Here is a 57,671-nt window from a genome sequence, read left to right as displayed (position 1 = left end):
TTCCAAGAGTTCATGATCTTACCAGTTGGTGCTCCAACATTCAAAGAATCAATCCGTATGGGTGCTGAAGTATTCCATGCACTTAAAGCTGTATTACATGACAAAGGTCTTAACACTGCAGTAGGTGACGAAGGTGGATTCGCTCCAAACCTTGGTTCTAACCGTGAAGCTTTAGAAGTAATCATCGAAGCTATCGAAAAAGCTGGTTACAAAGCTGGCGAGAACGTATTCTTAGGAATGGACGTTGCTTCTTCTGAGTTCTACAACAAAGAAACTGGTAAATATGACCTTGCAGGCGAAGGCCGTACTGGCTTAACTTCTGCAGAAATGGTTGATTTCTATGAAGAGCTTTGCAAAGACTTCCCAATCATCTCTATCGAAGATGGTTTAGACGAAAACGACTGGGATGGTCACAAATTATTAACTGAGCGTATCGGTGATAAAGTACAATTAGTTGGTGACGATTTATTCGTAACTAACACTCAAAAACTTGCTGAAGGTATCGAAAAAGGTATCTCTAACTCAATCTTAATTAAAGTTAACCAAATCGGTACTTTAACTGAGACTTTCGAAGCTATCGAAATGGCTAAACGTGCTGGTTACACAGCAGTTGTATCTCACCGTTCTGGTGAAACTGAAGATGCTACAATCGCTGACATCGCAGTTGCAACTAACGCTGGCCAAATCAAAACTGGTTCTATGAGCCGTACTGACCGTATTGCTAAGTACAACCAATTATTACGCATCGAAGACGAACTAGGCGAAATCGCTGTTTACGATGGTATCAAATCTTTCTATAACATCAAACGATAATTGTAGAAAATAAACGACAGACCGTGAGAAATCACGGTCTGTTTTTTTATGCTAAAATTGTTCACCCGTCATAAGTGACATGAAATGTTTGAAGAAGCGGTTATAGTCAAAATCAATTGCGATTTGATGAACCGGCCAATCAATAAATGGCTTCTGGTTCACTAAAGAGCGAAATTCCCCTATGCTTGCTCCTTGTGCAGAGGATTCTGTCATGACAACAATAGGTGATTTATGATACGTGAACATAGAGTTATCAAATAAAGCGAGTATTGGCATTGTGTCATGGAAAGGGCTGCCTTTTAAATGTGGTAGGGCGTCTTTATAATATCCGTAGTAATAATGATCGAATAAAGGTTTGAGAAGTGGGGCTTTTCCTTTTGCTTCAATATACTCTGCCATTTCTGGTGTAATGACGGAATATTGGGTAACGTTTAATGGGTATATATACATGTTAGCTGTAGATTGAAGGACTATATTAGCAGCAGTAGGATCGCCATAAAAGTTTGCTTCGGAAATAGGGGTAACATTACCAGGATGTAAAAAGGCACCGCCCATTACGTAGTAAGATTTAACTTGCTTCATTAACTGTTTACATACGATGAATAAAATTGCTAGGGAGGTAAGTCTTCCTAAACTTACAATGATTAATTCATCTTTATACTGTTCAATAAGAGGAATGACTTCAAAAAAATTCTCCATTTCTCCGTTAGTCACATTCACCTTTGGAATAATTGGACCGAGCCCCTGTTTCCCATGTACATCCGTAAAAAACGCAGGTGGGGCACCTGTAAGGGGACGTTCTGAACCACCGAATATCTTGATATTTCTATTCTTTGTTTCGTTATTAAAAAAATGAGCATTTTCTACGGCCATTTTTTTTGGAACATTGCCGTAATCAGCAACGATACCGACGATTTCTATTTCATCGATAAAGAATGCTAAGAGGAGAGCCATCGTATCATCAATCCCAGGATCACAAAAAATGAGAACTTTTTTGGGCATATGTTCACCACCTATCTTGTTTATCCGGTACAAATCCGCTTGGTGAGGGATAATAATTAATGGGGATGAGGAAAACCTCAATGATTAAAGTTTCACTTTATATATATGTAAGTTTAAGGATAAAAAGATTATTTTATTGAAATAATAGTCTTTTAAATTCAGAAAATAAAAACTTTTTATATTAGGTCAAGGTTTTTGACGTAATTTTCGTTTGAAAATGCAGTCATATCAAGGTTGTAAGCGTATAACATAGGCTGTTTTTGCTGTCAAGTTGATAAATTGCAGCTTTTTACAATTTATACTATGATAAAGATATTAACAGAAGATCGTATAAACATGAGGGATGATGAACATGAAATTTACAAAGATTCTTGTCCAAATTGCTGCTCTTTACGTGTTTTATATGGTTGGAACTTGGGTGCAAGAAATGTTAAATATTCCGATTCCAGGAAGTTTGATTGGAATGTTCCTCTTACTTGTTTTACTTAGCCTAAAAGTTCTTCCAGTGAAATGGTTCGATTTAGGAGCAGAAACACTCGTTGCTATTATGCCGTTTTTATTAATTCCGCCAACGCTTGGCCTAATGAATTACGGTGCTTTTTTTATGAGTAAAGGAATTTCTCTTTTCATTACAGTTGTAGCGAGTACATTTTTAATTATTATTGTCGCAGGACATACAGGACAATATCTTGCGAATAGGAAGGAAAGAGAGTCGCGATGAGCCAAATATTAATCGGAATCGGTTGGGTTCTTTTTACGGTGCTATTATATCAATTATCTAAAAAAATCTATAAATTATTTCCAACACCATTCACCATTCCAATGCTTGTAGCAACAGGATTAATGGCTTTCCTATTTATCGTGCTTGATATACCATATCAACATTATATGGAAAGTGGTGGTGGATGGATTGCAAAGCTACTTGGACCCGGTGTTGTAGCATTTGCAATTCCTCTTTATAAACAACGTCATGTTCTGCAAAAATATGTTGTACCGATTGCTGGCGGGGTATTAGTAGGTACAACAGTCGCAATCGCTAGTGATTTTGCTATTGCTTCACTTATGGGAACAGATAAAAGCTTAATCTTATCGTCTTTACCAAAATCGGTAACAATGCCAGTTGCGATGAGCGTTTCTGAACAAGTTGGTGGTGTACCTTCCTTAACAGCAGCTTTCGTTGTTATCGCAGGTATTACTGGAACAATTACAGGACCTCTCTTATTAAAATGGAGCCGTGTTACAAACTCAGTTGGTAAAGGTATCGGATTTGGATGTGCTTCTCATATTATGGGTGTTATGAGAGCAATGAAAAATAACGAGCATGAAGGTGTTATTGGATCGGTAACAATGACATTAACAGCAATTTTGACATGTTTACTTGGACCGTTATTTGCAATGATGTTTATGTAATAGAAGAAAAGCGAGGGCAACTCTATAGCTCTCGCTTTTCTATAGGATTTATGCTACAGTTACAATAACTGAATCTTTGTAGGAGGTACGCCAAGTGCATACGTTATTATCCGTTTTACTTATTACTGTATCGATTTTAATGATTGTTATGGTACTTATGCAGTCTAGTAATAGCTCAGGCCTTTCAGGTGCAATTTCAGGCGGTGCAGAGCAATTATTTGGTAAGCAAAAAGCACGTGGAATTGAAGCAGTATTAAACCGTATTACAATTGTTTTAGCTGTATTGTTCTTTGTATTAACAATTGCTGTTACGTACTTAAACTTATAGAATTGAAAGAAGAAGCGTTAGTAAGATGTACTAATGGTTCTTCTTTTTTGTTTTGCCATTTGAAAGATGTTTCTAATTAGATTATAGAAATACAAATATGGTACACTAGATATAGAAAGAATACGACTAGATTACAGAAGAGAAAGAGGAGAAGTACATGATGAAATTAGCATCTCCGAAACCATTTACATTTGAGGGTGGAGACCGCGCTGTTTTATTACTACATGGATTCACAGGGAACTCAGCTGATGTACGTATGTTAGGGCGTTTCTTAGAAAAGAAAGGCTATACTTGTCATGCGCCAATTTATAAAGGGCACGGTGTACCACCAGAAGAGCTTGTTCATACAGGCCCTACAGATTGGTGGCAAGATGTAACGGAGGCATATCAGCTTTTAAAAGATAAAGGTTTTGAGAAAATTGCTGTTGTTGGATTGTCACTTGGCGGCGTATTTTCTTTAAAATTAGGTTATACAGTACCGGTTTTAGGTGTAGTACCAATGTGTGCACCGATGTATATTAAGAGCGAAGAAACGATGTACCAAGGTATATTGGCATATGCCCGCGAATATAAAAAACGTGAGCAAAAATCACCAGAACAAATTGAACAAGAAATGTTGGAATTCCAAAAGACACCGATGAATACATTAAAAGCATTACAACAATTAATTGCTGACGTACGTAACAATGTGGATATGATTTATGCACCAACATTTGTTGTACAAGCACGTCATGACGAAATGATTAATACAGATAGTGCTAACATTATTTATAACGGTGTAGAATCTACATTAAAAGACATTAAATGGTATGAAGACTCTACGCATGTCATTACACTTGATAAACAACGTGACGAGCTACATGAGGATGTATATAACTTCTTGGAGCAACTAGATTGGTAAGATCTAGTTGCCTCTTTTTTTCATAAGGAATTTTTTGTGAAAACTGTAAAAATCATAAGGGGAGTATTGAAGTTTCGCTTTATACATCCCCTATCTTTCGGATACACTAAATAATATAAGGTTTTAAAGGAGGTATTTTTGCTTGGAAGAAATTACACAAGAACATATTGATAAGTTGTTATTATTTATGAGAGAAGAAGCGTATAAACCGCTAACGATACAAGAGTTAGAAGAGGCATTTGGAATTGAAGGTTCTGAGGGCTTTAAAGATTTTGTAAAGGCACTTGTAATGATGGAAGAGAAGGGACTTGTTATTCGTACACGTAGCAACCGTTACGGTCTTCCTGAAAAGATGAATTTAGTAAGAGGTAAGTTAATTGGACATGCACGTGGTTTTGCATTCGTTGTACCAGACGAGAAGAAAACGGGAGACGATGATCTTTTCATCCCTCCTACAGAATTAAATGGTGCACTTCATGGCGATACAGTATTAGCACGACTTAGTTCTCAATCGAGCGGTTCACGTCAAGAAGGTTCAATTGTACGCATTTTAGAGCGTGGAACGAAAGAACTTGTTGGTACATATACAGAATCGAAAAACTTTGGCTTTGTTATACCTGACAATAAGCGCTGGACGAGTGATATCTTTATCTTGAAAAGTGCATCAATGGGTGCTGTAGAAGGTCATAAAGTAGTTGTGAAAATTACGAGCTACCCAGAAAACCGTTTAAGTGCAGAAGGTGAAGTTATTCAAATTCTAGGTCATAAAAATGATCCAGGAGTAGATATTTTATCTGTCATTCATAAACATCATTTACCTTTAGCATTCCCTGAAGAAGTGATGGAGCATGCAAACAGTGTACCAGAAACGATTTCAGAAGAAGATTTAAAAGATCGCCGTGATTTACGTAATCAAATGATCGTAACGATTGATGGTGCAGATGCGAAAGATTTAGATGACGCTGTTACAGTAACGAAGCTTGAGAACGGCAATTACAAGCTAGGCGTTCACATTGCGGATGTAAGTCATTACGTTCAAGAAGGTTCTCCAATTGATGTAGAAGCAGCGGAAAGAGCGACAAGTGTGTATCTTGTTGACCGTGTAATTCCGATGATTCCACATCGTCTATCTAACGGTATTTGCTCATTAAATCCGAAAGTAGACCGTCTGACATTATCTTGTGAAATGGAAATCAACAACTTAGGTGATGTTGTTAAACACGAGATTTTCCAAAGTGTGATTAAAACGACAGAGCGTATGACGTATGCTGACGTAAGAAGCATTTTAGAAGATGAGGACGAAGAGTTAATTAAGCGTTATGAGCCATTAGTACCGATGTTTAAAGAGATGGGGCAATTGGCACAAATTCTACGTGAAAAACGTATGCGCCGTGGTGCAATTGACTTTGACTTTAAAGAAGCGAAAGTATTAGTAGATGAAGAAGGAAAACCGACTGATGTTGTCATGCGCGATCGCTCTGTATCAGAGAAGTTAATTGAAGAATTTATGCTTGTTGCGAATGAAACAGTAGCAGAGCACTTCCACTGGATGAACGTACCGTTTATGTACCGTGTCCATGAAGATCCGAAAGAAGATAAGCTTGAGCGTTTCTTCGAGTTTGTAACGAACTTCGGATATGCGGTAAAAGGACGTGCGAATGAAGTGCACCCTCGTGCGCTGCAACAAATTCTTGAAATGGTTCAAGGACAGCCAGAAGAAGTAGTTATTTCAACAGTTATGCTTCGTTCTATGAAGCAAGCTCGTTACGATGCGGATAGTTTAGGACATTTCGGTTTATCAACTGAGTTCTACACACATTTCACATCACCAATTCGTCGTTACCCAGATACAATTGTTCATAGATTAATTCGTGAATACATTATTAATGGTAAAGTCGACAATGAAACGCAAGCAAAATGGCGTGAAAAATTACCTGAGATTGCAGAGCACTCTTCTAATATGGAACGCCGTGCTGTTGAAGCAGAGCGTGAAACAGATGAGATGAAAAAAGCAGAGTATATGGTTGATAAGATCGGTGAAGAGTATGACGGTATGATTAGCTCTGTAACAAACTTCGGTTTATTCGTAGAGCTTCCAAATACAATTGAAGGTCTTGTACACGTTAGTTATTTAACGGATGATTACTACCGTTATGACGAGCAACATTTCGCTATGATCGGAGAGCGTACAGGAAACGTATTCCGCATCGGTGACGAAATTACAATTCGCGTTATTAACGTAAACAAAGACGAGCGTGCAATCGACTTTGAAATCGTTGGCATGAAAGGTACACCTCGCCGTAAGTTCAAAGATCGTCCAGTCGTTATCGAGCAGCCAAGAACAGGCAGAAAGAAACGCGGTGGACGTAGCGAGCGCAGTAATGAGCGCGGCGGTGAACGTGGCACAGGTAGAAAATTTGACCGTGGTGGCAAAGGAAAAGGAAGAGGATCCGCATCTGCATCCACATCCACATCCACATCCGCATCCGCAAGTCAGCCAGGGAAAAAAGATGGTAACGGCAAGAAGAAAAAAGGATTTTTCGAAAACGTACCAGGATTCAAGAAGAAAAAGAAAAAGCGTAAGTAAGAAAAGGATGGCTTCGCTTTGATGAAAAGCGGGGCTTTTTCTTTTTTCTTGGTGGCTTGAGAGCGAGCCACTTTCGGTTTTTATGGAATCCAGCTACAGTGGCTAGAATGTTCGGCGGCTTCACTTCTTCCCGAGAGGCAAAGAGCGCCTCAAGGTCAGAAGCTCCATCCACCTCACATTCTGAACGAGCCACTTTCGCTTTTTGTTTACATTTGTTACAATAGTAAAAATAGAGGAGGGACGTTATATGCCAAAAGGTACAGGTAAGGTTATTGCACAAAATAAAAAAGCGTTTCATGATTATTTCATTGAAGAAACATACGAAGCAGGGCTTGTCCTTCAAGGAACGGAAATTAAGTCGATCCGCGCTGGTCGCGTGAACTTGAAAGATGCGTTTGCACGTGTACATAATGGTGAAGTATGGGTTCATAATATGCACATTAATACGTACGAACAAGGGAATCGTTTCAACCATGATCCACTTCGTACGAGAAAATTACTTCTTCATAAAAAAGAAATTGATAAGCTAGCAGGCGCTGCAAAAGAAACAGGTTACGCATTAGTTCCACTTAGAATCTATTTGAAAAATGGATTTGCAAAAATGGCACTTGGTTTAGCAAAAGGTAAGAAACAATACGATAAACGTCACGATTTAAAAGAGAAAGAAGCGAAACGTGAAATTGCACGCGTGTTCCGTGATCGCCAAAAGATGTAATACAGATATTTACATTTGTAAAACGGCGCGCGTATGATATAATAACTTATGTAAGGTTGTTGCACATTGAAAAACAGCTCTTAGTAGCTATCACGATATTTTCTTCGTATGCTCCATTTTTATCATGGGGACGTTACGGATTCGACAGGGATAGTTCGAGCTTAGGTTGCGAGTCGAGGGGATCGGCCTCGTTAAAACGTCAAAGCCTATAATTGGCAAACAAAACAATCTTTCTTTAGCTGCTTAATTGCACTAAAGGTTCCTCCCTCCATCGTCCATGTGGTAGGGTAAGGGACTCAAACTAAGTGGACTACGCCGGAGTTCGCCGTCTGAGGACAAAGGAAGAGAACAACCAGACTAGCAACTTGGAAGCCTGTCGATAGGCCGAAGAGTTCGCGAAATGCTAATATATCGACTACACTCGTAGAAGCTTAAGTGCCGATATTTTTGGACGTGGGTTCGACTCCCACCGTCTCCACCAATACATATTTGGTGGTTTTTTTATTTTGTATAACAAGAAGCATAAGATGGCCGTTTTGGCCAACTTATGCTTCTTTTAGTTTACGGCCAACTTATGCTTCCAGAATTTGAAGAATATTTTTAATGTCGCCTTTAAATAAAGTCGCGACTTTTAGGGATAGCATCACATCATCATCAATCTAAGAATAGCAAATACCCCAAAACGAAAAAAAATGTACATTTTTTTCGTTTTGGGGCGTTATAAAATCCTTAAGTTGATGGGCATATGGCGACTCATTTCTAGAATTGTTTTCATGTGTCAATGATAGAAATATATTTTTAATTATGGCTACTTTTCAACTAGTACGATATCATCAAGATAGGCATCACCGATGTTAACATATCCATTAATTTGTAAGATGACCTTATATGGATTATTAGTATTTAGAGTAGTAAATTCAACCGATTTTTGTTCATACTGTGTGGAAGTAAACGTCATAACAAATGTGTTTTCTCCCCCAGGAGACTGTGCTCCTACAAATAAGGTTTTTTCAGGACCCGATACTTTTCCAGATGCGGACATGATGTATGTAGTATTAGGCTTCAAAGTTACGTCTCCCTTAAGATGACCAGCTCCTGAACTAAAATGAAGTCCTTTAGAATTATTTACTCCTGCATGCTCTTCAATATTGTAAATTAAAGAGCCATATGCTGGTTTAAAAGGTTCTAAACTTGAATTGTGGTCAAAATCAATATTTAAAATATAAGGGTTCTCCTTCTCCTTTAATTGTACATTATCAAACTTAACCCTCCCATTTGCTGTAGAAGCAAGTTTGACAGCAAAGTTTGACACATCTTCCCCTGTTTTAAACTTCATCTCATGATGTTCCGGCTTAAATTCTGAATATTGCTTTTTTGTTAATGGAACGATTTCTTGATGGGCATTCAGATTACCTACTGTTACTTCTGATGGAGAACCTATACTTCCCGCTATATCAAATGTTAATGTATATTCTGTATTCGGCTTTACAGTAACAAGCTGATAGGCTGTGTCTGCATGTATTAATTTGAGATAATGATTGGCTGGTTCAGAAGTGCCGATATTCTCGGTAGAAGAATTAGGATTAGATAAAATCCAGTTATTTAGCCCATCCTCAAAATCTCCATTCTTAACTTGTTCATTTGCAGATGAACTATCTGCTGATACAATACCTGAAAAACCTATACTGGCACTTAATACAATTGCTGTAGAAAAGACTCCTATACCGACTTTTTTTAACAATTTCTTCATCTCCTTTGGTCAGATTAAAATTTACTTTTTCATATTTCTATATATGTTTGGATAAACCTGCCAAAGAACAACTTTAACAATAAATAATTTATGTATCAGAGATTTAGGTTATTTTCATTTGAAGGGGTAGAGGGAGCAACCGTGCCGTGAAGTGTAAAGTAACTTACAGAAAATGTAATACACGATGCGTCGACAGTTGCAAAAATTAACATTTATGCAACACTCCACTTGGGCTTGATTTTTATGGCGCCATAACGTTGCATATATTGTGTTGCAAATTAATTTTCGATAATACGGTGATATTCGTAGCGAAATAGAAAATAGATATTTGCAACACTATGAATACCTTAACGTACTGCAAAATGATTACCAAAAACCTTTTTAAAAAGTGCACCGTACATTTTTTATCCTTTTACTGGAATCTACTTTGCACTTCCCAGCACAGGTGCCCCTTCTAGCCCTTGAAAGATCTTCAATATATACAAGGACACCTCGCTCAAATTGAACGGGTAAAGAAAGCATATCAAGAGAGCAAAGTGACCTATTAACTAACGAAAGCGTCACTTCCACTTGCTCGTTTATTAAGGTTATTAGTATCAATTTGGCCAAACATTATTCCAAAGCTACATTAATAAAACACACGGCAAGCTTATGGGTTAATAATTAAAACACGGTCAATTTATGCTTCCGATTCGGTTGAATAATTAGATGATTATCTACAAAAATAAGTGTTTTCTGGCCAACTTATAGGTAAAATGACATTGTATGATATGAACCATAACTTTGCCATATTGGCGAGGTTATGGTTTTTTTTGTTTATGGAAAAGTTATGGTTCTAAAAATAGAATGTATCTAATTTCTTGGTTCTTTCACTTGCATCCTCAATGTACCTTGTGTGTTATCCCTTAAATATCACAATTTTATCCAGTCAAAGCTCGATTGGTGAGGACTGATATTCAGTGGGGGATGAACATCTCCGCTCATTTAATTATAAATTCGTTTTATTCGAATCTTCATATGTTTTGTGTTTTTAACCATACCTATTGTAAGATTATATAGAGTTCTCCTAATAAGCTGTTTTAATGGATTATTTAGGGATTTTTAATTTATAAATCTTAAATTGTTTTTTCAGGATAATTTTTTATCTAAATAAGTTATATTGAAGTAGAGGTGAACCATCGGTGAAGCAGGTGTTGGTGATTAAAAATGAACGGTCTTCAGCAAAGAAAATTGTAAGCGGTCTAACGCAAGAAGGCTATTTCATTTTAAAACTTCACAATGAAAACCAAGGTTTAAATATAATATATGAACAAGATTGGGATATTATCATATTGGATTGGGACTCATTAAGTATATCGGGACCAGAAATTTGCAGACAAATACGACTTGTTAAAACCACACCGATAATTATTGTGACCGACAATATTTCTAGTAAGGATTGCATAGCAGGGCTACAAGCAGGAGCAGATGATTATATAAGAAAACCATTTGTGAAAGAAGAATTAGTAGCAAGGGTTCAAGCAATTTTAAGGAGAAGTGACTATATCCAGCAAAATGAGATGAAATTTTTTCAGTTTAAAGATCTCTTTGTTGATGCATCTAGCAATATTGTGAAAAAAGGTGGCGAAAACCTGTCGCTTACTAAGCGAGAGTACGATTTACTTGTATTTTTAATCAAGAATAAAAACACAATATTGAGCCGTGAAATGCTTTTGAATCAAGTATGGGGATATAACGTAGTAGTAAATCCAAATGTAGTAGATTTATATATTGGGTATGTAAGAAAAAAGTTAAAGTGCGAGAAGAAAGACAGATATATTCAAACGATACATGGCAGAGGCTATTCAATGATTGACTGATAAAAATAAGATAATAAAAAAATGAGTAAAACTATTTCATTCAGTTTTACTCGTTTTTTTATTAAATGTGATAATCAAATAGTTTCTGAGAAGTATTAAAAGATGTAAAAAAATATTTCTATCAGGTAATGGATTATGAAAACATTAGCTATTAATGAGCATTTTTTGCAGGGGAAATTATGGTTTATAAGGTGCTCATCTTTTGGGTATTGTGTAGGGGATGATTCTAGCGCGCATTAGTTGAGACCGGATCTAATGAAAGTGTCTACTCGAAAAAAATCGACACACTCTGAAGAATAAAGGTTAATCAACACGCCCGACTTCATATATTACTTTGTTTGCCTGATTTTATGAATTCACACCATTCACAAGATTTTCACAGAATTAATGACTATACTAATTAACAGGATGTTCAAATGAAAATGATTATCAATAGCGATTCAATTGAATAAAAGTTACCTTCTAATTCAATCTATGGATGTCATCATTTTCGAAATAAATCACACTATAAGGAGTATACATATGAAAAAATCTATGCTTTTAAAATTAGTGAGTATTCTAGCAATTTTCACTTTAATGTTAGTAGCTTGCTCAGATTCAAGTAAAGAAACTTCGAAGGCTAATAATAAAGATAATGGTAGTGATAAGCCAAAAACGGTTGAAATCACTGATGCTCATGGAACTGTTAAAGTCCCTGTAAACCCAAAGAATGTAGTTGCTTTGGATAACAGAACTTTTGAAACTTTATCTGATTGGGGAATTAAATTAGCGGCTGCTCCAAAGGATATCATGCCTGCTGATTCAGCATATAAAAAGGATGAAAAAGTTCAAAATATTGGGAATCACCGTGAACCAAATCTTGAAATTATTGCAGCGGCAAACCCTGACCTTGTAATCGTTGGTCAAAGATTTGCTGACCATTACGAAGAAATCAAAAAATTAGTACCAAATGCAGCAGTTATTGATCTTAATTTTGATGTCTCTGAGAAAGCTACTAAGCCTGGCGAAAACTTAGTAAAAGGACTTAAAGATTCTACAGTTACTTTAGGAAAAATCTTTAATAAAGATAAAGAAGCTAAACAATTAGTAGCTGATTTTGATAAATCTATTAAAAAAGCAAAATCTGCTTATAACGAAAAAGATAAAGTTATGAGTGTTATCGTTACTGGTGGTAATATTGGTTTTGCTGCTCCACATTCTGGTCGCGTCTGGGGACCAATGTATGAAATTTTCGGTTGGACTCCAGCGTTAGAAGTTTCAAATTCTACTGCAGGTCATAAAGGTGATGACGTTTCTGTTGAAGCTATTGCACAAACAAATCCTGATTGGATTTTCGTATTAGATCGTGATGCTGCAACATCTGATGCAGCTAAGTCAACACCTGCTAAGGATGTTATTTCTAAATCACCTGCTCTTCAAAACACAACTGCTGTTTCTAAAAAACAAGTTATTTATGCACCAGAAGATACTTACACAAATGAATCAATTCAAACTTATATAGAGTTATTTGGAAATATGGCAAAAACTTTAGCTAAGTAGTGTAAAGGGGTACGAAACAGTGTCAAAAAATATGATTTCTAGGGTTGAGAATATTTCTCAACCCCAGTTTTATAATCAAAATAAAATATGGACAAAACCTTTTATAATAGCAGTTATAGTTGTTATAATTTTAGGGATTATATCACTGTTTACTGGAGTTTATGATATACGTGGACAAGAGGACGGGACAGAGATGTTTTTCATAACTCGTGTTCCGAGAACAGCTGCATTAATGCTTACTGGAGCTGCGATGGCGATGGCAGGGCTCGTAATGCAACTCATTACACAGAATCGCTTTGTTGAACCTACTACAACGGGGACTATTGAATGGTCAGGCTTAGGCCTGCTTTTTGTGTATTTATTATTTCCTGCCCCGACTTTAGTTCAAAGAATGACTGGTGCAATCATTTTTTCTTTTATAGGAACTATGATTTTCTTTCTATTTTTAAGAAGAGTTAAGCTTCGTTCGTCTTTAATTGTTCCGATTATTGGATTGATGCTTGGAGCAGTAATTTCTGCAGTGTCTACTTTTTTAGGACTCCTTTTTCAAAAGACGCAAAGTATTGAAACTTGGTTTGTAGGTTCATTTGCTAACATTCAGGTGGGAAGATATGAATATTTATGGCTGATTGTTATCATTACTTTTCTTATTTTTATGTATGCTAATAGATTGACTTTAGCTGGACTAGGAGAAGATGTCGCAACAAGTCTTGGAGTTAATTACAATAGAATTGTTCTTTTTGGGACTGCTCTTATCTCTGTTGCAGTTGGAATTGTTGCAGCTGTTATTGGACACTTACCTTTCTTAGGATTAATTGTGCCAAATATCGTTTCAATGTTTAGAGGTGATGATCTTAGGAGTAATTTACCTTGGGTTTGTGTGATCGGAATGGGATCAATAACTGCCTGTGACATCATTTCTCGAACAATTATACAGCCTTTTGAATTACCTGTTTCTTTAATACTTGCAACAGTGGGAGCAGTCGTGTTTATTACTATTTTATTGAGACAAAGAAAACCAAGGAGGCTACGATGATCACATTAGAATATAGAAAAAAAGAAAATGTCGAAATCGATTCTAGCCTTCATAATGAAAGTAGATCAGCTAGCGCTTTTCGGTCTAAGAAGGAAGCAAGACGTTATTGGATTTTACTGATAACATTGATTGCTTTAGGTCTTCTTTCTTCATATGGACTTTTAGTTTATAACAATCCAGTTCCGATAGATTCACCTTCTTTTATCCCAGTCGTTAAGAGAAGGATAGTAGCTATTGTTGCAATGATTATCGCTGCAGTTTGCCATAGCTTGTCGACAGTTGCTTTCCAATCTATTACGAATAATAAAATTATTACTCCATCGCTTTTAGGTTTCGAATCACTTTATTCAGCAATTCAAACGAGTACAGTATTCTTCTTTGGTGCTAGTGCGTTAATAAATTTTAATGGAATTGGATCATTTTTATTCCAAGTTGTTGTTATGGTCTTCATGAGTTTGATACTTTATGGATGGTTACTTTCCGGTAAATACGGGAATTTACAACTTATGCTTTTAGTTGGAATTATTATTGGTACCGGGCTAAATTCTGTGTCAACTTTCATGAGAAAACTACTTGCGCCTTCAGAATTTGATATCTTACAAGCAAGATTATTTGGTTCTGTTAATCATGCAGATCCTGCATATTTTCCTATTGTAATTCCTATGATCATAATTGTAGCGGTATTAATTTTTGCTCATTCTAAGAATTTGAATGTTTTGTCACTAGGAAAAGATGTTGCTACTTCTTTTGGAGTTAAATACCAACCTAGTGTAATTTATACGCTTGTATTAGTAGCTATTTTAATGTCCATTTCAACAGCTCTAATTGGGCCACTTACTTTCTACGGCTTTTTAGTGGCAACTTTGAGTTATCAGGCAGCGTCAACTTATGATCATAGATATATTTTTCCGATGGCTTTTGCTATAGGATTTTTAATAATGACGAGCGCATACTTTTTAATGTATCATGTATTCCATGCTCAAGGTGTAGTTTCAGTTATTATTGAATTATTCGGTGGAATCATATTCTTAACTATAGTTTTAAGGAAGAGGGCTTTATGATAAAAATTGATAATGTTAAAAAGTTCTATACTGATAAGGTAAAAATAGGACCTTTGGATATTGAAATACCAAAAGCAGGCTTTACTTCTTTAATTGGACCAAATGGCGCTGGAAAGTCAACGACACTTTTGATGATTGGCAGACTTTTAGATATGGATGAAGGTCAAATTCAGGTAGCAAATATGGATGTTTCTGAATCCAAATCAAAAGACTTAGCAAAAGTTTTGACTATATTGCGACAAGAAAATCATTTTGTAACTAGGCTTACTGTGAGACAACTAGTTGGATTTGGGCGCTTTCCTTATTCAAAGGGAAGATTGACTAAAGAAGATGAGGCTATCATCTCTAAATATATCGATTTCTTAGATTTAACTAGTTTAGAGAATAGATATTTAGATGAGCTTTCTGGTGGTCAAAGACAAAGGGCATATGTAGCGATGGTATTGTGCCAAGAGACGGAATATGTACTTTTGGACGAACCTTTGAACAACCTTGATGTTGCTCGTTCTGTTCAAATGATGGAGCATTTAAGACGTGCAGCTAATGAATTTGGACGAACAATTTTGACTGTTATGCATGACATAAATTTTGCAGCTAAATACTCGGATAAAATTTGTGCTATGAAAGATGGACAAATTGCTGCTTTCGGAACAGTAGAAGAGGTTATGGACCCAACACTTTTGACAGATATTTTTGAAACAAAAATAGAGATTATTAATGGTCCTTATGGGCCAATCGCTGTTTATTAGTTATAAAATGTCTTGCGTAGATTATGCAAGACACTCTAGTTGAAGTTGCTGTCTGTATTTTATAGGCAGCAGCTTTTTTTATGTGATTACTCATAAAATGCAAAAGAATGCTTCACCTTTTCAAGTATGTACCAAGTGGAAAAAATATCTCTGTATAATTTTTCAAAAGAATTCAGCTTGTTTTTTGTATATGTAATATTGCATATCAGAGTGTATTGATAAAAGTGTAAGGGGTCACTATAATGAGGGCATAAAGATAAATCACATTTTCGTAGCAATAAAAAGGAGGAAATAATATGGAAATCGCAATGGCAGTTTTAAAATTTGTAGGTGGCGTAATCCCGTTAATTCAAGAACTTTTAAAAGCATTTATGTAAGTTTATTAGTTAGCTATCATTTATCAATCATTATCATATTTTACTAAAAAAAGAACGGGGTGATTTTTCTGAATATTAAGAAAAACACTAAAAGAAGAAAGTTCCTTACATGTTTATTAGTTAGTCTATGCACTATTAATTATTCATCTATTTCCTTCGCAGAAACACAAGCAAGTAATGTAACTGATGTAACCAAAAATGCTAGTGGCATTAATACTGGTATAGCAAATCTTAAATATAATAATCAAGAGGTTTTAGCTGTAAATGGTGATAAAGTAGAAAGTTTTGTTCCGAAAGAAAGTATTAATTCAAATGGTAAATTTGTAGTAGTGGAACGCGAGAAAAAATCACTTACAACGTCACCAGTCGATATTTCAATTATTGATTCTGTAGTGAATCGCACGTATCCAGGAGCTGTACAACTTGCAAATAAAGCTTTTGCAGACAATCAACCAAGTTTATTAGTGGCTAAGAGAAAGCCTTTGAATATTAGTATAGACTTACCGGGCATGAGAAAAGAAAATACAATCACTGTCCAAAATCCGACATATGGTAATGTAGCTGGAGCAGTAGACGATTTAGTATCTACTTGGAATGAAAAGTATTCTACAACACATACGTTACCTGCAAGAATGCAGTATACGGAATCTATGGTTTATAGTAAATCACAAATCGCAAGCGCTCTTAATGTTAACGCTAAATATCTTGATAACAGTCTAAACATTGATTTTAATGCGGTTGCAAATGGAGAGAAAAAAGTGATGGTAGCGGCGTATAAGCAAATATTTTATACGGTAAGTGCTGAACTACCTAACAATCCATCCGACCTTTTTGATAATAGCGTTACTTTTGACGAGTTAACTCGAAAAGGCGTAAGTAATTCGGCTCCACCTGTTATGGTTTCAAATGTAGCTTATGGTAGAACGATTTATGTAAAATTAGAAACAACATCTAAGAGCAAAGATGTACAAGCTGCTTTTAAAGCCTTACTTAAGAATAACAGCGTTGAAACAAGTGGACAGTATAAAGATATTTTTGAAGAAAGTACCTTTACTGCTGTAGTATTAGGCGGAGATGCGAAAGAGCATAACAAGGTTGTTACTAAAGATTTCAATGAAATCCGAAATATTATTAAAGATAATGCTGAATTAAGTCTTAAAAATCCAGCATACCCAATTTCATATACAAGTACTTTCTTAAAAGATAATGCAACTGCTGCTGTTCATAACAATACAGATTATATTGAGACGACAACTACAGAATATTCAAGTGCTAAAATGACACTTGATCATTACGGTGCTTACGTTGCTCAATTTGATGTATCTTGGGATGAATTCACATTTGATCAAAAGGGTAACGAAGTACTAACACATAAAACGTGGGATGGTAGTGGAAAAGACAAAACGGCTCATTACTCTACAGTTATCCCTCTTCCACCGAATTCAAAAAATATAAAAATTGTAGCAAGAGAATGTACAGGTCTTGCATGGGAATGGTGGAGAACAATTATTAATGAACAAAACGTTCCATTAACAAATGAAATAAAAGTTTCAATTGGAGGAACAACATTATACCCAACAGCTAGTATTAGTCATTAAGTATAAAAAAGCGCCCTATAAGTAGGGCGCTTTTTACTCTTTCCAAAATTGTTCTAATAGAATGACAAGCATGGTACCCACAAGTAAGCCATTACTTAAAACATATTGTAAGGAAGAAGGAATTCCGCTAAATGCACTTTCTGGAAGAAACAATATTCCTAAACTGATTAATAATGAAATTCCTAATATAGTTAATCGGCGTTGATTTACTGCTTCACGTAAAATGGATTGAAATGAAATGCCTATTACTTGGACAAATGTTGCTAAAAGTGCAGCATTAGCAATAGGTCCTGGTAGCAAGGATATAAAGTTTACAATTGAGGGAATAAAAGAAATTCCTGCTAATATAAGACTTGCTATAAGGAACGACTTCACTTTTCTTTGTCCTGTTAGTTTGATAAATCCTGCTGATGCAGGTAATGGTACAATTCCAATTGTAGAGAACAACGACGAGATAATATGTGATATACCTCCGACCCATACACCACGGTTCAGTGTTTGCTTTTCATTTTCTTTAGATAATGGAGCCACTTGTTTTACAGCCGAAATAGCAGCGATTGTATTTGCAACTAAAAGAAATGTAAATAAAGTTGCAGTTAGAGTCATTCCAATATCGAATCTAGGTGTGCCCCAAGCAAATATCTCTGGTAACTTAACTAGCGTTGTGTGCGAAGGGATATGAGATGATTTTCCTAATACTGCATACAAAAGCCAACCGCATGAGATTCCAAGTAATACAGCGTAACTTTTCATCCATCCTTTCCCTTTAATTGATAAGAAAGTAATAAGGGCAAAAACAAAGAGAGCAATAGTAGCTGTTGTATAGTCAGGATGGGTTGCAGATCCTTGTAATCCTATCATTCCTTTTAGTAACACACCACTAAGCTGAAGTGCTAAGATTAAAAGAAAAGTTCCTGTAACTAAAGGGGTAAATAAACGTAAGATTCGATGAATAAATCCTGTGATACCAAGAATGAAGAGTAATATACCTGCAATAATTAACCCACCTTCTAAAAGTTGCAACACGTCTTTTGCACTTTGTCCCTGATGCATAGCGATTTGTCCCAATATGACAAATATACTTACCCATGAACCGGCTGGCCCGTCCGCAATGGGGTAACGATGCCCAAACCACGCTTGTAGAAACGAACTTACTCCCACGACTAAAAAAGTCCGCTGCATTAATGTTGAGACATCCTCTATTGGTAAATGGAATATGCCACCAATAATTATAGGTAATGCAATTGCATTTGCTAATAGAAACACAAACCATTGTAGAATATTAAAGCTCGTATCAAAGCATTTTTTATTCATATTATTCTCCTTTGCCGAAAAAGAATCTCATATTAAAAATCCATCCTTTCTACATAGTTAGATTAAAAAGGATGGATTTTATAAATCTATAAAATCAATTTAATGATATAGATAGATTTTTAATTAATTACCATGCACGAAATGGTAAGAATTTACCGTTAAGTGTAATCACGATACGAGGATCGCCACCTTTTGGATCTTCTTGTGTATCCACACCCAAGTTGAAGTTAATTGCACTCATTACACCTTCGCCGGCTTTTTCTAAGATTAATTCTCTAATAGTTGGTGCATATTGTAACATCATTTCATATAAACGATATGCAATCGGGTCCGTAGGAGGCATTTCCATTACTTGGCCGCGAAGTGGAACTACTGTTAATGCTTGAACTACTTCTTCATTTAATTCTAATAGTTTACCAATTTTTTCTGCTTCTGGACGTGTCATTGTAGCTTGTCCTAATAACGCTGTTACAACCCAAGTCTCAGAGTTTTCACTTACTTTTGCAATTTCTTCCCAAGTTAACCCTTTTTTAATTTTTGCCGCTAAAATTTTTTGCGTAGCTTCTTGTCTATTCATATCTAATACTTGTTTTTTCATATCTCATAACTTCCCTTCATATACGTGATAATTATTATTTTGTTTTACTATTTAACGCTTTATATCCATCAACCACTACATCTAATTTACCTGTGTGAGGGTCAATAACTAAACCATGTACAGGAACATCTTTTGGGATAAGTGGATGATTTCTTACTAAATCAACATTAGCTTGCGTTGAGTCGCAAACATCATCGAATCCGAATAACCATTTTTCAAGGTCAATACCAGCATATTCAATCGCTGATAAAATTTCTGATGAAGCTACTCCGCGATCTAATATTTTTTGAAGTGTTCCTTTTGGATTCGTTTGGCTCGCGCCACATCTATGGTGTCCAATAAGGAAGATTTCATCTGCATTTAAATCGTATACTGACGCTACAACACTTTGCATAACACTATCGAAAGCAGAAGCAATTTTACCACCTGCATTTCTGATAACTTTTGCATCACCATCGTGTATATCTAAAGCTTTTGGAAGTAGCTCAATTAAACGAGCATCCATGCAAGAAACAACAACCATACGTTTTTTAGGCATTTTTGTCGCTTCACGAGGAGCGTATTCCTTATTTTCTACAAAATGTTCATTGAACGATAGAATTTCTTGTAATAACATATTTGTAACCTCCTTTAAATCTAGATGTATTTTTTTGTTGTGTCCTCTGTGTTATAAGTAAATATAGCTGATAAATAATGTGATGTAAGAGGATAAACTAAGTATAGTGAATTGTATCGATAAGCAGAATAAGTTGGCGAAACACTTTCGGGCTTTTTACTTTCACGGTGAAAGGATTGGTTTATATCATTGATCAAACAGATTTTGAGATACTGAAATTATTAGGAGAAAACTCAAGAATACAATGGAAAGAACTTGGCCAAAAAATACATATGACGGGGCAAGCTGTAGGAAATCGAATTCGAAGATTAGAGGATTTAGGGATTATTGAACAGTATACAATTGCAATAAACCGAATCAAATTAGGACAAGTAGTGACTGCATTTGTTACTTTGTTCGTAACAACAGCTAATCACCAAGAGTTTATGAATTTCTTTCAAGGAGAAGAAGGGATTTCTGAAGTACACCGTATAAGTGGTGAGGGGTGTTATTTATTAAAAACACATTTTGCTTCCAACGAAGACTTAGATAACTTTCTAGGACGACTATTAAAATATGGGAACTATCGTGTTAACTTATCAATAGGAAAGTTGAAATAAGGTTTCTTTTCTTTGGAGGAGATAGTAACATTATTTGCTAAACTTTATTTGTATAGAGATAATGAAGTCGTTTAATGTTTATCTTAAATAGTCAGAGCCTTACTACAATTTATGTGTAGTAAGGCTTTTTAAAGTTGTTATATTCAACAATTAAGCTGAAGAGTTGTGGGTGGATATGAGAAGATTTCTTTCAAGAGAATCGTAAATGATTTTGTCTTAAGAAAGATCCTGCAACTCAGTACAGGATCTTTAATCAAACGTTTTTAAAAACTAAATTGTGGTTTCATATCACCTTTATAAGGTTCATGTTCAACGAATATAGTTATATCCTTACCAGCTTGGTCTTTACCAGTTCTTTTATACGTAAATTTATTCTTATTTAGTTCAGTAAGCTCAAGAGCAGCACCGTATTTATTATTTCCAATGGAAACATGGGCTCTTATTTTATTTTCGTGTACAACATCGAAGTAGCCATAATCACCGCGGCTTTGACCTGTTTCGCTATTGAAGAACTCATATTTATTAGATTTGTCATCAAATTTTGCTAAACTTATAAAATTCGAATTAAACTGTGTTACATCGTTACCAGCTTCGTCTAATACCTTTGTTCCGTGCCAAAGGGTACCGCCTAAAATTTTATCTCCATCAACGTTTTTAACAATATCGCCTGTAGTCGTGTTCAGCTGCTTGTCCGGATCAGTGAAAGAAAGTTCTTTTTCTTTATATGGGACATGTTCAACGAAAACTTCTACATCTTTACCGTTAGCGTCTTTCCCCATTCGTTTATAAGTAAATACATTTTTATTTAGTTTTGTCATGTCAACGACAGCTTGATACTTCATTGATTCTGAAATTAATATTCTTTTCTTCCCATCATTTGTGACAAAGAAAGTTCCTTTATCGCCACGACTTGCACCTGTTTTAGCATCAAAAAATTCATATCTGCCTGACTTCGCATCATATTTTGCAAGACCAATGAAGTTTGCATTTTCTTTTGTTAAGTCATTCTTATCTTTGTCATACACTCGTGTACCTTGCCAATTTGTCTCGCTAAGAATATTAGTCATTTTTTGCCCTTTAGTTAATTTATTTTCCTTTTTTGTTTCTTTAGCAACTTGTTCTTGTTTTTGTTTCCCATGATTTTCTTCAGCTTTAGTACCAGCACACCCTGTTAATGCTAATGTGAATCCGAGCAATACGGATGATAGTGCTTTTGCTTTTTTGTTCATGTTTTATCGTCTCCTTATTTTATGATTTCAAGTAGTACGGTTAGCGATTATAGTAGCAGTGCGTCATATATGAACTTAGTTGCTACGTTTCTTATGTTAATACCCGACTATAAACTGCCTCTAAATAAAACATTAAAAAAAGATAAACTAATTCCTAAAATTTGTTCATATTTATAAAAAATCGCTAGATTACTGTAGTGGCTACGAGTAATCCAAAAAATACATTGTAAAGAAGAAGGAAAGCCACTAACAATAATGTAATTGCTAATAGAGCTAATCGATTGTAGTGCAAAACTTTTGAGAAAAACTGTAGGAGAAATGAAGATTTTATAGAATTCGTTTCGTATAGGAAGGGGATGTCCATGTTTGATTCAACAGATTTTAAGATTATACAATTACTACAAGAAAACGCTAGAATGAACTGGAAGGAAATTGGGGAGATAGTACATTTGACTGGCCAGGCTGTTGGGAAACGAATTAATAAATTAGAAGAGGCAGGTGTCATTCAAAAATATACGATAAATATCGATAGGGCGAAGCTAGAAGGTTCTATTATGACTTTTGTTACACTATTTTTGCATGCACCGCACTATCATAATCAAATTCAAAACTTTTTTGAAAAAACGGACGTAATTACTGAAATGTATCGTATAAGCGGCGATGGGTGCTATGTCATGACTCTTCACACATCTTCGCATCAGCAATTAGAAGAGACTCTTGCAGATGTTTTACATTATGGTGATTATCGTATAAATACCGTCATTAAGACGATGGAAAAAAAGAAAGAATAAGATACTTATCCTTTCTTTTTTCATATGGAACTGTAATTCTTTATTTGCTTTTGTTTATAAAACAGTTTGCTGACATGACTGTTGCATAAATATCACCAAACTCTAATGCACTCATGAACGATTGATGAGCGTGTACTGCGGGGATTAGATTTCCTTGAAATTCTAAATCTTTTGTTGTACAAGCATCTTCAATTACAATACATTGAAATCCGAAGTCACTGGCAGCGCGCACTGTTGCATCAATACATACATGAGTCATCATACCGCAAATGACTAGTTGTTCTATTTTTTCTGTCTTTAATGTTTCTAATAAATTTGTTCTTAAAAAACTGTTAGGATGATGTTTTTGAATGACTCTTTCTTTAGCAATCGGTTGTACATCATCATAAATTTGAACCCCTACTGTATCGGGTAAGAAGAAAGTAGCTCCTTCATTGTTCGCAATATGTTGTACGTGAATAACTGTTTTATGTTTTTCGCGAAATACTTTCAAAACTTCTTTCGCTTTTTGTGCGGCTTTTTCAGGTTGATGTAATTCCATATTGCCGCCTTCAAAGTAATCATTTTGTATGTCTACTAATAGTAACGCTTCGTTCATCGTTATTCCCCCATACTTAGTGATTCAGCACGTTATTTGTACTGTGCCGTTATTATATAAATTGTAGCTATGCGGAAGTAATAACGTTATGAAACGATTTTAACGGATATAGTTTCAGTGTGAAAAAAGTGAAAGTTGGTATAAGTACAAATGGATTTTGTGGAATTCACAGCAAGGTTATAGATAGAGTGGCATCGCAGGGTTAAAAACCATACCTTTGCTGGAGGAGCGGGTTATGTTTTTTATGAGGAAATGCGATTTTAAGTTTTTGCTGAAGATGTTTTTCTAGGATATGCTGTGAGTGATTGGAGTGAGGTAGTGTCAGATATTGTCGACCAATCGATATATTGGAAAAATCGTTGATATATTGTGAGTTGTGATAGATATATTGAGAAAATCGTTGATATATTGTGAGTTGTGATAGATATATTGTGAGTTGTGATAGATATATTGAAAAAATCGTTGATATATTTGTAAAGGGGTGTTTGAGGTGATTGTGAAAGAGAGAAAAATGCCGATTTATATAAGACAGTTAGAAGCACTTCTTAGAAGGTTACCTGTACATCATCCGAAACGAAATTTAATTGGAGAAAACTTGGCAAAACACATGGCGGGGTATAAAGGAGAGCAAGCGATTGATTATCCGCTTAGTTTTATTTCTGAGAAAGAGTATAGTGTCTTACATGATGTTCGCTTATGTAATTATGATAAATACTTTCAAATTGATACTATTATCCTTTCCACAAAGTTTCTTCTTTTTCTTGAGATAAAAAATATAGCAGGTACATTAATGTTTGATGCAAAGTTTAATCAACTTATCCGAATAACAGAAGGAAATTCAGAGGGATTTCCAGATCCGGTTTTACAAATAAAAAGGCAAGAAATACAACTAAAGAAATGGTTAAACTCACATGGATTTTCCTCTAGTCTTCCAATTGAGTCCCTCGTTGTTATTAGCTCGCCTCGTACCATTATAAAATCTTCAGATGACAATCTTCTTCATACAATTATTCATAGTGCCAATTTACCTCATAAAATAAAGTGGTTTGAAAGTAAATATAAGAGAAAAGTTATAGATAATGTAGATAGGCTCATTCATCAAATGATAGCGGAGCATTCTCCACTTCAACAAAATATACTTGAGCAATATAAAATAGAAAAAGAGGAGTTGCTAAATGGAGTACAATGTGAGAAATGCTTAGTTATTCCAATGGTTAAAGTTAAGAAGGGTTGGCGTTGTACAAGTTGTAAAGATTTTTCAAAAGTGGCACATGAGGATGCTATACGAGATTATGCATTGCTCATTAGTAAGACATGTACGAATGGTAATTTGAAAGAGTTTCTCCGTGTTTCGTCAGGTATGGTTGTAAACAGAATTCTCCACACACTAAATCTTCCCTACACTGGCAACAACAAAGGACGAATATATGATTTAACTTCTTTCCAATCGTAATTTTGCTATAATAAATAAGTACTTATACGAAGGGGAGTCTAAAGAGAATATGAAGTCATTTAATATCGATCATGTTATAGCTAGTGTTTTGCAATGGATATTAAATATAGCTTTAATTATATTATCCATTGTGTTATCAATTTTCTTAGTGAATGAGACAATTACGTTCGTGCAGTATATTTTTTCGGCAAAAGAGTATACGTCTTATAAATTGGTTGAAAGTATCATCGTTTATTTCTTATACTTCGAGTTCATTGCATTAATTATTAAGTATTTTAAATCGAATTATCATTTCCCGTTACGTTATTTTATTTATATCGGAATTACGGCCTTAATTCGATTGATTATTGTGTCTCATGAGGAACCGATGGAGACGTTATTATACGCAGGAGCAATTCTTGTTTTAGTTATTGCTTTATACATATCGAATATGAGAGATTTGAGAAAAGAGTAGTAGTGCAGACGTAAGTTTGCACTACTTTTTTACATCTTGACCTTCAAGTTGCTTGAAAGTTTACAATAAAATTAGGGCGTTTGAAATCGAAAAAAATTGAGAAATTAAGTGAAGAGGTTTCTTTTACTTGGAGGTTATAGGAATGAATCAGGAATTGAAGTTACGTCCATTGGAACGAGAAGATTTAAAGTTCGTACACGAACTGAATAATAATGCGCATATTATGTCGTATTGGTTTGAAGAGCCATATGAGGCATTTGTGGAGCTGCAAGACTTATACGATAAACATATACATGATCAAAGCGAACGCCGATTTATCGTTGAGAAAGACAATGAAATGGTTGGATTAGTTGAGTTAGTAGAAATCGATTATATTCATCGTAGAACAGAATTCCAAATTATTATTGATCCGAATTATCAAGGATATGGTTATGCAGTAGAGGCGACGCGTTTAGCAATGGATTATGCTTTCGCTGTATTAAATATGCATAAGATATATTTAGTTGTGGATAAGGAAAATGAAAAAGCAGTACATGTTTATAAAAAGGTTGGATTTATGGTAGAAGGCGAACTTATCGATGAGTTTTTCGTTGATGGTAACTATCATAATGCGATAAGAATGTGTATGTTTCAGAAGCAATATTTTGAAAACAAGTAGTTGAAAGATTCGGAAGTAATGTTGACGCTTCGTAAAACCGTATGCTAAAATCCCTTTTAAGTATTAAGGAAGGTGCAGAATATGCTTTATATAAAATTTGTAAAACTCATTAGAAAACTTTGCTCCGCACAAATGTATACGGTGAAGCGTTGTACGGAGCTTAATCAAGGGGTATAAATCCCCTATATTCATCGGCTGAATAACTTTTCTAAAAAAGTATAGTTTATCTATGCTTATTTCGTTATGGTTTTTCAGCTGGTGTATAAAATAGATTAAGGGGCCATAGACAATGCTTTGTCTATGGCCCTTTGTGTATATTATTCCGATGAGTCTTTACCGTAAATTGGAGTAGTATAGGAAAAACCACGAAGCAGAGGGCTAGTGTCGAATGACGCTATCTCTCTGCTTTTTTTAATTTCAGGAAAAGAGGAATAAAAATGAGTTTACTTAAAGTTGAAAGTTTATCACATAGTTTTATAGATAAAGTATTATACGAGAATGCTTCTTTTGATTTGCATAAAGGGGAGCATATGGGGATTGTTGGGCAGAATGGTGCAGGGAAAAGCACATTAATGAAAATATTGGTGGGGGAGATTATTTCTGATAAGGGAGACATAAAGTGGCAACCTAATATTCAAATTGGGCATCTTGATCAATACGCTGAAATTGATGAGGGTTATACCATTTCACAATATTTAAAGAGAGCTTTTTATGATTTGTATGAAATGGAAAAGAGAATGAACAAGTTATATGAAGAAAGTGCGATGACTGGAGATGAGAATCAACTACTAAAAGCAGCTGAAATGCAAGAGCAGCTTGAAGCTCGTGATTTTTATTCAGTAGACAGTATTACGAATAAGGTGGCAGCCGGTTTAGGTATTGATGCGATTGGGATGAATCGTGTTATTGGTGAATTAAGCGGAGGGCAGCGTGCAAAGGTAATTTTAGCGAAGCTCTTATTAGAAGAGCCTAATATTTTATTACTAGATGAACCGACGAATTTTCTTGATAAGGAGCATGTGGAGTGGCTTGCTAATTATTTAATGAATTTTGAAGGAGCGTTTATTGTAGTGTCACATGATTTTGATTTTCTGGAAAAAGTAACTTCTTGCATATGTGATGTAGAGTTCGGAACAGTTAAGAAGTATTACGGTAAATACTCAGATTTTGTAAGACAAAAGGAGCATTTACGAAAAGATTATATTCGCCAATATTATGCACAGCAAAAGAAAATTGAAAAAACGGAAGAGTATATTCGTAGAAATATTGCTGGGGTGAATTCAAAAATAGCGCAAGGTCGTAGAAAACAATTGGAGCGTATGGAAAGAATTGCGCCACCAAGTTTTACTCATAAACCGTCTATTCATTTTCAGGAACTTCCCATTTCAGTTCAGACAGTTCTTGAAGTCAATAACCTTGAAGTTGGTTACGACTTCGCTCTCTTACCAAAGTTGAATTTTTCAGTAATGGGTGGGCAAAAACTTGTTATTACAGGTTTCAATGGAGTAGGGAAATCTACTTTATTAAAAACAATCGTTGGAAATATTGCTAGTATTTCTGGAGAGTTTCACTTTTCAGAGCAAATAAAGATTGGATATTATGAGCAAGATTTAAATTGGAGCAACGATTCTTTAACGCCGCTTCAAATTATTTCAGAACAGTTTCTTAAACTGAATATGAAGGAAATACGCCATCATTTAGCTGCGTGTGGAGTGAAGGATACGCACGTTTCGCAAGAAATTCGTACGTTAAGTGGTGGTGAACAATCGAAGGTGAAACTGTGCGGATTATTACTATCACCTTGTAACTTCTTAATTTTAGATGAGCCGACAAATCATTTAGATGCAGAAGCGAAGGAAGCTTTGCAAAAGGCGCTAATTAAGTTTAAGGGCAGCATTATCCTCGTATCTCACGAAGCGAGTTTTTATCTTGATTGGGCAGATAGCATCTTTCATATAGAGACAGGATTAGTTAAGGGGGTGTGAAACATATGAGTGAAAACAATTGGAAAACGAAAATTATATTATTTTTGACCGCTCAAACTATTTCGTTGTTCGGCTCCTCTCTCGTGCAATACGCGATTATATGGTATATCACCCTTACAACATCATCAGGAGTGATGTTGACTATTTCAACTGTTTGCGGTTTCCTACCACAAATTGCGATATCTTTGTTTGCAGGTGTTTGGATTGATCGTTATGACCGTAAAAAGATGATTATGTTATCGGACGGGATTATAGCGATTGCGACGTTAGTTTTAGCAATTTTATTTTTAACAGGATATAAAAGTATTTGGTTACTTTTTATTGTGTTACTCATTCGTTCAGCTGGAACAGGAGTACAAACGCCAGCTGTGAATGCATTAATTCCGCAAATCGTTCCGAAAGAGTATCTTATGAAAGTAAATGGAATAAATAGCAGTATTACATCTTTAATTATGTTTCTTTCTCCAGCAGCAAGTGCTGCGATTCTTTCTATTGCCAGCATTGAAACAACATTTTTTATTGATGTTATTACGGCTATGATTGGAATTAGTATTATGCTTATCATTCAAGTAGAGGGACATGTGAATGCAGAGAATAAGCAAAAATCTAATCTACAAGGAATTAAAGAAGGATTCTCTTATTTAAAAGAAAATGTATTTATTAAAAGGCTAATCGTTTTATTGATTATCGTCATGATTTTAATAAGTCCAGCTGCTTTTTTAACACCTTTAATGGTAACTCGTTCTTTCGGGGCTGAAATGTGGAGACTTACTGCTAGTGAGATGACCTTTAGTGCGGGTGCGGCAGCTGGTGGCGTATTGATTGCGGCGTGGGGTGGCTTTCGTAATCGTATGTATACAACAGCGCTAGCTTGTGCATTATATGGACTGCTTATGATTGGACTCGGAATAGCACCGATATTTATTATGTATTTAGTATTTAATTTTTTAATTGGTATAACAATGCCGTGCTTCAATACACCAGTTACTGTGTTATTGCAGGAGAAAGTAGAACCATCGATGCACGGACGGATGTTCAGCCTTGTACAAATTGCGAATTCATGCGCGCTTCCTTTAGGAATGATAATATTTGGTCCGTTGTCGGATATGTTTAGTGTAGAGATTTTGTTAATTTATGCTGGGATATTCGTGCTATTTTGCGCAATGTATATTGTATTAAGCAAGAGGTTTGAAGTGTAAATATTTATAATTTAGAAGGTTTGTGAAGGAATTTAAGATGCTTCGCAAACCTTTTTTTATTAGTCTAGTCAATAATTATTTATTGTTAAACGATAAATAATTATTGACTGTTAATGTTATTTTAGATAATATGATGTTAACGATTTAAGAAGAATTACATAAGTAGAGGAGAATGTGAAATGAAAAATAAATACGTAGTAGCTATTTCTTTCATGATTTTAGCGATTATTTCTTTAACTATACATGCTTCAAACAGTAAAGTAGGAGCGGATGGATTCCTTGAAGAACCTTTCTTTTTCCTAGTACCGATAAGTTATGTATTGTTCCTTAGTGGTATTGGTGTATTATTATTTGGATTTATTACTTCCAAGCTAAAAAAGGGCAATAGATAGGGGCAACCTATAGGGACAAAACACTTACTATGAAATAGAAACATACCATATGGAAGAAAAAGAATAAGTGAGATGAATCATGATGAACCATCATTTTTATAATGGAAGACAAGTAGGAGCAGCTATTACACTGGCTGGGGCACAGGGGACAATTCATGCTGTGAATCAAGCTATTCAAATGCAACAACAAGCATATTTTGCACAAATGTTGCAAAGTCAGTATATGCCGTATTCACAACTTCCGATGCAAATTGTACATTACGATGTACATCCAGCTGGTTTATTTTCCATTCCATATGGCGGGACATATTTCTTATGAAAAAAAGCGACTCAATAGAGTCGCTTTTTTTATATTCCGCCTAGCTTCATTCCAAGGAATGCGAAGAGGATACCAATTATGTAAGTAGCACTTAAATATAAAAGGAAGATGTACGGTTTTTTTAGATTGAGAAGCTGAACAGATTCTAATTTAAACGTAGAAAATGTAGTGAATGCGCCCATAAATCCAGTACCTAATAATAGTTGCCAGCCTGTAGTGACTCCGTTGCCAATTATATATCCAAGTAAAAATGCCCCTGTTATATTAATAAGGAATGTAGCAATTGGAAATTGTGTTTTATTTCTTTTCTTAAACCAATTGTTAATTGCAAATCGTGTAATCGCACCGAAAAATCCTCCTGTTGCGACTAATAAAGCTTCTATCATGAGTAATCACCTTCCGTAAGAGATTTCTTAATTAAGAAATCTCCAAGTGTATAGCCAAGGCCAGACATAATGAGGCCACCAAGTATGCTGCATGATACATATAAGAAGGCTATGCTCCACTCAGAATGATTGATCAATTGCACAGTTTCTACACTAAATGTTGAAAAAGTCGTAAAGGAACCGATGAATCCAGTTCCGATGCCTGTGATAACCTCTGAAGGTAAGATGTTTAGCCGAGCGATATAAGTAGTTAGCCACGCTAAGAAAAAGCAACCGATTAAGTTAATGAGTAATGTTGCCAATGGAAATGAATGATGCCAAAATGTGTTGATATTAAGACCTAAATAATAACGAGAAAGAGCTCCTAATATACCAGCAATGCCAACGATAATATAAATCAATTTTCTCACCTCTTTAAATAGCTTGCTCAAAAAAATAGACTCCTACCAGTATCCATACTGGTAGGAGTCATTAGCTAAGCAGCGTTTATGGCGAACTCCATCGCCTATGATTATTACATATAGTGTACTAAATATACCGTTTAATTTCCAGTGAGGAGGAGGGTGTAACTTTTCTTTTTTTGATGTCTGAAGGCTTTTTAAGTAATTAAAATGGGATCGATTACTTATCAACTAAATATAGTGATATAAGGTTTTAATTATGATAAAATGTTTCTTATGTGTGTCGTTTTGTTTTATTTGACTGAAAATAAAGAAAAATAAATTCGCGTGAAAAGGAGTCATTTATTTGAAGAAATTTTTTAAAATCGTATTTATATGTGTTTTAGTAGTAGCGGGCATTGTAGGAGGATTTCTAGCGTATATGACACTTACTAAAGAACAGCCTGCTGATGTTACAAGCTTGAAGGTGGAGAATAATAAGGAGCGCGTATTAGCGACTGGAAATGAATTTAAAGTTACAACATTTAATATTGGATATGCTGGGTTAGATAAGGATCAAGATTTCTTTATGGATGGTGGAAAGGGATCTGGTTCAAGTAGTAAAGAGCAAACGGAAACTAATTTAAAGAATATGCTTTCGTTTTTACAAAATGAGAATAGTGATTTTGCACTATTACAAGAAGTTGATATAAAGTCACTTCGTTCATTTGATGTAAATGAACATGAATTTTTGAAAAAAGGATTACCTGATTATGTTTCGTCATTTGGCAAGAACTACGATACGAAATGGGTTCCAGTGCCAATAACAAATCCAATGGGATATGCGGAGGCTGGATTAAGTACGTTTTCTAAATACACTGTTCAAGAAGCGAAGAGGTTCCAGCTTCCTGGAATGGAGCCTTGGCCAAAGCGTTTGTTTGATTTAGATCGAGCAATTGTGGAATATAAAATCCCTGTTAATAATGGGAAACATGTTAGACTCGTAAATTTACATTTGTCTGCTTATGATGAAGGCGGGAAAATTAGAAAACAGCAAGTAGAGTACTTAAAAGAATATATGAACAAGCATTATGAAAATGGTGATTACGTAATAATGGGCGGAGATTGGAATCAATTAGTTTCAAACGCTCAATTAAGTGATCCGAAGTTCGTGAAAGAGCGTCCTGAGTGGTTAGTAGAGTTACCGAAGGACTTTACAGACGGTGGCTTTAAGTGGGCTGTAGATCCGTCTGTTATGACTGTGAGAGATGATGTAAAGAAATATGTAGAAGGTGAAAATTTCGTCACTATTATTGATGGCTTTATCGTTTCACCGAATGTAGAGATTGTAAATGTACAAGGGAAAGATTTAAAGTTTGAAAATAGCGATCATAACCCAGTAAGTGCGGTATTTAAACTGAAGTAATTGATATGTATAAGTAGAAGGTGGGGCTTCATATGGAGTGGTTAAAGAGGACTTGTTTTTCTAACCTTGAGAAAGAATCACAGAAAAATCATTTATTACTGTTTATAACGATTTGTAGTTTCTTCCTTGGGATAATCGCGATTGGGTATTATGGATATATTTTTACAGAGAGAGCAATGGCGTTTTGGATCTGTGGTATTTCTGTCGTTGTATTTGGAACGCTTTTTACTTTTATAAAAAGTATGGAATCAGCGTATAAATATATCATGACATTTATGTTGCTTACAATGTCTTACATTATGGTACAAGCTTTTAATGAAAGCCCGGCTGTATTTCAAATGGTCTATTTTACATTAGCTGTTTCACTTATTTACTTAAGTGAGCGCCTCATTTTAATTCTTGGCGGGGTAGCTGTTGTAATCACATTTATCCTTTGTAGCTATTGGCCGGAGCAATTTTTTGCTTATACAGCCTCATCTGAAGCTGCTAATTTCGCAAGTTTGTTAGCGATTGTAACAATCGCTATGTGGGGCGTCACGAAAATCGGTTCTAATCTGCTCCTTCGTTTAAGTGATGAGAAGCAAGAAGTAATGAGAAAAGCTCAGGAGTTAGAAGAGACGCAAAGACTTATTGAAGAAACAGTTGTGAAACTAGATAGTAATTTCAATCATTTAAGACAAAATATGAACACGTCGATGGAATCGATGAGTGAAATTAATTTTGCCTTTGAAGAGGTAGCAGTTGGTACGCAATCACAATCAGAAATGATGTATCGTTCGGTAGAAGTATTGAATGATATGGAGGGAAATATTGAACAAATTATATCTCAAGTAAGAACTGCATCGGCTCGTGTGGATAAAAGTTTAGAAATTTCAAAGGGTAGCGTACATACTTTAAGAAATTTTGAAGCTAACATGAGAAGTTTAAATGATGTTGTTTCACAGTCTGGAATTATATTTAGAGATTTAATGATGCAATCGAAACAAATTAATGAAATTGTAGATGTAATAACGAATATTTCAAGTCAGACGAGTTTGCTAGCTTTAAATGCAAATATTGAAGCTGCCAGGGCAGGCGAGCATGGAAAAGGTTTTGCTATTGTAGCGAGTGAAGTGTTAAAGCTTGCTGAAGAATCAAATCGTTCTGCGGGAAGAATTCAAGGGATTTTGAAGGAGTTTAGTAATCAAGCAAGTAAGGTAGAAGTGCAGGTAGAGAAGTCAGAAAGAGTACAAGAAGAGTGTAACGAAATGTTAGCAAGCGTTTTAACAAACGTAACTGATTTAGGGAAGTTTATTGATGCGATTAATAAAGTAATGCGAGAGGTTGTTGTTCATCAAGAAAGTTTCCAAGTTAAAACGACGAATATTGTAAAGGATGTTACGCATGCTTCTAACGTAATTCAGCAAACTTCTACAGCTACAGAAGAAGTGCTAGCGAGTGTGGAAGAAGAAAAACATCGAAATGATATATCGGTTAAGACGTTACATACTGTTAGCGAGCAAGTGAAGTTACTAGAAGATATTCTAGAAAAGTAATATTTCTTGAAAAGGGCACACCATGTGTGCTCTTTTTTCATTTAAATAAATACTTGATAGTAATTTAATTGCTTTTCTGCGCGTTTTCTGCCAAGCTTAAGGAGATAAAGTGAGACTAATACCTACTGATTATTAGTTGAACCTCGCAAATAGCGGGATAAAATACTTCAAAGAAAGAATTATATAGGTGACGAATATGATTGAAGTTAAGACTTCTGAACTTAGTGATGGAGAATTTAATAGAGGTGTATTTGCAACTCGTGATATTAAAAAGGGTGAGTTGATTCACTCAGCACCAGTTATCTCTTATCCGAATGAACAGCATGAACACATTGAAAAAACGTTACTTGCTGACTACGCATTTGAGTATGGGGTAAATCATACGGCATTCCTGTTAGGATACGGCATGTTATTTAATCATGCATATAATCCGAATGCAACGTATGAAATTGTCTTCGAGAATCATACTTTTAACTTCTTCGCGTATAAGGATATAAAAGCGGGAGAAGAAATTTTAATCAATTATAATGGTGAAGTGGATGACGATGAGCTATTATGGTTTGATAAGGAAAAAGAAGAGAACGAAAAATAATTTAATGAGTATAGAAAGAGCACATTCTGTGGAATGTGCTCTTTTTTCATTGATGTAAATAAAGTAAAAAGTACAAAAAAATACCACTTTCTTTTTGTATGGTATAGTAAGATACTGAGGGATAGTGTTTTGAAAAAGTCACATATTTTACAAATTGTTGTCTTTCTGATGACATGTCAAGTTTAGTAGTCCATTTGGGTTGCTTTATTATGCAATATATATTTTAATATGAGTGGCACCTCTTATAAATTAAGAGGTTTATAGGTGTCTCGAATTGATTTTGGGTACACTGTATCCACCACTTTAGGTTCTTTCATGTACGTGGGGATATTATGGGCCCGTATAACGGGATAAAATGAATATAGAAATAGAGGAATCGTAAAATGAATATGCAAGAGGTTTATAAATATTTAAGTACGGTATTGCCTGAAGGACATGTTAAACAAGATGAAATGTTAAAGAATCATACGCATATTAAAGTTGGCGGAAAAGCAGATGTTTTCGTTGCGCCTACAAATTATGATGAAATTCAAGAAGTTATCAAATATGCGAACGAATATAATATTCCAGTTACGTTTTTAGGAAATGGATCGAATGTCATTATTAAAGATGGTGGAATTCGCGGGATTACAGTAAGTTTAATTCATATTACAGGTGTTACTGTAACAGGAACGACGATTGTAGCACAGTGTGGCGCAGCAATTATTGATGTATCACGTATTGCTTTAGACCATAACTTAACGGGTCTTGAGTTTGCTTGTGGTATTCCAGGTTCAGTTGGCGGAGCATTATATATGAATGCTGGTGCATATGGCGGTGAAGTATCGTTTGTATTAACAGAAGCTGTCGTAATGACAGGTGATGGAGAGCTACGTACTTTGACGAAAGAAGCATTTGAATTTGGATATCGTAAGAGTGTATTTGCGAACAACCATTACATTATTCTTGAAGCGAGATTTGAACTTGAAGAAGGTGTACGTGAAGAAATTAAAGCAAAAATGGATGATTTAACGTTTAAGCGTGAGTCAAAACAGCCTCTAGAATACCCTTCTTGTGGTAGCGTATTTAAGCGTCCACCAAATAACTTTGCTGGTAAGTTGATTCAAGACTCAGGACTACAAGGTAAGCGAATTGGTGGAGTAGAAGTTTCTTTAAAACATGCTGGATTTATGGTGAATGTTGATAACGGAACAGCACAAGATTACATCGATTTAATTCACTTCGTACAAAAGACAGTTGAAGAGAAATTTGGCGTGAAGTTAGAGCGAGAAGTAAGGATTATTGGAGAAGATAAGGAATAACGAAATACGTATGAAGATATGAATTATTTTAAAATAATATTTGGGTATTGTTGACAATTTGTTTTCAATTCAATATAATGCTAATAATTTAACAAATAACATACGTTGAAAGAGCCCAGTAGCAGTTTGTCACTGTTAACGAGAGAGCTAGGGGTTGCTGGAACCTAGCACAAACAAACTTGTGAATTACACTCTGGAGTATCTTAGGTAATGCTAAGCGGACTAGCAATCGATATTATTGCTAAGAGTGGTATGAGTAGCTATGCTATTTATGCAAACTGGGTGGTAACACGGTGAATAATCGTCCCTATGTCTATCGTAGACATAGGGGCTTTTTTGTTTTTAAAAAATAAAGGGGATGACAAAAAATGAATATTATTGATGAATTAGAATGGCGTGGCGCCGTTAATCAGCAGACTGACGAAGAAGGCTTACGTAAGCTAGTAGAAGAGAAAAAGATTTCACTATACTGCGGAGTTGATCCGACTGGTGATAGTATGCATATCGGACATTTGATTCCGTTTATGATGATGAAGAGATTCCAATTAGCTGGCCATCATCCTGTTATTTTAATTGGCGGGGCAACAGGAACAATTGGTGATCCGAGTGGACGACAATCGGAGCGTCAACTTCAAACGTTAGAAGTGGTTCAGCATAATGTAGATGCGTTAACAGCGCAAATGAAAAAGCTATTTGATTTTGGCGGAAATAGCGAAGTGAAGATGGTAAATAACTATGATTGGACACATGAAATAAATATTATTGAGTTTTTACGTGATTACGGGAAAAACTTTAGCATCAATAGCATGTTAGCGAAGGATATTGTAGCAAGCCGTTTAGATACAGGTATTTCTTTCACAGAATTCACATACCAAATTTTGCAAGCAATGGATTTCCATCATTTATACACGAAAGAGGATGTTCAACTTCAAATTGGTGGTAGTGACCAATGGGGAAATATTACGAGTGGTTTAGATTTAATTCGTAAGTTAGAAGGTCATGAGGCGAAAGTATTCGGATTAACGATTCCGTTATTATTAAAATCGGACGGTACGAAGTTTGGTAAATCAGCAGGTGGTGCGGTTTGGCTTGATCCCGAAAAAACGACACCGTTTGAATTTTACCAGTTCTGGGTAAATACAGATGACCGTGACGTAATTAAATACTTGAAATACTTTACGTTCTTAACGAAAGAGCGTATTGATGAATTAGCAGCGAAGGTAGAAGCGGAACCTCATAAACGTGAAGCGCAAAAAGTGTTAGCGGAAGAAATGACGAAATTCGTTCATGGAGAAGAGGCATTATTACAAGCTGAGAAGATTACAGCAGCGTTATTTAGCGGGGATATTAAATCGTTAACAGCTGATGAAATTGAACAAGGCTTTAAAGAAATGCCAACGTTCCAGTCTTCAAAAGAGACGAAAAACATCGTAGAGTGGCTAGTCGATTTAGGAATTGAACCATCTAGACGCCAAGCACGCGAAGACATTAATAATGGTGCGATTTCTATGAATGGTGAGAAAGTAACAGATGTGGGTACGGATGTTACTGTAGAAAATTCATTTGATGGAAGATTTATTATTATTCGTAAAGGGAAGAAGAACTACAGCCTTGTGAAGTTAGGCGAATAGTTTGTGTGAAAGGATGGGAGTAGGAAGAATACTTCCATCTTTTCGTATACACAATTTGGACATAAAATAATCAGTAAATTTAGATAATTAAAAGGGTTATATTATTCTTCTGCCGAATAAATAAGTTAGAGAAAATTACGGATAAAAATAGCCCGAACCATGCTGGGCATGATTCGGGCTTATATTCAGATTAGTAAGCTAAGCTGAATAGACCTTTAATGTGTGATAAGTAACGAACGTTACTTGCTTCTTTCATTAATGATGCTGGTAAGCCTTTAAGTGGAGTATTGCTTGCTCCAATTGTAGCAACCGCATCTTTACGTCCTAGACTAGCAAGTGTTCCAGAGTTTACAGGTGCGAACTCTTCGAATGCTTTGCCTTCTAGTGCTGCGTATAAGTTGTATCCAATTAACTCACCCATTTGCCAAGCGATTTGTGCAGTTGGTGGGTATGGACGTCCGTCTGGAGCGAAGACAACTGCGCTGTCTCCAGCAACGAATACGTCTTTGTGAGAAGTAGATTGTAGGTATGCATCAACTGTTGCACGTCCACGGTTAACTTCAAGACCTGATTCACCGATTAATGGGTTACCTTGTACGCCGCCTGTCCAAACGAATGTGTTAGCAACAAGTTTTTGACCGTCTTTTAAGTCGATTTCATTGCCAGCAACGTTTGTTACAGGAAGACCAGTTAAGAATGTAACGCCGCGTGCTTCTAGGCTAGTAGTTGCACGTTCGATTAAGTGGTCTGGTAATACTGGAAGGATTTTTGGACCTGCTTCAACAAGAAGAAGTTTAACTTCTTTTGGATTTACGCCGTGGCTTTTTGCAAGTTTAGGCATAATGTCAGCAAGCTCACCAACTAGCTCAACGCCAGTTAATCCGCCACCACCGATTACGATTGTAGCATCAGCTTCGTTTTTCGTTTTCGCGTATTCACGAATACGGTCTTCAACGTGTTTGTAGATTTTGTTTGCATCAGCAGCAGATTTTAATACCATGCTGTTTTCTTCTAGTCCTGGAATACCGAAGTAAGCAGTTTTACTTCCTAAAGCAACTACAAGTGCATCGTAAGATAAAGTAGTGCCACCAGCTAGTTTGATTTCTTTGCTATCAACTGAGAATGACTCAACTGTTGCAATTTTAAGATCGATATCTTTACCTTTGAAAAGCTTTGTAAGTGGCATTGCAATTGCTTGCTCAGACACGTTACCAGCTGCTAGGCGGTGTAATTCAGTGATGATTTGGTGTGTTGGGTATTGGTTAATCACTGTAACTTGTGCTTCTGATTTGCTGTAATATTTACGTACGTTTAAAGCGGCAAGAAGACCGCCATAACCAGCGCCTAAGATGACAATTTGTTTTGACATAGTATGATATCCCCCGTCTTTACTAATTGTTGTTATAAGTTAAATTATTTATTGTTACGTTCTGCACTAATTTGAAGATATGCGTTCACAAAGCGGAACATTTTTTGTGCTTGTGGATCTTTTAGTAATTTTAACAGACCGAATAGGCCGATAACTTCGTTGCTTTCGTCAGCACGATCTTTCGCTTCGATTGCAGTTGCAGCCATGCTTTTCACTGTATCTTTTACAGGTTCTACAAGCTCTGTAATTGCACCAACAGTGTCGCTTTTTAATACTTCATCAGTAGCAACAGTTTGAGCGAAGTCATAAGACTTAGTTAAAATGTTAACAAGCTCAGTTAATTTTGGAAGCTGTTCTACTAGTGTTGTTAATGATTCTTGTACCTCAGGTTTTAACAACTGATCAAGTACATCAAGTTGTCCTTGGCTAGCAGAAATTTGTACAGTTTCTTGTTCTGGCTTTGTTTGAGTCATAGTTTCTGGCATCTCCAATTCTCCTTTACGATAGCAATACTCTTATTTTTTATAAGTAAGATAGTAAACGTTTACGAAACTTTATGCAAAGTTTCACAAAACACAATAAAATGCCTTTAAATTTATGACAGCAAGTAAGCTGCAAACATAAATCTAAAACCATAACGTCTTACTTATTATTTATGAACTGTCCGATATATGGCTTGTCCGCATAATGGAAAAGCTCCGTTACCGGAAAGTGTATATAATATATATCCTATATTATATACTATATACACCTATGTTAACATAAAAATGATTCCTAATTATTTGATATTGAGTGTATAACGTAGTGCTGACAAGGTATGAAAGCGTATAAAATATTTTGTTTCAGTTAGAAATGTACATATATATATAGAAAAAAAGGAAAAAACGAACAAATTCATGTTCGTTTTTTCCTTTTTCCTATTATTCACCTTCTGCAATTAGCATCGATGTGTTACCTTCTTTTTCAAGATGGCATTCGCCCCAAGAACAAAGAGAGTCAAGAATGGATTCTAAAGACCAACCGTAGTCGGTAAGAGAATATTCTACTTTCGGTGGGACTTGGTTGTATACTTTTCTTTGAATGACCCCGTCGTCTTCTAATTCACGTAATTGCTGCGTTAACATTTTTTGTGTAATACCAGGCATTGAGCGTTTTAATTCACTCGTTCTCTTTGTACCTTTCGTTAAGTGACAAAGAATAACAACTTTCCATTTGCCGCCGATAACTTCTAAAGTCGCCTCTACAGGAATATTGTATTTCTTCATATGAACCCCTCCCTTTTTGAGTAAAGTAAGTTTAATAATACAAATGTTACTTTTTAGTACCTATAGCACTTTAAAGTACGTACTTTTTATTATGTTAAATATGTTTCATAATAGCACATGTAAGAGGCAAATGAGTAGTACGGTACCAAAAAGTGACTATGTTACTTTTTAGTGCCTATCGTACTTTAAAGTGCGTTCTTCAAAAAAGGAATGAAACCATTCATAATAGCATTTGTAAGTATGAAATATATTTTTTAGAAGATAAAAGGGCCTTTTTATCATACTATTATGATTGGATTTCTTGTAATAAGGAGGAATTCAATTGAGTTCATATACAGTACCATCTTCGGAAGCTCAGACGAATCGAAGAAGTATGTTTGCTTTATTAGCGCTAGCAATTAGTGCGTTTGGGATTGGTACGACCGAGTTTATTAGTGTCGGTTTACTACCATCTATTTCAAAAGATTTAAATGTTTCGGTTACAACAGCCGGTTTAACGGTTTCCTTATATGCGTTAGGAGCAGCGGTAGGAGCTCCTGTTTTAACAGCGTTAACGGCTAGTATGTCGCGAAAGACATTATTAATGTGGATTATGGTTATTTTCATTATTGGTAATGGCATTGCGGCGGTAGCAACAAGCTTCACTGTATTAATTATCGCAAGAATTGTATCTGCGTTTGCACATGGTGTGTTTATGTCAATTGGATCTACAATTGCAGCTGCAATCGTACCAGAGAATAAACGTGCTAGCGCAATTGCGATTATGTTTACTGGATTAACAGTTGCGACTATTACTGGTGTGCCAATTGGAACATTTATCGGTCAAGAGTTTGGCTGGAGAGCGTCATTTATGGCGATTGTCGTAATTGGAATTATTGCTTTCATCGCAAACAGTATACTCGTCCCATCTAATTTAAAAAATGGTGTACCTGTATCGTTTCGTGATCAATTTAAATTAATTAAAAATGGAAGACTATTACTTGTTTTCATTATTACTGCACTTGGATACGGTGGTACATTCGTAACATTTACGTATTTATCACCCCTATTACAAGAAGTAACAGGATTTGAAGCAAGTACCGTTACTATCATTTTATTAGTGTATGGAATCGCCATTGCGATAGGGAATATGGTTGGCGGGAAATTATCGAATCATAATCCGATTCGAGCGCTATTTTACATGTTCTTTATTCAAGCGATCATATTATTTGTTTTAACATTTACAGCGCCATTTAAAGTAGCTGGATTAATCACAATTATTTTCATGGGACTATTCGCATTTATGAATGTTCCAGGGCTACAAGTATATGTAGTTATATTGGCAGAGCGCTTTGTTCCAAGTGCGGTTGATGTTGCTTCAGCAATTAATATTGCCGCATTTAACGGAGGAATCGCTTTAGGTTCTTATATAGGTGGCCTCGTAACGAATTCGTTAGGATTAATCCATACTGCTTGGGTAGGCGGTCTTATGGTAGTAGGTGCTGTGATTTTAACAGCATGGAGCATGACATTAGAAAAAAGAGATCAAGTAAAATAAAAGGAGCGAAAATAAAATGAAAAACTTACAAAGTAAAACAGTATTAAATAATGGTGTAGAAATGCCTTGGTTCGGTTTAGGTGTATTTAAAGTAGAAGAAGGACCAGAACTTGTAGAAGCTGTAAAATCAGCGATTAAAGCAGGATACCGTAGCATCGATACAGCTGCAATTTACGGAAATGAAAAAGCTGTAGGTGAAGGAATCCGTGCAGGTATTGAAGCGACTGGTATTTCAAGAGAAGAATTATTTATCACTTCAAAAGTATGGAACGCAGATCAAGGATATGAAGAAACAATTGCTGCATACGAAGAGAGCTTAAAGAAATTAGAATTAGATTATTTAGACCTATACCTTGTTCACTGGCCTGTAGAAGGAAAATATAAACATACGTGGAGAGCGCTAGAAACACTTTATAAAGAAGATCGCGTACGTGCAATTGGCGTAAGTAACTTCCAAATTCATCACTTACAAGATGTAATGAAAGATGCAGAAATTAAGCCAATGATTAACCAAGTAGAATATCACCCTCGTTTAACACAAAAAGAATTACAAGCTTTCTGTAAAGAACAAGGTATTCAAATGGAAGCATGGTCACCACTTATGCAAGGTCAATTATTAGATAATGAAACATTACAAGAAATTGCTGAGAAACACGGTAAAACAACAGCACAAGTGATTTTACGTTGGGATCTTCAAAACGGAGTAATTACAATTCCAAAATCAACGAAAGAACACCGCATTATTGCAAATGCTGATGTATTTAACTTTGAATTAACAAAAGAAGACATGGAAAAAATCGATGCGTTAAACCAAAATCACCGCGTTGGTCCAGATCCTGATAACTTCGATTTCTAAGATTAAAGTAAGAAAGAAAAAAGAGTGCTTTTATGCGCTCTTTTTTTTGCATAAAAATATTTTCTAATTAAATACTACTTAGTATTAAGTTTGTTATTAAGGGGCTGTAAACATGAATATAAAGCAATCGTTCAAACTTTTAGCTATGTTTTTAAGTGTCTTATTTGTATTATTCCCACTTCAAAAAGCATTCGCAGAAGTTATGGATCATACAAAGTATGAAATGAATTGGAGTTATAGTAAGTCAAAGAAGAAACCAATTCGAACAGAACTTATTAAAACGGCAGATGGAAAAATTGCATTTTGCTTAAATGTAGATTTAAAATCTCCGAGTGGTCAAGATTTACCAGAAATGGGTAAAGTGGATATTAATGTGTACCGTGTACTGTTGAATGGATATCCACAAAAGAGCCCACAAGAATTAGGAGTATCTGATTGGAGAGAGGCGCATTACGCAACGCAGCTTGCAGTATGGAATGCGTTAAAACAAATTGATGTTAATGATTTAGATTTCCGCAATAAAAATGTAGAGAAAGTAACGAAAGACATCGTTGCAAAAGCAAACGCTAGTGAAGAGTTACAAGAAATTACGATGAGTGTAACTCCTACAGAAGAACAAGAAGCAGTATTAAAAAATGATTTCTTTGAAACAGGTTTATATACAGTAGAAACAAATGCAAAAAGCGGAACGTATAAAGTGCAAGCAACAGGTGCACCAGCGGGCGTGAAATTTGCAAATGAAAAAGGCGAAACAAAAACAGAATTTAATGTAGGAGAAAAGTTCCGCATTTTAATTCCGAAACAAACACCAGCTGGTGGATTTAGCTTTAAAGTATCAGGAAATTTAACGAAACTACAAGGAATTGCGCATAAAGGTACACCGACTATTCAAAATGCAGTAGTATTACTTGAGCGTAGTGAAGAAAAAACAAGTCCAGAGTTAGCGGTAAGTTGGAAAAAGGCTGAGGCTCCAAATAAACCAAATAAGCCATATACTCCAAATGAACCGCATAAACCGAATCAATATAAAAGGTAAGGATGAAAGCATTGGTGTTAACCAATGCTTTTTATATATGAGTTTTAAAGCTATATCAAAATAATTATTTACTATATAAAACGCTGTTTTAATGATAGGAAAACTATTTAGAAATAACAAGATATAATAAAATCTAAACGTAACGATTAATAGATTAAATTCACAAAATTGTAACATTATTCTAATTGAAAAGTCTATCAAACAAAGTGTAAAGCGTGTACAATTCATTTGGAAAAACTACCTATAGATGGTCATATATGAAGAAAATGTAAGATGATATTGTTGTTTTTATTTTTAGATGTATAGATGACAAGACTAAAATATATCATTTACTATACCCTTTTTATGTAGAAAGAGAACTCATCACACGAGGAAAGAAGTGAGGAGGATACAGTACATCAAAATTTTATAATATAAGAAAGCGAATACATAGGAAGAAATGCGGTAGCAATTGATATAGGTGCGCGAAGTGTTAGCCTATTCATTACATGTTTTTATAAAAATAATAGGATTTCTTATTAAACGAATATATAGGGTAGTTTCTTTAAATAAAGGAACAGGGGACACAGATTATGTCGAAGAAAAAGACGAGTAGGGTATTAGTAGCTGGTGCTTGTTTAGTTACGTTATTAACGCCATATGGACTTGAAGTACCTAAGGTGTATGCAGAGATGACGATGGAAGATAAGGAGAAAGAGCAAGAAGAGCGAGTGTATCAATTGCTGCCAAAAGGTAATGTAGAAGAGATGCGTGAGTTGCATCAGCGTCGAATGAGTTTTTCTCCTTATGAACCAACGGGCATTTATGTAAAGCCGGGTGAAGAAGTAGTTATTCAAGTAGAAGGGACTCAACAGATTAAAGCTTATATTGGTACATATTCTTATGAAAAAGAAGAACCTAAACAATTCAATTTAAATCCTGGTGAGAATAAAATTTCTTCTTCAAATGGGGGACTATTATACTTTTATAATTATCACAACACAGGAGAAGTAGTCGCTAAAGTGAAAAAAGGTGGTACAACAAATCCTTTATTTATTTTAGGAAAGCATACGACAAAAGATTGGAAACGTATGTTGGCAGAGAATCCTGATCCATATGCAATAGAAATGAAGGGAGAAAATAGTTTATTAACTATGCATCCTGAGACTGTAGCGGAGCATTTAAAACAAGAAGATCCAGCTGCGTTATTAAAGAAACACGATGAAATAATTAATATAGAACATAAGATATCAGGTTTATCAAAAGGTGGTGTGGGTGTTGCGAATCAAGGTAAACACTCCATTCATTTTGTTGAAGACTGGTATACGGACAATTATATGTATGCGACTTATTATCGAACAGCTTATAGTAAAGGGAATTTAGGGCCAGTACTAAATCTAGAAGAGTTAACTAATGATGGATGGGGGCCTTGGCATGAAGTGGGACATCAACATCAACAGAATACTTGGTTATGGGATGGACTTGGAGAAGTAACCGTTAATATTTATTCTTTGGCAGTTCAAACTACATTCGGGCATAAAACAAGGTTAGAGCAAGAGGGGCGCTATGAAGCTGCATTTGCTTATTTAGGTAAACCAGATGCACAAGAAAAGATGGATGTATTTGAGAAATTAGTTATGTTTTGGCAGTTACATTTAGCTTATGGGGAACAATTCTATCCGAATTTACATCAAATGTATCGTTTGTTACATGACACAGAACTGCCTAAATCTGATGAAGAGAAAAAGCAGATGTTTATTTATATGACGTCAAAAGTGGCAGGACAAAATTTAATTCCTTTCTTTGATAAATGGGGATTATTTGCAAATGATGCTACGAGAGAAAAGATTGAAAAATTAAATTTACCAAAATTAGAAAAAGAAATATGGTTATCTACAGATAGCAATCCAATTCGTGAAAAACAAACTGAGTTATATGAAGTTCCATATGGCGAGCCAAATAATGAAAAAATACAAAATGTAGTAATCGGTACTACACATGATGAGAAAAAAGCAAAGGAACTTGTACAGAATTTAGGAGAAGGTGTAAAGACAACAGGTGTGATTATGCAAGATAAGCCTGAAGTTGGAGAAAAAACTGTAAAAGTAGAAATTGTAGATGGAAAAGGAAATAAGAATTTCATTCCAGTTGTAGTGAATGTTGGATATGGGGATAGCCTACTTGTATATGGATTGAAATATACCGGGGAGGGAGACTTGAAGTCAACCGTAACTCTACACCATGGTACAAAAAAATTTAGTGCAACAGATACAAAAAATTTAATTCACGATTATTTTCAAGATGAGAAGTATTTTGAATTTACACTGTACGATAAAGAGGGAAAAAAGAAGAAAAATATAGCGGTAAAAGGGTTGGAGAATACAGAAGCTTTTGCCAAGGAAGTAAATGGATTAGCATTTGAATATGGAGATGTGGTGAAAGTATATCATGCAGAATCTTCACGCTTACATTGGTATCAAAAGGGTTTATATGTGGGAGAAGGAAAAAATAAAGAAATAAAAGAATTATTCTTCAAAATTACTGAAAATGGATTTGAGAGATTAAAAACATTGCAAGAAGTAACAGCAAAGCCACAAACAGTAGTAGTCGGAACAGAAGTAGAAAAGCTAGAAGCGAAAAACTTTGTTGAAGTGAAAGACGGAGAGGTAATTGGCTTTGTAGAAAAGCCAACTACAACGAAAATCGGAAAACAAACAGCCAAAGTAGAAACGAAAGATCGTTTTGGAAATAACCAAGTAACAGAAGTACCATTAGAAGTGGTTTATGGAGATAGCATTGCATATGCAGGATATAACAATGATATTGCTTCAGTGGTAACGTTAAAGCATGATGAGAAGAAATTCCATGTGACTGATATGAATAGCCAGATTCATAAGTATTTTAATAAAGAGCTATACATGGGAATCACGTTATATGATGGAGAAGGAAAAGAGAAAAAACGTGTAACAGCAGAAGGACAAGAAACTTCAAAAAACTTTGCAGAACAAGTGAATGGTACGCAGTTTGAGTATGGAGATGTAGTGAAAGTATTCCATGCAGAACCAGATCGTTTGAAATGGTATCAAAATAATACTCTTACTGGTCAAGGTAAGAAAAAAGGAACAAAAGAACTATTCTTCAAAGTGACAGAAAAAGGTTTCGAGAAAATGGATATGTTGCAAGAAGTAACAGCAGTACCACAAAAAGTAGTTATTGGAACTGACGTTAAAAAATTAGAAGCAAAAGATTTTGTTCAAGTGAAAGATGGAGAAGTAATTGGATTTGTAGAAAAACCAATTACGACAAAAATCGGTGAACAAAAAGTAAAAGTGGAAACGAAAGATCGCTTTGGTAATAAAAAGGTGACAGAAGTTCCATTAGAAGTGATTTACGGTGATAGTATTATGTTCTTCGGTACAAGTTATGGAGGAACAAATATTAAATCGGTTGTCACGTTAAATCATGAAGAAAAGAAATTCAGTACAACAGATTCAGAAGGTCCAATGCATACTTCATTTGCAGATGAGAAGTATATGGCGATGACTGTATACGATAAAGATGGAAAAGAGAAGAAAACTCTATCAGTAAAAGCATCTGAAAATACAAAAGGATTTGCGGAACAATTCAACGAAATGACGTTTGAATATGGAGATATAGTAAAAGTATATCAAAAAGAGTTTGATAGATTTAAAGTATATAAAAAGAATGAACTAGTGGATACACAGTATGGTGTTCATGAAGTGATCTTTAAAGTGACAGAGCAAGGTTTCGAGAGAATGGAAGCTCAACAAGAAGTAACGGTAGTACCGCAAAAAGTAGTAATTGGGACAGAAGTTGAAAAATTAAATGCAAAAGATTTTGTTCAAGTAAAAGGTGGAGAAGTAATTGGATTTGTAGAAAAACCAATTACGACAAAAATCGGTGAACAAAAAGTAAAAGTGGAAACGAAAGATAGCTTTGGAAATAAGCAAGTGACGGAAGTTCTCCTGGAAGTAACATATGGAGATAGCTTACTTGTATATGGGTTAAGCTATGGTGGTGACGATATGAAATCAATTGTAACGTTACATCATGATGCGAAAAAAATGAGTGCGACGGATACGAGTAATTTGATTCATGATTATTTTGGAGATGAGAAGTATTTTGCATTCACTCTGTACAACAGAGAGGGAAAAGAGAAGAAAAATATAGAGATAAAAGGGCTGGAGAGTACAGAAGCTTTTGCTAAGGAAATAAACGGACTAGCGTTTGAATATGGAGATGTGGTGAAAGTGTATCATGCTGAATCTTCACGCTTACACTGGTACAAAAAAGGTGTATATGCGGGAGAAGGAAAGAATAAAGAGATAAAGGAACTAGTCTTCAAAATTACTGAAAACGGCTTTGAAAGAATGGAAGCTAAGCAAGAAGTAACAACTGTACCGCAAAAAGTAGTAATCGGAACAAACGCTGATAAATTAGATGCAAAAAACTTTGTTCAAGTAAAAGATGGAGAAGTAATTGGTTTTGTAGAAAAACTGGATACAACAAAAATTGGTGAACAAAAAGCAAAAGTAGAAACGAAAGATAGCTTTGGGAATAAGAAAGTGACAGAAGTATCTGTGGAAGTTACATATGGAGATAGCATAGTATATCAAGGTGTTTCGAATGTAACACGTTCAATTGTTACGTTAAACCACGCTGAAAAGAAATTACATGCAACATTTACAAATGAGGAGATTCATTATCGCTTTGTAAATGAGCAGTATATAGGCCTTGCGATTTATGATCAAAATGGAAATGAGAAAAAGCATGTAACGGCAGAAGGACAAGAGACTTCAAAGAATTTTGCTGGGCAATTAAATGGAACGGCATTTGAGTATGGAGATGTGTTGAAAGTATATCATGCGGAACCGAGTCGTTTGAATTGGTACAAAAAGAATGAGTTAGTTAAAAAAGAGGATGCGATGAAGGGGCAAGAAATATCCTTTAAGATTAATCAAAATGGATTAGAGCAAGTGCAATAATAAGAAAAAGCTCGTAAAACATAATGTTTTACGAGCTTTTTTTATTATTCAGCTTCAGAAACTACTGTGAAGCGTTCGTTTACGTGTTTTGGGTTTTCGATTTCATCAAGTGCTGCAACTGCGAAGTCTTCGTAACTTACGTAGCTATCACCTTTTGAGTTAACAAGAAGATTGTCTTTGCCAGCTTTGTAAGAACCAGTGCGTTTTCCTAATGCGAATAGTGCAGAAGGGCTGATGAATGTCCAAGTGATATCATTTGTTTGTTGCAAGATTTCTAAGTTTTTACCTTGGTTTTGAGCTGTTGCAAGGTATTCGCCCGGGAAACCTGGTGTATCAAATACACGTGTTGTTTTTTCTTCGTCTACAAATAAGCTTCCTGCTCCGCCAACTACAAGTAATTTTGTGTTTGGTGCACCTTTCACAGCTTCAATAAGTACGTTTCCTGCATCTACGTGAAGGTGTTCTTCGCCTGCTGGAGCACCGAATGCATTTACAACTACGTCAAATGCCTGCAAGTCGTTAGATGTAAGAGAGAATACATCTTTCTCTAAAACTTTTACATTGTCTTCAGTAATTTTTGCAGCGTTTCTTACGATTGCAGTTACTTCATGTCCGCGATCCAATGCTTCTTTTAAAATACGACTTCCTGCTTTACCAGTTGCTCCGATAATTCCGATTTTCATAATAAATCCCTCCAAAGTGTTTTGTTAAAGTGTATATCTGAAAGTAAATGAATTTGTTGTAATTAGGTTTGTTACAACCTGTTGTAATCATTATAGTTACAGGTTGGTATTTTTGTCAATAGGGTTGTTTGTGAATTTATTTTTTGTTTTAGTATGCACAGTTAGAGGGAGGGTAGTCAGTCATAAAGATATTGTTACTGTGAACCTGGCTAATATTTGGAAATTGCAAATTGTCGAAAAATGTTGATTTTTGAATGTTTTTTAAATATAATTCGTTTTATGGAGAAAAGGAGGGGGTTAATTGTATGAATATTTTAGAGCAATTTATTTCATCAACGAATACAATTCTTTGGTCATATATTCTTATTGCAATGTTAATTGGTTTAGGGCTTTATTTTTCTATTAAATTAAAATTCGTACAACTTACTCATTTAGGGGAAATGATTCGTTTAATGAGTGATGGACTAACTGGCAAGACACGTAAAAAGGGCAGCGTATCATCGTTCCAAGCATTTTGTATGAGTTCTGCAGCTCGTATTGGTATCGGGAACTTAGCTGGTGTAGCGTTAGCTATTTCTATGGGAGGACCTGGAGCTGTATTTTGGATGTGGGTTATTGCGATTATCGGTGCGTCTTCAAGTTTCGTAGAAAGTACGCTTGCGCAAATTTATAAAATAAAAGATGGCAGTGGCTTCCGCGGTGGTCCTGCTTATTATATGGAAAAAGGTTTAAATAAACGTTGGATGGGGATTTGGTTCTCTATTCTGATTACAATTAGTTACGGTTTAATTTTCAACTCAGTACAAGCAAATACAGTAACATTAGCGTTTGAAAATGCATTTGGCTTAGAGCGTTATATTGTTGGTATTGTATTAGCTGCATTAGTTGGGGTTATTATTTTTGGTGGTGTAAAAAGTATTGCACGTATGTCGGAAATGATTGTTCCGCCAATGGCGCTTATTTATATTGCAGTAGCTATTTTTGTTGTCATTAAAAACTTCTATTTAATACCAGATGTGTTTACGGAAATCTTTAAAGGTGCATTCGGTTTAGATTCAGCTGTAGGTGGCGGTATCGGTGCTGCGATGAAATATGGTATTCAGCGCGGATTATTTGCGAACGAAGCAGGTATGGGTAGTGCGCCGAACGCGGCAGCAACAGCTGATGTAACGCATCCAGCGAAACAAGGTTTTATTCAAACAATTGGAGTATTAGTAGATACATTCTTAGTATGTACATCAACAGCGTTTATCGTACTATGTTCTGGTGCATATAAAGCAACAAATTTAGAAGGTATTGAATTAACACAAAATGCATTAAGTTCACAAATTGGCCCATGGGCGAGCAGTTTCTTAGCGATTATTATTTTCTTATTTGCATTTAGTTCACTTCTAGGAAACTACTATTATGGTGAAACAAATATTGAATTTATTAAGCAAAGCAAAACGTGGTTAACAATTTACCGTATTGCGGTAGTTGGAATGGTATTATTCGGTTCTGTTGCGACGCTTCAAGTTGTATGGAATATGGCAGACTTATTTATGGGTCTAATGGTAATCACGAACTTAATTGCAATTACACTTCTTGGCCGATTTGCGTATGCAGCATTAGCAGACTATGTAAGGCAAAAGAAACAAGGGAAAGATCCAGTCTTCAGTGCAGATTCTATTCCTGGTTTAACGAATACAGAGTGTTGGGATAAGTCAGCGGTAACAGATAAAGAAAAAGCAGTGTAATTGAAAAGGTGAGCATCGAGGCAAATTCGATGCTCACCTTTTTTGTTGTAGTAAATAATGAAAAGGGTGAGGGGTAATTATTAATATAACTTTTTTTGTTTGTTTCTCTCGTTATTATGGGGAACGTACTGCTTTAAAAGTATGACTGGTCGAAGAGGATAAGTGATTGAGTATTGGATAAATGCATGTAATAGCTATATTTTTATGAAAAAAAACACGTATGTTAAGATAATTAACATACTCATGTCATAAAACCTTACATGAAGTTCTTGATTACTTAAAGTTTTTAGAATATAATTTTCTTATTGTTAGGAAGAGGGGGCAATACAAATATGGATTTTTTAGCTAGGGTAATTGGGGATGTAAATAATATCCTTTGGTCATATGTCATTATTGCGATGTTAATTGGGTTAGGGCTCTATTTTTCATTTCGTGTGAAATTTGTCCAAGTTCGTTACTTCGGTGAAATGATTCGTTTGCTTGGGGATGGAGCAAGCTCGAAAACGAGGAAAGCGCAAAAAGAGAAGAGCGGCGTATCATCATTCCAAGCGTTTTGTATGAGTACAGCTTCTCGTGTAGGTACTGGTAACTTAGCTGGTGTAGCTATTGCGATCTCAGCAGGTGGTCCAGGAGCAGTATTTTGGATGTGGTTAATTGCGGTAATTGGGGGTGCTTCTGCATTTGTAGAGAGCACATTAGCGCAAATTTATAAAGTAAAAGATGGGAATGCATTCCGTGGGGGCCCAGCGTATTATATGGAAAAGGGTTTAAAGAAACGCTGGTTAGGTGTTGTGTTCTCTGTTCTAATAACAGTAAGTTTCGGATTGATTTTTAACGCTGTACAGTCTAATACTGTAGCAGCTGCCTTTGATGGTGCATTTAAAACAGATAGCAGATTAGTAGGTCTTGTTATGGCTGGTTTACTTGCAGTTATTATTTTCGGCGGAGTAAAACGAATTGCTCGCGCGGTTGAAATGATTGTTCCAGTAATGGCAATTATTTATGTAGCAGTGGCTTTATTCGTTGTTGTAACAAACATTACGGCAATTCCATATGTATTTAAAGAAATTTTCTTACATGCTTTCGGAATTAAAGAAGTAGTAGGCGGAGGATTAGGAGCTGCGATTTTATTAGGGGTAAAACGTGGATTATTCTCAAATGAAGCAGGTATGGGTAGTGCGCCAAACGCAGCAGCGACTGCAAACGTAACGCACCCAGTTAAACAAGGTTTCATTCAAACTTTAGGGGTATTTACAGATACATTATTAATTTGTAGTTGTACAGCATTTATCATTCTTTTATCAGACGTGCATAATGCAGCTGATTTAAATGGAATTCAATTAACGCAGCAGGCGTTAAGTCAACATATCGGTCCATGGGCTTCTATATTTGTAGCAGTTGCAATCTTCTTGTTTGCATTCAGTTCATTAGTAGGTAACTACTACTATGGTGAAACAAATATTGAATTCTTAAATGGAAGTAAAGTGCTATTAAATGCATACCGTATTGCTGTACTTGGTATGGTTATGCTAGGATCTGTAGCGACAATTCAAATCGTTTGGGATTTAGCAGATTTATTCATGGGTATTATGGCTGTTATTAACTTAGTAGCAATTGTATTCCTTTCAAAGTACGCTTTCGCAGCGTTATCAGATTATATTAAGCAAAAGAAACAAGGGAAAGATCCAGTCTTTTATGCGGAGTCTATTCCAGGTTTGGACAATACAGAGTGTTGGGATAAGCCAGCGGTAGCTGATAAAGAAAAAGCAGTATAATGAGGTGAGCATCAAGTGAAACTTGATGCTCATTTTTTGTTGGTTCAGCTATTTGTGTGAAGTGAAACTCCTGCTCATTAAAGTTTCGCTTTATAATGAAAAAGACGAACATTCATGAATGTTTCATAATAAAATGTATTTTTTTAAGAAAAGTGCGGATATGAGTTGTGATTTATGTTAGAATGGAAAATGCCTTTGAAATAAGAGGTTTTATGATCTTTCCTATCCGATTGAAGACTTTGGAGGAGAAATGGAAAGTTCGGATTATTTCTTGTTTTGAATGGTCAGACGTTCAACGTTAATGAAGAGTTAAATGGAGGATTTTATTAATGAAGTTTGTTATGTTCCTTGTAGGATTACTCGTTGTATTTGTACTCGGTTTTCTTATAAGTGCCGATCGAAAGAAGATTAAGTATAAACCAATCGCAATTATGCTTATTATTCAGCTAGCATTATCTTATTTCTTATTAAATACGCAAGTTGGTTATATTTTAGTAAAAGGAATTTCAGATGGATTTGGCGCACTTCTTGGATATGCGGAAGCTGGAATCGTTTTCGTATTTGGTGGTCTTGTTAATAAAGGAGAGGTTTCATTCTTCTTAACAGCGTTATTACCAATCGTATTCTTTGCGGTTTTAATCGGAATTCTGCAACACTTTAAAATTTTACCGATATTTATTCGTGCTATTGGTACGTTGTTAAGTAAAGTAAATGGTCTAGGAAAACTAGAATCATATAACGCAGTAGCAGCTGCCATTGTTGGACAAGCAGAAGTATTTATTACAGTAAAAGATCAATTAAGTAAAATCCCAAAACATCGTTTATATACATTATGTGCATCTTCTATGTCGACAGTGTCGATGTCAATCGTTGGTTCTTATATGAAAATGATCGAACCGAAATATGTAGTAACAGCACTTGTATTAAATTTATTTAGTGGTTTCATTATCATTCATATTATTAACCCGTACGATATTACAGAAGAAGAAGATACACTGAAATTAGAAAATAAGAAAAAACAATCATTCTTTGAAATGCTGAGCGAGTACATTATGCTTGGTTTCACGATTGCGATTACAGTAGCAGCTATGTTACTCGGTTTCGTAGCATTAATTACAGCAATCAATAGCTTGTTTGATACAATGTTCGGTATTACATTCCAAGCTATTTTAGGATATATTTTCTCACCATTAGCATTCGTAATGGGCATCCCGCAAGCAGAAATGGTAACAGCGGGACAAATTATGGCAACAAAATTAGTATCAAACGAGTTTGTTGCGATGCTTGACCTTGGAAAAGTAGCTGGTGATTTATCGGCTCGTACGGTTGGTATTCTTTCTGTATTCCTTGTATCATTTGCGAACTTCTCATCTATCGGAATTATCGCAGGTGCAACGAAAGGTATCGATGAAAATCAATCAAATGTTGTATCATCATTCGGTTTACGCCTTGTGTACGGTGCGACGTTAGTAAGTATTCTATCAGCGATTATCGTTGGTGTTATGTTATAAAGTGAAACTTTAATTAGTGGGGGGAGCTTTATCCCCCGCTGATTATTAGTTGAACCAATCGGGCTTTTATGGGCAGTTAATCACCCATCTAACTTCTTTGTTTTCGCTGAATGTTGAGATGGGGGTCTTACTGCCCGTTAAAGCGGGGTAAAAAAAGGATGGCTCTAGCTCATAGCTAGGGCTATTTTTTTATGGTAAATTTGCATGAAAAAACCAATTAATTAGGAATATATTAACATATAAAAATCTTTTAAAATTTATATTGCATTTCACCTAGATAACGCTTACAATTTGATTTGTAGGTGGTATCAATTTCAGACTTTCAAGTATGGTAGGAGAGAAGAAGCTACCTTTTATAAATTGCAATTTATGTAAACGCTTACTGATTTTAGATGACAGTTGAATAGTTTTAGGGGTTTTAAATTTTTTTAACAACAATGGTCAGACGTCATTCGTTATACGTTATACGACCAATAATTCGTGGGAGAAGTGGGGGATTCACATATGAAAATAGTAATGTTTCTAGTCGGTTTACTTGTAGTGTTTGTACTAGGTTTCCTTATCAGTTCAGATCGTAAGAAGATTAAATATAAACCAATTGCACTTATGCTTGTTATTCAATTGGTACTTGCGTATTTCTTACTAAATACAAAGGTCGGATTTGTATTAGTAAAAGGGATCGCAGATGGATTTGGTTCTATTTTAAAATTTGCGGAAGCTGGGGTTAATTTCGTATTTGGTGGTCTAGCAAACGATGGACAAGCACCATTCTTCTTAACAGTATTATTACCGATTATTTTCTTAGCAGTATTAATCGGGATTCTGCAACATATTAAAGTTTTACCGATTATCATTCGTGCAGTCGGTTTCCTATTAAGTAAAGTTAACGGTTTAGGAAAACTAGAATCATATAATGCGGTAGCAGCTGCAATCGTTGGTCAAGGGGAAGTATTCATTACAGTAAAAGATCAACTAAGCAAATTACCGAAAAATCGTTTATACACACTTTGTGCATCTTCAATGTCTACAGTATCGATGTCAATTGTCGGTTCTTATATGAAAATGATTGATCCAAAATATGTAGTAACAGCACTTGTATTAAACTTATTTAGTGGATTCATTATTGTTCATATTATTAATCCATATGAAGTAAAAGAAGAAGACGATATTTTAGAATTACAAGAAGACAAGAAACAAACATTCTTTGAAATGTTAGGCGAATATATTATGCTTGGTTTCTCAATCGCTGTAACAGTAGCGGCGATGTTAATCGGTTTCGTGGCATTAATTACAGCAATTAATGGTGTATTCGATTCAATTTTCGGAATCACATTCCAAAGCATTTTAGGATATATCTTCTCACCATTAGCATTCGTGATGGGTATTCCAACATCAGAGATGTTACAAGCAGGACAAATTATGGCAACAAAATTAGTAACGAACGAATTCGTTGCAATGCTTGACCTTGGAAAAGTAGCTGGCGATTTATCAGCTCGTACAGTAGGTATTTTATCTATCTTCCTTGTATCATTTGCGAACTTCTCATCTATCGGAATTATCGCAGGTGCAACGAAGAGTATCGATGGCAAACAAGCAAACGTTGTATCATCATTCGGTTTAAAACTTGTATACGGTGCAACGTTAGTAAGTATATTATCAGCGATTATCGTTGGGGTTATGCTTTAATAAATTAAGAAAAGCAATGAGCGTAGGCTCATTGCTTTTTTTGTTTAACTTGCTTTATCCAAGTCTCTTTTAAAACGTGGTTTCTCTAAATAAGTTCCCAGTCTCCAGACATATTCCACTGGCCCCATTCGGTATTTCTGGAGCCAATAGGTGCTAACGAATAATTGAATCGTATAAATTCCGATGGTTAAAAGAATACCGAAGAAATAGCCGATTTTCCCGTATAAGCCAAATCCATATGCGTAAAAAATGGTTGTTGCGATAATAGATTGCGCTAAGTAATTACTAACGGACATTTTCCCCATGTTCGCCATGTATGTTAGTAGACGGGTTGCTTTTTTGTAATGGAATAATAAAATGATTGTGCTTCCGTAAAAGAAGGTCATAGTTACTGGTGTAAGGCCATCTTGTAACATAATTAAAACCGGGTGTTTTATGAACATAGCTAAGATTTTAATTGTAAAAGAGAAGAGACCGGTGGCAAACCATATTTTTTTGACAGCAGGTATATGTTTACTGACCTCAAATAGCCAGCCTTTTTTCCCTACATACATTCCGAGTAGGAACAGTGGAGACATAAAAATTATTGCGAAAACTGATATAAAAAATAATCCGAATGCACCGTCAATTCCCATGTAATCAAAAGGATTTTCAGTCAATCTAAAGTTGACGTGATCCATATAGCTTCCAGTTTGATGGACTTTATGTTCTTTTTCAGTATAAGGTGCGAAATCATTTATATTTGTAGATGGATCAGTTTGATAAGACATAAGTGTAGTAAGTGCGAGTAGAATAATCGCCCAAATAAGCAAAGTTTTCGGTTTTCGATTGATGAATATCATTAAAAAAATCCCGATTATTCCGTATGCAAATAAAATATCTCCCTCCCAAACAAAAGTGCCATGAATGTAGCCGAGTAGTAAAAGAATGATAATACGTCTTATGTATGTGGGGAAGAATTTTTTTCCTTTTGCGATAATACTTTTTTGTAACAAAATAATGCTAAGCCCAAATAGAAAAGAAAATAGGGATATAAAGTTATGTGTGCCGAAAAATTGAATAAACCAATTAGCGCCTTTATCAAGATCGCCAAATAGATAAGTTGGTTTTTCACTGGTGAAGAACCCAAATTGAATTAATGTCATATTGACTAGTAAAATGCCAAACAAAGCGAAACCACGAATTGCATCAACAGCTTCTACACGTTGATTCATTTTTCCTCTCCTCGTATATTCGTTTTTATATTGAAAATAATACCATTTTATATCTGACACTATGTCAAATATGAGGAAATTTAAGGTGATTTTAAGATAGAGAGCAAACAAAAAAATCACCTTAATACATGTATTAAGGTGATTGAAATATTACTCAGCTGGAGGCGTAAATGTACGTTTCTCTAATTCAGCATCTAGCATAAACAGTGCGTTTGAATCGCTTGTAATACGTTTTAGTTTTTGGATGATGCTATCGAATGAAGCTTCTTCTTCGACTTGTTCGTCAACGAACCATTTTAAGAATGTAATTGTTGCATGTTCACGCTCATCCCAAGCGATATCAGATAAGTTGTAAATACGTTTCGTTACTTCACGCTCGTGCTCAAGTGCGACTTCAAAAGCGTTTAATACAGATTCGTATTCGTTATTCGGATTATCAAATCCAGTAATAATAGCGCGCTCTCCGCGGTCATTAATATAGTTGTAAAGCTTCATTGCGTGGAAACGTTCTTCTTCAGCTTGTACAAGGAAAAAGTTAGCGAATCCATCATAGCTCTCAGCTGTACAGTAAGCAGCCATTGCCATATAAGCATGGGCAGAGTAAAATTCAAAGTTCATTTGTTCATTTAATGCGTCGTGCAATTTTTTTGATAACATAAAATCCCCCTTAGTATTGTGACAAGAATATTATACCATAATTGATAATATTCTCATTTAGATGCTTCGAACCTTTTCGAAAGCTTTGTGACGTGTGCGTCCATAATGTCTTGTAAGTCTAAATCATATTTTTGCGAAAGAATAATAAGGTTAGATAGTACATCGCCAAGTTCTTCTTTT

At 35.3% G+C, this 57,671-nt stretch carries 51 protein-coding genes, 1 other RNA gene, 1 riboswitch and 1 other annotated feature (2 of these 54 running past the window's edge); of the genes, 36 read left to right on the top strand and 16 right to left on the bottom strand.

Annotated features, from left to right (window positions below):
* Window positions 1-813 carry the 3' portion of a phosphopyruvate hydratase gene (eno, locus tag AC1Q51_RS16235; RefSeq protein ID WP_000103951.1) on the top strand. It extends 483 nt beyond the left edge of the window, so only the last 813 of its 1,296 coding nucleotides appear in the window; the start codon falls outside the window, past its left edge; it ends in the stop codon at window positions 811-813.
* A gap of 51 nt (window positions 814-864) precedes the next feature.
* Here eno and AC1Q51_RS16230 read toward each other — a convergent pair whose 3' ends face one another.
* The gene (locus AC1Q51_RS16230) at window positions 865-1,815 is read right to left on the bottom strand and encodes a nucleoside hydrolase (RefSeq protein ID WP_001125053.1); all 951 of its coding nucleotides are present in this window, start codon (window positions 1,813-1,815) and stop codon (window positions 865-867) included.
* Between the two features lie 352 nt (window positions 1,816-2,167).
* Between AC1Q51_RS16230 and AC1Q51_RS16225 the strand changes: the two genes are divergently transcribed.
* The 7 genes from AC1Q51_RS16225 to ssrA all read left to right on the top strand — a co-directional run bounded on the left by AC1Q51_RS16225 (window position 2,168) and on the right by ssrA (window position 8,237).
* Window positions 2,168-2,536 (top strand): CidA/LrgA family holin-like protein, encoded by a 369-nt coding sequence (locus AC1Q51_RS16225; RefSeq protein ID WP_000673222.1) that lies wholly within the window; start codon window positions 2,168-2,170, stop codon window positions 2,534-2,536.
* Window positions 2,533-3,225, top strand: a complete 693-nt coding sequence (locus tag AC1Q51_RS16220; RefSeq protein ID WP_000078304.1) for an LrgB family protein — start codon at window positions 2,533-2,535, stop codon at window positions 3,223-3,225. The genes AC1Q51_RS16225 and AC1Q51_RS16220 overlap by 4 nt, the downstream gene beginning before the upstream one ends.
* 94 nt (window positions 3,226-3,319) lie before the next feature.
* Window positions 3,320-3,553 (top strand): preprotein translocase subunit SecG, encoded by a 234-nt coding sequence (secG, locus tag AC1Q51_RS16215; RefSeq protein ID WP_000557266.1) that lies wholly within the window; start codon window positions 3,320-3,322, stop codon window positions 3,551-3,553.
* 160 nt (window positions 3,554-3,713) lie between these two features.
* A complete protein-coding gene (estA, locus tag AC1Q51_RS16210; protein WP_000761986.1) occupies window positions 3,714-4,454 on the top strand; it encodes a carboxylesterase in 741 nt (246 codons plus the stop codon).
* A gap of 142 nt (window positions 4,455-4,596) precedes the next feature.
* Window positions 4,597-7,041 carry a ribonuclease R gene (gene rnr / locus AC1Q51_RS16205; RefSeq protein ID WP_492331601.1) on the top strand — a complete coding sequence of 815 codons (2,445 nt, stop codon included), beginning with the start codon at window positions 4,597-4,599 and terminating at the stop codon, window positions 7,039-7,041.
* Between the two features lie 247 nt (window positions 7,042-7,288).
* On the top strand, window positions 7,289-7,756 hold the full coding sequence (smpB, locus tag AC1Q51_RS16200; RefSeq protein ID WP_001123920.1) for an SsrA-binding protein: 468 nt from the start codon (window positions 7,289-7,291) through the stop codon (window positions 7,754-7,756).
* Window positions 7,757-7,882: 126 nt separating this feature from the next.
* Window positions 7,883-8,237, top strand: a transfer-messenger RNA (tmRNA) gene (ssrA, locus tag AC1Q51_RS16195).
* 327 nt (window positions 8,238-8,564) lie between these two features.
* Here the strand turns inward: ssrA and AC1Q51_RS16190 are convergent.
* Window positions 8,565-9,497, bottom strand: coding sequence for a carbohydrate binding domain-containing protein (locus AC1Q51_RS16190; RefSeq protein ID WP_492331600.1), 933 nt, complete (start codon window positions 9,495-9,497; stop codon window positions 8,565-8,567).
* Between the two features lie 1,190 nt (window positions 9,498-10,687).
* On the opposite strand from AC1Q51_RS16190, the gene AC1Q51_RS16185 reads away from it, so the two are divergent.
* The 6 genes from AC1Q51_RS16185 (at window position 10,688) to alo (ending at window position 17,725) form a co-directional block, all read left to right on the top strand.
* Window positions 10,688-11,365, top strand: coding sequence for a response regulator transcription factor (locus tag AC1Q51_RS16185; RefSeq protein WP_025118102.1), 678 nt, complete (start codon window positions 10,688-10,690; stop codon window positions 11,363-11,365).
* A gap of 522 nt (window positions 11,366-11,887) precedes the next feature.
* Window positions 11,888-12,904, top strand: a complete 1,017-nt coding sequence (locus tag AC1Q51_RS16180) for a siderophore ABC transporter substrate-binding protein (RefSeq protein WP_492331599.1) — start codon at window positions 11,888-11,890, stop codon at window positions 12,902-12,904.
* Between the two features lie 19 nt (window positions 12,905-12,923).
* Window positions 12,924-13,940, top strand: a complete 1,017-nt coding sequence (locus AC1Q51_RS16175; protein WP_000042077.1) for an ABC transporter permease — start codon at window positions 12,924-12,926, stop codon at window positions 13,938-13,940.
* Window positions 13,937-15,001: an iron chelate uptake ABC transporter family permease subunit gene (locus tag AC1Q51_RS16170; RefSeq protein ID WP_000631245.1), complete on the top strand. Its 1,065-nt coding sequence runs from the start codon at window positions 13,937-13,939 to the stop codon at window positions 14,999-15,001. Before AC1Q51_RS16175 ends, AC1Q51_RS16170 begins: the two co-directional genes overlap by 4 nt.
* Window positions 14,998-15,750, top strand: a complete 753-nt coding sequence (locus AC1Q51_RS16165) for an iron ABC transporter ATP-binding protein (RefSeq protein ID WP_000590061.1) — start codon at window positions 14,998-15,000, stop codon at window positions 15,748-15,750. Before AC1Q51_RS16170 ends, AC1Q51_RS16165 begins: the two co-directional genes overlap by 4 nt.
* 436 nt (window positions 15,751-16,186) lie before the next feature.
* Window positions 16,187-17,725 (top strand): anthrolysin O/cereolysin O family cholesterol-dependent cytolysin Alo, encoded by a 1,539-nt coding sequence (alo, locus tag AC1Q51_RS16160; RefSeq protein WP_000576745.1) that lies wholly within the window; start codon window positions 16,187-16,189, stop codon window positions 17,723-17,725.
* A 33-nt stretch (window positions 17,726-17,758) separates the two neighbouring features.
* Here the strand turns inward: alo and AC1Q51_RS16155 are convergent, their stop codons facing one another.
* The 3 genes from AC1Q51_RS16155 to AC1Q51_RS16145 all read right to left on the bottom strand — a co-directional run bounded on the left by AC1Q51_RS16155 (window position 17,759) and on the right by AC1Q51_RS16145 (window position 20,253).
* A complete protein-coding gene (locus AC1Q51_RS16155; RefSeq protein ID WP_492331598.1) occupies window positions 17,759-19,039 on the bottom strand; it encodes a purine/pyrimidine permease in 1,281 nt (426 codons plus the stop codon).
* Between the two features lie 127 nt (window positions 19,040-19,166).
* The gene (cynS, locus tag AC1Q51_RS16150) at window positions 19,167-19,616 is read right to left on the bottom strand and encodes a cyanase (RefSeq protein WP_097924611.1); all 450 of its coding nucleotides are present in this window, start codon (window positions 19,614-19,616) and stop codon (window positions 19,167-19,169) included.
* A gap of 55 nt (window positions 19,617-19,671) precedes the next feature.
* Complete coding sequence (locus tag AC1Q51_RS16145) at window positions 19,672-20,253, bottom strand: beta-class carbonic anhydrase (RefSeq protein ID WP_000926482.1); 582 nt, start codon at window positions 20,251-20,253, stop codon at window positions 19,672-19,674.
* A 167-nt stretch (window positions 20,254-20,420) separates the two neighbouring features.
* On the opposite strand from AC1Q51_RS16145, the gene AC1Q51_RS16140 reads away from it, so the two are divergent.
* Window positions 20,421-20,852 (top strand): Lrp/AsnC family transcriptional regulator, encoded by a 432-nt coding sequence (locus AC1Q51_RS16140; protein WP_002008929.1) that lies wholly within the window; start codon window positions 20,421-20,423, stop codon window positions 20,850-20,852.
* A gap of 263 nt (window positions 20,853-21,115) precedes the next feature.
* Here AC1Q51_RS16140 and AC1Q51_RS16135 read toward each other — a convergent pair whose 3' ends face one another.
* On the bottom strand, window positions 21,116-22,081 hold the full coding sequence (locus tag AC1Q51_RS16135; RefSeq protein ID WP_001034146.1) for a DUF4822 domain-containing protein: 966 nt from the start codon (window positions 22,079-22,081) through the stop codon (window positions 21,116-21,118).
* Between the two features lie 362 nt (window positions 22,082-22,443).
* Between AC1Q51_RS16135 and AC1Q51_RS16130 the strand changes: the two genes are divergently transcribed.
* On the top strand, window positions 22,444-22,872 hold the full coding sequence (locus AC1Q51_RS16130) for an Lrp/AsnC family transcriptional regulator (protein WP_228497287.1): 429 nt from the start codon (window positions 22,444-22,446) through the stop codon (window positions 22,870-22,872).
* Between the two features lie 40 nt (window positions 22,873-22,912).
* On the opposite strand, the gene AC1Q51_RS16125 is transcribed toward AC1Q51_RS16130, so the two are convergent.
* Complete coding sequence (locus AC1Q51_RS16125; RefSeq protein WP_098250810.1) at window positions 22,913-23,470, bottom strand: cysteine hydrolase family protein; 558 nt, start codon at window positions 23,468-23,470, stop codon at window positions 22,913-22,915.
* A gap of 496 nt (window positions 23,471-23,966) precedes the next feature.
* On the opposite strand from AC1Q51_RS16125, the gene AC1Q51_RS16120 reads away from it, so the two are divergent.
* From AC1Q51_RS16120 to AC1Q51_RS16090, 7 genes are all read left to right on the top strand, one after another.
* Entirely contained in the window at window positions 23,967-24,923 is a 957-nt protein-coding gene (locus tag AC1Q51_RS16120) for a nuclease-related domain-containing protein (RefSeq protein WP_097924613.1), read from the top strand.
* Window positions 24,924-24,972: 49 nt separating this feature from the next.
* Window positions 24,973-25,377 (top strand): phosphate-starvation-inducible protein PsiE, encoded by a 405-nt coding sequence (gene psiE / locus AC1Q51_RS16115; protein WP_000834708.1) that lies wholly within the window; start codon window positions 24,973-24,975, stop codon window positions 25,375-25,377.
* A 142-nt stretch (window positions 25,378-25,519) separates the two neighbouring features.
* Window positions 25,520-26,035 (top strand): spermidine N1-acetyltransferase, encoded by a 516-nt coding sequence (speG, locus tag AC1Q51_RS16110; RefSeq protein WP_001071095.1) that lies wholly within the window; start codon window positions 25,520-25,522, stop codon window positions 26,033-26,035.
* 437 nt (window positions 26,036-26,472) lie between these two features.
* On the top strand, window positions 26,473-28,020 hold the full coding sequence (locus AC1Q51_RS16105; protein ID WP_492331597.1) for an ABC-F family ATP-binding cassette domain-containing protein: 1,548 nt from the start codon (window positions 26,473-26,475) through the stop codon (window positions 28,018-28,020).
* Between the two features lie 5 nt (window positions 28,021-28,025).
* Window positions 28,026-29,219 carry an MFS transporter gene (locus AC1Q51_RS16100; protein WP_016513211.1) on the top strand — a complete coding sequence of 398 codons (1,194 nt, stop codon included), beginning with the start codon at window positions 28,026-28,028 and terminating at the stop codon, window positions 29,217-29,219.
* Window positions 29,220-29,398: 179 nt separating this feature from the next.
* On the top strand, window positions 29,399-29,611 hold the full coding sequence (locus tag AC1Q51_RS16095; protein WP_000792612.1) for a DUF3955 domain-containing protein: 213 nt from the start codon (window positions 29,399-29,401) through the stop codon (window positions 29,609-29,611).
* 79 nt (window positions 29,612-29,690) lie between these two features.
* Entirely contained in the window at window positions 29,691-29,930 is a 240-nt protein-coding gene (locus tag AC1Q51_RS16090; RefSeq protein WP_000980931.1) for a DUF3947 family protein, read from the top strand.
* A 29-nt stretch (window positions 29,931-29,959) separates the two neighbouring features.
* On the opposite strand, the gene crcB (AC1Q51_RS16085) is transcribed toward AC1Q51_RS16090, so the two are convergent.
* Together crcB (AC1Q51_RS16085) and crcB (AC1Q51_RS16080) are read right to left on the bottom strand one after the other, a co-directional pair.
* On the bottom strand, window positions 29,960-30,316 hold the full coding sequence (crcB, locus tag AC1Q51_RS16085; protein WP_492331596.1) for a fluoride efflux transporter CrcB: 357 nt from the start codon (window positions 30,314-30,316) through the stop codon (window positions 29,960-29,962).
* A complete protein-coding gene (gene crcB / locus AC1Q51_RS16080; RefSeq protein ID WP_000639312.1) occupies window positions 30,313-30,717 on the bottom strand; it encodes a fluoride efflux transporter CrcB in 405 nt (134 codons plus the stop codon). Before crcB (AC1Q51_RS16080) ends, crcB (AC1Q51_RS16085) begins: the two co-directional genes overlap by 4 nt.
* Before the next feature lie 54 nt (window positions 30,718-30,771).
* Window positions 30,772-30,831: riboswitch (Fluoride riboswitch) on the bottom strand.
* Between the two features lie 232 nt (window positions 30,832-31,063).
* On the opposite strand from crcB (AC1Q51_RS16080), the gene AC1Q51_RS16075 reads away from it, so the two are divergent.
* The 5 genes from AC1Q51_RS16075 to tyrS all read left to right on the top strand — a co-directional run bounded on the left by AC1Q51_RS16075 (window position 31,064) and on the right by tyrS (window position 37,181).
* Window positions 31,064-32,122, top strand: coding sequence for an endonuclease/exonuclease/phosphatase family protein (locus AC1Q51_RS16075; RefSeq protein WP_000713106.1), 1,059 nt, complete (start codon window positions 31,064-31,066; stop codon window positions 32,120-32,122).
* Between the two features lie 32 nt (window positions 32,123-32,154).
* Window positions 32,155-33,657, top strand: coding sequence for a DUF4077 domain-containing protein (locus tag AC1Q51_RS16070; RefSeq protein ID WP_000455093.1), 1,503 nt, complete (start codon window positions 32,155-32,157; stop codon window positions 33,655-33,657).
* A gap of 196 nt (window positions 33,658-33,853) precedes the next feature.
* Window positions 33,854-34,249 (top strand): SET domain-containing protein, encoded by a 396-nt coding sequence (locus AC1Q51_RS16065; RefSeq protein WP_000573651.1) that lies wholly within the window; start codon window positions 33,854-33,856, stop codon window positions 34,247-34,249.
* Window positions 34,250-34,632: 383 nt separating this feature from the next.
* The gene (gene murB / locus AC1Q51_RS16060) at window positions 34,633-35,550 is read left to right on the top strand and encodes a UDP-N-acetylmuramate dehydrogenase (RefSeq protein ID WP_001057106.1); all 918 of its coding nucleotides are present in this window, start codon (window positions 34,633-34,635) and stop codon (window positions 35,548-35,550) included.
* Between the two features lie 96 nt (window positions 35,551-35,646).
* Window positions 35,647-35,862: a binding site (T-box leader), on the top strand.
* Between the two features lie 56 nt (window positions 35,863-35,918).
* The gene (gene tyrS, locus AC1Q51_RS16055; protein WP_016513209.1) at window positions 35,919-37,181 is read left to right on the top strand and encodes a tyrosine--tRNA ligase; all 1,263 of its coding nucleotides are present in this window, start codon (window positions 35,919-35,921) and stop codon (window positions 37,179-37,181) included.
* 190 nt (window positions 37,182-37,371) lie between these two features.
* Here the strand turns inward: tyrS and AC1Q51_RS16050 are convergent, their stop codons facing one another.
* From AC1Q51_RS16050 to AC1Q51_RS16040, 3 genes are all read right to left on the bottom strand, one after another.
* Window positions 37,372-38,550 (bottom strand): NAD(P)/FAD-dependent oxidoreductase, encoded by a 1,179-nt coding sequence (locus AC1Q51_RS16050; protein ID WP_000043198.1) that lies wholly within the window; start codon window positions 38,548-38,550, stop codon window positions 37,372-37,374.
* A gap of 44 nt (window positions 38,551-38,594) precedes the next feature.
* Window positions 38,595-39,035, bottom strand: a complete 441-nt coding sequence (locus tag AC1Q51_RS16045; RefSeq protein ID WP_001115309.1) for a DUF1641 domain-containing protein — start codon at window positions 39,033-39,035, stop codon at window positions 38,595-38,597.
* 435 nt (window positions 39,036-39,470) lie between these two features.
* Window positions 39,471-39,815, bottom strand: coding sequence for a winged helix-turn-helix transcriptional regulator (locus AC1Q51_RS16040; protein WP_000760481.1), 345 nt, complete (start codon window positions 39,813-39,815; stop codon window positions 39,471-39,473).
* A 373-nt stretch (window positions 39,816-40,188) separates the two neighbouring features.
* Here AC1Q51_RS16040 and AC1Q51_RS16035 point away from each other — a divergent pair, with 373 nt between their 5' ends.
* From AC1Q51_RS16035 to AC1Q51_RS16020, 4 genes are all read left to right on the top strand, one after another.
* Window positions 40,189-41,352, top strand: a complete 1,164-nt coding sequence (locus AC1Q51_RS16035) for an MFS transporter (RefSeq protein WP_168410432.1) — start codon at window positions 40,189-40,191, stop codon at window positions 41,350-41,352.
* A 16-nt stretch (window positions 41,353-41,368) separates the two neighbouring features.
* Window positions 41,369-42,208 carry an aldo/keto reductase gene (locus AC1Q51_RS16030; protein WP_090978091.1) on the top strand — a complete coding sequence of 280 codons (840 nt, stop codon included), beginning with the start codon at window positions 41,369-41,371 and terminating at the stop codon, window positions 42,206-42,208.
* Between the two features lie 112 nt (window positions 42,209-42,320).
* Window positions 42,321-43,244 carry a thioester domain-containing protein gene (locus AC1Q51_RS16025; protein WP_001022533.1) on the top strand — a complete coding sequence of 308 codons (924 nt, stop codon included), beginning with the start codon at window positions 42,321-42,323 and terminating at the stop codon, window positions 43,242-43,244.
* A gap of 572 nt (window positions 43,245-43,816) precedes the next feature.
* Window positions 43,817-48,229, top strand: coding sequence for a putative mucin/carbohydrate-binding domain-containing protein (locus AC1Q51_RS16020; protein WP_492331595.1), 4,413 nt, complete (start codon window positions 43,817-43,819; stop codon window positions 48,227-48,229).
* A gap of 44 nt (window positions 48,230-48,273) precedes the next feature.
* On the opposite strand, the gene AC1Q51_RS16015 is transcribed toward AC1Q51_RS16020, so the two are convergent.
* Complete coding sequence (locus AC1Q51_RS16015; RefSeq protein ID WP_090978085.1) at window positions 48,274-48,912, bottom strand: NAD(P)-dependent oxidoreductase; 639 nt, start codon at window positions 48,910-48,912, stop codon at window positions 48,274-48,276.
* Window positions 48,913-49,217: 305 nt separating this feature from the next.
* Between AC1Q51_RS16015 and AC1Q51_RS16010 the strand changes: the two genes are divergently transcribed.
* The 4 genes from AC1Q51_RS16010 to AC1Q51_RS15995 all read left to right on the top strand — a co-directional run bounded on the left by AC1Q51_RS16010 (window position 49,218) and on the right by AC1Q51_RS15995 (window position 55,620).
* Complete coding sequence (locus tag AC1Q51_RS16010) at window positions 49,218-50,648, top strand: alanine/glycine:cation symporter family protein (RefSeq protein ID WP_016123726.1); 1,431 nt, start codon at window positions 49,218-49,220, stop codon at window positions 50,646-50,648.
* Between the two features lie 332 nt (window positions 50,649-50,980).
* Window positions 50,981-52,423, top strand: a complete 1,443-nt coding sequence (locus AC1Q51_RS16005; protein ID WP_097821525.1) for an alanine/glycine:cation symporter family protein — start codon at window positions 50,981-50,983, stop codon at window positions 52,421-52,423.
* A gap of 329 nt (window positions 52,424-52,752) precedes the next feature.
* A complete protein-coding gene (locus AC1Q51_RS16000) occupies window positions 52,753-53,934 on the top strand; it encodes a NupC/NupG family nucleoside CNT transporter (protein ID WP_000673841.1) in 1,182 nt (393 codons plus the stop codon).
* 504 nt (window positions 53,935-54,438) lie between these two features.
* Window positions 54,439-55,620: a NupC/NupG family nucleoside CNT transporter gene (locus AC1Q51_RS15995; protein ID WP_000706853.1), complete on the top strand. Its 1,182-nt coding sequence runs from the start codon at window positions 54,439-54,441 to the stop codon at window positions 55,618-55,620.
* Window positions 55,621-55,664: 44 nt separating this feature from the next.
* Here AC1Q51_RS15995 and AC1Q51_RS15990 read toward each other — a convergent pair whose 3' ends face one another.
* From AC1Q51_RS15990 to AC1Q51_RS15980, 3 genes are all read right to left on the bottom strand, one after another.
* On the bottom strand, window positions 55,665-56,834 hold the full coding sequence (locus tag AC1Q51_RS15990) for a DUF418 domain-containing protein (RefSeq protein ID WP_071731072.1): 1,170 nt from the start codon (window positions 56,832-56,834) through the stop codon (window positions 55,665-55,667).
* A gap of 150 nt (window positions 56,835-56,984) precedes the next feature.
* Window positions 56,985-57,491 carry a ferritin gene (locus tag AC1Q51_RS15985; RefSeq protein ID WP_000949403.1) on the bottom strand — a complete coding sequence of 169 codons (507 nt, stop codon included), beginning with the start codon at window positions 57,489-57,491 and terminating at the stop codon, window positions 56,985-56,987.
* Window positions 57,492-57,544: 53 nt separating this feature from the next.
* A protein-coding gene (locus tag AC1Q51_RS15980) for a MazG nucleotide pyrophosphohydrolase domain-containing protein (protein ID WP_000355746.1) crosses the window boundary here: on the bottom strand, window positions 57,545-57,671 show its 3' end. Its footprint extends 197 nt past the window's final position; the window shows 127 of its 324 coding nt (coding positions 198-324); its start codon lies off the right edge, out of view; its stop codon occupies window positions 57,545-57,547.

This window comes from Bacillus sp. MT94, from assembly GCF_058792475.1.
The sequence above is the reverse complement of the archived record's forward strand: the minus strand, read 5'-3'. Positions and strand labels throughout refer to the sequence as shown.

Excerpts from the sequence above, each read along its gene's own strand:
- AC1Q51_RS16095 (WP_000792612.1), top strand. The coding sequence starts at position 29,399 with ATGAAAAATAAATACGTAGTAGCTATTTCTTTCATGATTTTAGCGATT.
- AC1Q51_RS16230 (WP_001125053.1), bottom strand. The coding sequence starts at position 1,815 with ATGCCCAAAAAAGTTCTCATTTTTTGTGATCCTGGGATTGATGATACG.
- AC1Q51_RS16170 (WP_000631245.1), top strand. The coding sequence starts at position 13,937 with ATGATCACATTAGAATATAGAAAAAAAGAAAATGTCGAAATCGATTCT.
- AC1Q51_RS16070 (WP_000455093.1), top strand. The coding sequence starts at position 32,155 with ATGGAGTGGTTAAAGAGGACTTGTTTTTCTAACCTTGAGAAAGAATCA.
- AC1Q51_RS16090 (WP_000980931.1), top strand. The coding sequence starts at position 29,691 with ATGATGAACCATCATTTTTATAATGGAAGACAAGTAGGAGCAGCTATT.
- AC1Q51_RS16100 (WP_016513211.1), top strand. The coding sequence starts at position 28,026 with ATGAGTGAAAACAATTGGAAAACGAAAATTATATTATTTTTGACCGCT.
- AC1Q51_RS16220 (WP_000078304.1), top strand. The coding sequence starts at position 2,533 with ATGAGCCAAATATTAATCGGAATCGGTTGGGTTCTTTTTACGGTGCTA.
- AC1Q51_RS16105 (WP_492331597.1), top strand. The coding sequence starts at position 26,473 with ATGAGTTTACTTAAAGTTGAAAGTTTATCACATAGTTTTATAGATAAA.
- AC1Q51_RS15995 (WP_000706853.1), top strand. The coding sequence starts at position 54,439 with ATGAAAATAGTAATGTTTCTAGTCGGTTTACTTGTAGTGTTTGTACTA.
- AC1Q51_RS16065 (WP_000573651.1), top strand. The coding sequence starts at position 33,854 with ATGATTGAAGTTAAGACTTCTGAACTTAGTGATGGAGAATTTAATAGA.
- AC1Q51_RS16145 (WP_000926482.1), bottom strand. The coding sequence starts at position 20,253 with ATGTTATTACAAGAAATTCTATCGTTCAATGAACATTTTGTAGAAAAT.
- AC1Q51_RS16180 (WP_492331599.1), top strand. The coding sequence starts at position 11,888 with ATGAAAAAATCTATGCTTTTAAAATTAGTGAGTATTCTAGCAATTTTC.
- AC1Q51_RS16155 (WP_492331598.1), bottom strand. The coding sequence starts at position 19,039 with ATGAATAAAAAATGCTTTGATACGAGCTTTAATATTCTACAATGGTTT.
- cynS (WP_097924611.1), bottom strand. The coding sequence starts at position 19,616 with ATGAATAGACAAGAAGCTACGCAAAAAATTTTAGCGGCAAAAATTAAA.
- smpB (WP_001123920.1), top strand. The coding sequence starts at position 7,289 with ATGCCAAAAGGTACAGGTAAGGTTATTGCACAAAATAAAAAAGCGTTT.
- AC1Q51_RS16020 (WP_492331595.1), top strand. The coding sequence starts at position 43,817 with ATGTCGAAGAAAAAGACGAGTAGGGTATTAGTAGCTGGTGCTTGTTTA.
- murB (WP_001057106.1), top strand. The coding sequence starts at position 34,633 with ATGAATATGCAAGAGGTTTATAAATATTTAAGTACGGTATTGCCTGAA.
- AC1Q51_RS16045 (WP_001115309.1), bottom strand. The coding sequence starts at position 39,035 with ATGCCAGAAACTATGACTCAAACAAAGCCAGAACAAGAAACTGTACAA.
- AC1Q51_RS16035 (WP_168410432.1), top strand. The coding sequence starts at position 40,189 with ATGTTTGCTTTATTAGCGCTAGCAATTAGTGCGTTTGGGATTGGTACG.
- AC1Q51_RS16030 (WP_090978091.1), top strand. The coding sequence starts at position 41,369 with ATGAAAAACTTACAAAGTAAAACAGTATTAAATAATGGTGTAGAAATG.
- AC1Q51_RS16010 (WP_016123726.1), top strand. The coding sequence starts at position 49,218 with ATGAATATTTTAGAGCAATTTATTTCATCAACGAATACAATTCTTTGG.
- AC1Q51_RS16135 (WP_001034146.1), bottom strand. The coding sequence starts at position 22,081 with ATGAACAAAAAAGCAAAAGCACTATCATCCGTATTGCTCGGATTCACA.
- crcB (WP_492331596.1), bottom strand. The coding sequence starts at position 30,316 with ATGATAGAAGCTTTATTAGTCGCAACAGGAGGATTTTTCGGTGCGATT.
- AC1Q51_RS15990 (WP_071731072.1), bottom strand. The coding sequence starts at position 56,834 with ATGAATCAACGTGTAGAAGCTGTTGATGCAATTCGTGGTTTCGCTTTG.
- AC1Q51_RS16040 (WP_000760481.1), bottom strand. The coding sequence starts at position 39,815 with ATGAAGAAATACAATATTCCTGTAGAGGCGACTTTAGAAGTTATCGGC.
- AC1Q51_RS16015 (WP_090978085.1), bottom strand. The coding sequence starts at position 48,912 with ATGAAAATCGGAATTATCGGAGCAACTGGTAAAGCAGGAAGTCGTATT.
- AC1Q51_RS16000 (WP_000673841.1), top strand. The coding sequence starts at position 52,753 with ATGAAGTTTGTTATGTTCCTTGTAGGATTACTCGTTGTATTTGTACTC.
- AC1Q51_RS16025 (WP_001022533.1), top strand. The coding sequence starts at position 42,321 with ATGAATATAAAGCAATCGTTCAAACTTTTAGCTATGTTTTTAAGTGTC.
- AC1Q51_RS16165 (WP_000590061.1), top strand. The coding sequence starts at position 14,998 with ATGATAAAAATTGATAATGTTAAAAAGTTCTATACTGATAAGGTAAAA.
- AC1Q51_RS16130 (WP_228497287.1), top strand. The coding sequence starts at position 22,444 with ATGTTTGATTCAACAGATTTTAAGATTATACAATTACTACAAGAAAAC.
- speG (WP_001071095.1), top strand. The coding sequence starts at position 25,520 with ATGAATCAGGAATTGAAGTTACGTCCATTGGAACGAGAAGATTTAAAG.
- tyrS (WP_016513209.1), top strand. The coding sequence starts at position 35,919 with ATGAATATTATTGATGAATTAGAATGGCGTGGCGCCGTTAATCAGCAG.
- AC1Q51_RS16005 (WP_097821525.1), top strand. The coding sequence starts at position 50,981 with ATGGATTTTTTAGCTAGGGTAATTGGGGATGTAAATAATATCCTTTGG.
- psiE (WP_000834708.1), top strand. The coding sequence starts at position 24,973 with ATGAAGTCATTTAATATCGATCATGTTATAGCTAGTGTTTTGCAATGG.
- AC1Q51_RS16125 (WP_098250810.1), bottom strand. The coding sequence starts at position 23,470 with ATGAACGAAGCGTTACTATTAGTAGACATACAAAATGATTACTTTGAA.
- AC1Q51_RS16050 (WP_000043198.1), bottom strand. The coding sequence starts at position 38,550 with ATGTCAAAACAAATTGTCATCTTAGGCGCTGGTTATGGCGGTCTTCTT.
- AC1Q51_RS16225 (WP_000673222.1), top strand. The coding sequence starts at position 2,168 with ATGAAATTTACAAAGATTCTTGTCCAAATTGCTGCTCTTTACGTGTTT.
- estA (WP_000761986.1), top strand. The coding sequence starts at position 3,714 with ATGAAATTAGCATCTCCGAAACCATTTACATTTGAGGGTGGAGACCGC.
- AC1Q51_RS15985 (WP_000949403.1), bottom strand. The coding sequence starts at position 57,491 with ATGTTATCAAAAAAATTGCACGACGCATTAAATGAACAAATGAACTTT.